The organism is Candidatus Poribacteria bacterium (assembly GCA_026702755.1).
Classification (GTDB): Bacteria; Poribacteria; WGA-4E; order WGA-4E; family WGA-3G; genus WGA-3G.
Genome location: JAPPBX010000107.1, coordinates 1 through 57,671, shown reverse-complemented (window position 1 = coordinate 57,671; position 57,671 = coordinate 1). Strand labels below are relative to the sequence as shown.

Genomic DNA, 57,671 nt, shown 5'->3' with positions numbered 1-57,671 from the left:
GTTTAGTTCTGGGGTTTACCGACAACCCACTTCTGTTCGGGATACTGTCGCCGGTGATCACAACGTTGTCAAATCTCGCTGTTTGATTTGAAAGCCCTAAGCCTGCTGCGCCTGTCAAAAAGTCTTGGAGCCCGTTCAGCTGCAATGCTGGCAATTCCTTCCCTTCTTCAGCTGCATGCTCCTTTCTGATAGCATCAAAACGCTCAAAACTTCTACGGTTTGGAAGTTGGACAGGTCCAATAACCTGATTTCCATTAATCCAAAAATTTAGAATGTTTTCTTTAACGTCCAACTTTAGTTTCGACCATCTGTTTAACTTCAAAAATCGAAAGCGTTTGCTATGCGAAAATAAGAATGTATTTGGGTCCTGAAAATTGCCAGCAGCGAACTTAACTTCGGAGATGTTGTCAACAAATGGCAAATCACCGATGAGACACCATACAAGCCAACTCCCCTTGATTCGAGCGGTAATAACAATATTGCTGGGACCTCGATTATCAAGCGGTTTGACATCAAATTCAAAGGTGTAATCTCGCCACGTCTTATCACCAACTGTAAGTAAACGGGTCCAACCATCAGGACTTACCGCATGAAGTTCACCGTCAACGATTTCCCAAGAGCCCGGCACGGCATCAGCCATGAGAAGTTCTTGCCATACGCCCAAGTTATTATCAAAATCCTCCAAAAACACCCCTGCCCCTGCCGAGAGTGTGAAGAGTAAAATTATACTTCCAATCACTACTAATTTCATGAGGGGCACTCCTCAGATAGAAACATTTAGAACGGCTTATACAACTTCCACGAAATCGAATTCGTCTTCCTGTGTTAACCGGACGACCTCGTCAACCGTTGTCAATCCTGCAGCGACCTTACGCCAACCATCTTCACGTAAACCTTTCATGCCCATCTGGACAGCGAGACGACGAATCTCACTCGTCGATGCCTGCTTGAGTGCCACAGAGCGAATCTCATCAGTCATGAACAAAACTTCAAAGATACCGATTCTACCTTTGTAACCTCTCCCACGGCACTCCTTACATCCGACTGCGCGCGGAATTTTCAGATCGTAAGGGATGGCGGTGCTGTTGCCATTACCCATAAGTCCCTCCAGTTCGTGCATGTCAGGGGAATGCATCTCACAACACGCCCTGCAGACACGGCGAGCAAGTCTTTGGGCGATGACACCCTCTACCGTGGAGGCAACGAGATAGGGTTCAACGTTCATATCAATAAGTCGCGTGATTGCGCCGGGAGCATCGTTTGTGTGAAGTGTGCTAAAGACAAGGTGTCCCGTAAGTGAGGTATGAATTGCCATCTCCGCGGTCTCGTAGTCACGAATCTCACCGACCAATACCTTATCTGGGTCCTGCCGCAGGATATGGCGGAGTCCCTGAGCGAAGGTAAAGCCTATATCTGAATTGACCTGGATCTGGTTGATGCCCTCTAATTCATACTCCACTGGATCCTCGAGCGTGATGATTTTGACATCCGGCGAGTTAATCTCTTTCAAACAGGCGTAAAGCGACGTGGTCTTCCCACTACCGGTAGGTCCGGTTGCAAGGATGATACCGTGCGGTTTACGAATCATGCGTTCAAAGAGTTGGAGGTTGTCCTCGGTTAATCCGAGTTCTGTGAGTCCAAATTCAATAGACTGTCGGTCGAGGATACGGAGCACAACGCTTTCGCCATGGAGCGTTGCGACCGTCGGTACAGTGGAAACACGGAGGTCTATTTGCCGATTGCCGACGCTGGCAATCTGCCTACTGATTTTGCCATCTTGCGGACGGCGCCGTTCTGCGACATCCATCCCCGCCATGATTTTGATTCGGGAAGTGATTGCGGATTGGAGATAGGCAGGGGGTTGCGGTTGGTCTTCTAATACACCATCAACGCGGAACCGGATTTTCAATTGGGTCGGATAGGGTTCAATGTGAATATCACTTGCTCCCATCCGGACGGCGTCAATAATCATCTGGTCAACGGCGTGTATAACCGTCGGATCTTGGCTGAGATCCTTCTCATCAATTCCGAAGTCTTCAATCGTCTCGCGTTCAAGCGTGGCAGTTGCGCCGACGGGTCCCTTGATACCAGCACTGAGCAAACTCTCAGCAGTGCGTCCATAGAGACGAACGATTGCCTCATCAATATTTCCCTCATCTGCAAGGACAGGCGTAATTTGGTAGCCTGTGATGAGTTCAATCTCGTCAATGAGAATGACATCCTGAACATCTACCATTGCGATGGTCAGTTGATCGTCTGTCAACGCAATAGGTACGATTTTATTTCGGTATGCGAACCCCGGTGAAACCTTTTCAAGTACGTCAGGTTCAGGCGCAACATCCTCTAATTGGATGAAGGGTGTTCCGTATTCAACGCTCTTTGTAGCGAGCGCGAGAACATCAGATGATACGCCGTGTTTAGAAAGCACAGCTGCCTCTGACGCTCCGGTTTGTTCTATTTCTGCGATGATGTCCGTATAGTCCTGTTCCGAAATGAGAGATGCCTGTCGCATCACCTCGACGAGTGAAGCCGTATTCAGTGTCTGTTGCATGGTGTAAATGCTCTACCTATCGCGGAATTCTGTCCTTCACGCGAGGAGTAGCCTCTATTTTATTTTTCTTTATTAAATCTATCTGTGGGTGTCTACTGTTGATAATTAAGACGCAAAGGTTGGAAATAAGTTTAACGAACTGGCTACAATTCCCATTTTGAGAGACATATTGCAGGCACGTACTGTGTAGGCATTTACCCTTCTAAGCAAGTTTCAATATTAAATTTATATTTTTAATTTCCATATCCGTTGGAAGATTGGAAGGATGGAAGAGAGACGGGACGCTGTTTCTTCCAGTCTTCCTTCCCTTCCATCCATCCTCAAAAACCTAAAATTCGTTTCTCAATATTGCTCACTTATTCAACCGCCTCTATCCGTCGAATCGCCTTTTTCGCTGCATTGCGAACGGCTTTGGAACTATCGTTGAGCGCGTGCGTCAATGCAGCCCGCACGTCAGGCGACGTTGCACGCATTTCGCCCAATTCATCAGCGGCGTTGCGTCGGACATCATCAACACTATCTTCTAATGCGACAAGGAGCGGTTTAAGGACCATCTCACCAGAATCTCCGTTCTCTATGAGTTCTTCACCGATTGCGCCAAGCACATCAACAATATGTCCACGCGTTACGGCTGATTCACTGCTCGTAAGCGCATCCGCCAACATCGGTGCGACAGTTGCAGCAGCACCTTTACCCAATTTAATCAACACGTCTTCGGCGCGTGCCCGGACGGATTTAGATTTGTCTGACAACACACCTATCAACGCCGTGAACGTTTCAGTGGACGCGGCTCGTATGTCAGACAACTCCTCTATCGCATTGGTTCGGACTTTTGTCGAATTATCATTTAGACCAAGAATTAGAGCGTCTCGGATTGTGTCGGTGGATTGCCCACTTTTTGCGAGGTTTTCGCCGATCTGTCCTAAGACCTCAAGAACATCGTCGCGCGCGCTTGATGAGCCTTTCGTTTGTACAGCGATGAGTGCTGGTATAACGACAGCAATTGATTCCGCAGATGTCGGACGAACGTCACCCAATTCTGCGATTGCTTCACGAAAAACATCATCAGAAGTATCTTTAAGTGCCATTGCCAATCCGATTGCAGCGGCATCATAATTTTTGCCTGCTTTCCGCTCATCTTCACCGATTTTGCCCAACTTGTCAACCGCCTTCTTACGTACCTGTTTAGACGGGTCTTGGAGCATCGCAACAAGGGCAGGGGTGCCGGGACTTCCAAGTTCTTCAAGGAAATCCACAAATTGGCGTTTTACGGCATTAGACTCGTCCCCTAAGGTTGGAACGACTTGGGCAAGCAATTCCGACTGCCACTTCGCCTGTATCCTTTTATGTTCTGCTTTGAGCGCGTCAAGTTCCGCAGCCAGTTCGGATAAGTCATCCTCTTGTGACTCTGCAGTCGCCTCTTGAAACTGAAGCACTCGACTCATTCCGAAACTGAATAACAAAACAACGGCAATTGTTATCATCCAAAACCATCGTTTCATGTTTGCATTCTGTCCAAATCTTTTCTGAATCACTGTTGTTTTCTCCTCAAGCGGTTGCGCCTAATTAGGCTATTCCCACTCTACATCCATATTCCAAAGAAAAAATGGAACCAGTTTTGCTATCATTTCAATGGGTGTTTCTTTTTTCGACAGTGTTACTTCCAACAAAGCTGCATCACCTTCGATAGAAAGCCAAGCGAGCAGGAGTGCCATCTCTTCAGAATCGACAAGTAGCTTGTCAGTTGGTGGCGATCCGTTTTGGGTCTCCAGAACCCGTGCTAAGTTCAGTTGGGCAAACGCTGTAGGTGTTTTTGGAACCTGCTTTAAGTAGGGTGGCTTCTTTTTTTCTTTTATTCCATCAATGAGCGCGTACACCTGCTCTTCTGAGAAACCGATAAGAAACAGTCCATCTACTTCACTATGAAAAATATTTGAGGAAACCTCTGACACCGTCTCACCCTTGTAATTCGTTTGAGAAACAGAGGCATTTTGTAGGTTAGAAATGCTGTTGCCAACCTGATTCCACTTCATCCGGTGTTTGGGATTGAAAATAATGCCACCATCGGTCTCCACATCACCGGCATCAAGCGTAATTGCGCCATCAAACGCAAACTGAAAGCCGCTCAAGGCTTCTGGATCAAAACGTGTGAAGTCAGGCACGGACAAAGCGAGTTCACCCGTCAACCCAACCATAATATCTTCTTCCAGATTGAGATTCAACATTCCCTCTAAAAAAGAGATTCCTTCGGCAGCGTCATCAGTGGGAACAAACTCCCACATACTCCCCACAATTTTGGGTGCTACAGTGACAAACAGATCGTCTTCAACGGATAATGCGTTTAGGGTTTCGAGTTTTTGTCCCTCTCTTAAAAACAGACCTATCTCGTTTTCAGGCAAGTCAGGATTGAATTGCGCAGCGACTTGAAGGAAGGGACCGGTCTCCAGCAAATTGAGCCGTCCAAATACAGATTGAAAAATAGCGAGGCGCGTTCCGAGCGATTCCTCTATGTTATTCTTCATCACAGACAAAATAGGTGGAACGTTCGCATAGACGACAACTTCCCCTGATCCCGTTTCTTCCAATGCCCTGTCAAATTCTTTGTTCTCCTGAATAGAAGGCATGTCCGTCCGGTAGGTATCCATCAATCTTTCAAAACTTCCCTCGCCCGTACCGATCACAAGGAAATCATCTACGAACCCATATTTAGCAATACCACCGGGGATTTCTATCGCGTTGTAGCGAACGCGCTGGTACACACCCGCATTCAAGCGTAGAGTATTTTCGCCACCCATCCCAAGGAGTCCTTCCACAATTTTGGTCAACTGCTGGAGTTTGTCCAGATTTCCGCCCGAATGTATCACGACACCAGTTTCGATTTCCGAACTGTTTGCTCCCTCCAGCCATATTGCTAATGCCGTTCGGTAACCCACCGTCTCTATGAGACCCAGCAGGTCAGTTCCCAGCATTGCTTGGAACATAGAAAGTCCTTGCTGCATCTCCTGCCAGTCCGGCACGTCTGGTAATAGTGCAAGTGCTTTTTCCCAATTTTCCGAAATCTCAATTTCGCCGTAGACTTCATCTATATCTTGGAGTTTCAGATAAAGAATACTCTCTTTCGGCATGAAATCTTCCACTTCCGCAGCATTCGCAACGCCAGCCATCACCAGTAGTAGCATCACACCGCAAATTTTGGAAGTCGCTTTTATATGGCATCTCCTACTTCGCCATGAAAATTTTGCGTTCATTGAAAACCTCCGTTTTTTAAGGCACCCGAATGTCCTCAACGAGTGCTTGCACGTCAGCTGGCGGTGGTGGGGTTAGAGCAGCCATCCCGATAGACACTATGAAGTTTAGCACCATGCCAAGGGTTCCGATCCCTTCAGGCGAAATGCCCCATAACCAGTGCTCCGATATGTTGAGTTCCGGACTGATAAATTTGAAATAGATGATATACGCTGCTGTAAAGGTGATACCGACAATCATACCGCTGATGGCGCCTTCCTTGTTCATGCGTTTGGAAAAGATGCCCATAACAATCGCAGGGAAGAATGAACTCGCCGCAAGTCCAAAAGCGAACGCTACGACCGGGGCTACAAAGTCCGGTGGGTTTATACCGAAATATCCAGCGATACAGACGGCGACACCTGCAGCGATGCGTGCGGCAACCAACTCCTGCTTCTCCTGTAGCGTTGGTATAATTGCCCCCTTGAGGAGATCATGCGCGACCGCGGTGGAAATCACTAACAGCAAGCCTGCCGCTGTTGAAAGTGCCGCTGCCAAACCACCAGCAGCAACCAACCCGACAACCCAGTTCGGAAGTTTCGCAATCTCAGGGTTCGCCAATACCATGATGTCCCGATCAATTGTGAGTTCATTCTCGACATCAGATTTCGGTCCTCGGTACTGAATAGCACCATCACCGTTCAAATCTTTGAACTCAATTAACCCCGTTGCTTCCCAATTTTTAAACCACGTCGGCACATCTTCATATCTCACATCTTTCAATTCACCGTTCTGTTCATATCTAACAGTTTTGAGGAGATTTGTCCGGGCAAACACAGCGACTGCTGGGGCGGTGGTATAGAGAATCGCGATGAACAGCAACGCCCATCCAGCAGAGATCCGTGCTTCCGAGGCTTTTCGCACCGTATAGAAGCGGATAATCACGTGCGGGAGTCCTGCTGTCCCCAACATCAACGCCGCCGTGATAAAAAAGACATCAATGGTGGCTTTACTACCACCCGTATATAGGTGAAACCCCAATTCTTCGTTCAAACCGTTGAGTCGATCTAAGAGATATAGCCCTGAACCATCTGCTACCTTTCCCATTAATCCCAGCTGAGGGATAGCGTTGCCTGTAATGAGGATAGAGATAAAAATTGCAGGTACGAGATATGCGAAAATCAACACGCAGTACTGCGCAACTTGTGTATACGTAATGCCCTTCATACCCCCAAGAACGGCGTAAAAGAACACAATTCCCATACCGATAAGTACGCCGGTTTCAACATTGACATTCAGAAACCGAGAAAAGACAATGCCGACACCGCGCATCTGTCCGGCTACGTAAGTAAAGGAGACAAAAATCGCACACACCACGGCAACAATCCGAGCCAATTGCGAATAATAGCGGTCACCAACGAAATCGGGGACTGTGTACTTACCGAACTTACGGAGGTAGGGTGCTAGTAACAACGCGAGTAGCACGTAGCCACCTGTCCATCCGAGCAGATAGACAGAGCCATCACGTCCCATGAAGGAGATCATCCCTGCCATTGCGATGAAGGATGCCGCGCTCATCCAATCCGCCGCTGTCGCCATCCCGTTGACAACTGGATGCACATTGCTTCCTGCGACATAGAAATCCCCTGTCGAACGCGCTTTGGACCAGAGTGCCACACCGATATACAACGCGAAGGAGAGGCCCACCATCACAAATGTCCATGCTTGTACGTTCATGATTGTTCTGCGCCCTCCTCATCTTCCTGTTGTGTATATTTCTTCTCCAGACGGTTCATCAACCATGCGTAAACAAAAATAAGTTCAACGAAAATCCAGATGGATGCCTGTTGCGCAAAATAAAAACCGAGACGATAGCCTCTGATTTGGATTTTGTCCAGTTGATCAACAAATACAATTGAGCATAAATACGAGGTGATAAACCAAATTCCCAATAAAATAGCGAGATATTGCAGGTTTTTCCGCCAATATACCTTATTTTTTTCCGATGTTTCCATAAATTGCCCTCCGCTGTTAAGTTGCAAACCCTAAAGAAATCTTCACAAAACCGTATCAAAGAACGGTGTTACTGTCAATAATTCTCTGGGAACATCAACCGCTCAATATGCTCTATCAAGATGTGCAATACCTTTATATGGATTTCCTGAATCCGATCTGCGGTGTTTCCGGGTGCGATTAGACAAATATTGCAGTGTTGCTTAAGGTCTCCACCATCCCCACCGAGCAGCCCAAACACCTGCATCCCCCGTGATTTCGCCGCCACCGCAGCACGCACAACATTTTCAGAGTTTCCGCTGGTCGAGAGAACGATAAGCAAGTCACCGGGATGACCGAGTGCCAAGAGTGGACGCGCGAAGATCTCTGCAAACCCGAAATCGTTTGCTGTGCAGGTGATATGTCCCGCGTCGCCGAGTGCAATTGCCGAAAGCGGCTTTCTATCACTGCGGAATTTGCCTGTGCATTCTTCAGCAAAATGGACGGCATCGCACAAACTCCCACCGTTTCCGCAGGTGAAGATTCTCCCCTCCCGTTCAAAAACGTCTCGCATCATCTCCGCTGTTTCCGCGATGGTTGCGATGTTCTCAGGGTTTTGGATAAACCGATTGAGAACCTCTTGTGCTTCCACTAATGCATCACGAATGCTATGCAAAATGTCCATTATATCTCCTACCAGCGGCTTGAATATGTCTGAAAACTGTTTTGCCCTTTTCCACACGACTACTAAATGCGGAAAATTTCTCCTAACTTTCCACCAAGTACACGTCCCGCACCGAGCAAACACGCGATTAAAATCAACATCCCCACCACACCTAATGCACTTGCTGTATATGCGCCGTGATCGGGACGTTGGGAGAGTGCCCAAATCGCTTTTGTAATTGGGTAGTACTTATCCTGCATTGCCAAGATTAAGCTATCACTCACTTCCAACATGGAGAATGAGAACACGAGAATCGCACCGGCGAGGATATTCGCGATGACCAAGGGCAAGGTAATCTTATACAAGGTTCTGATCGGTGTTGCGCCCACGTTTTGTGATGCCTCTTCGTACGACACGCTCGTCTGCTGAAGTCCTGCGTAGATGGAACGTAGCATATACGGTAACCGCCGCACTGCATAGCTGATAATTAACAGGAACGTCGGATTCTTTCTCGGATCAATCACATTGATGAGCGTTTCTGGAAGATGTTTCAGTAAAAGCGTCGTATCTGCGAAACTGCCCATGTATCCGAATGCTATCGCTACCCCCGGTAATGCTAAGGGTAACATCGCGATTGCATCCAACAGATTTTGAAACGGAAGACGTTTGCGAGTGAGTAGATACGACACCACGACACCTACCAAAAGTGCCAATAGTGTACTGAAAACACTGTATTTTAGGCTGTTGAGGATACTCGGCAGCGTATCGGAATGTGTGAAGGTTTCAATATAATGCGCAAAGGTCAAAGATTGCGGTAGCACACTCAATCGCCACTGGCTTGCATCCGGGGTTAAGGAGATCAGAATCACACTAATATGGGGTAACAACGCCGTAAACGTCAGTCCACCGATAAAGAGGTAGATAATACCACGCATCGCCCATTTTGTATCTACTTCGCGTGAAGTCACATGTCCTCTGCCAAGCATTTCATAGTGTCTACTGCCCGTCCACCGCTTAGAAACATAAAAGGCGAGTGCCGTCAGGACGATGATTAGCACAACAAGGGCGTACCCCATCGGGTTCTGATTCGCTTCCGTTACTTGTCGGAAGATTCGCACCGCAACGACTTCGTTGTAATTAAAGATTAGAGGCGTGCCGAGATCCGTAAATGCCCAGATAAAGACGAGAATCGCTCCAGCGAAATAACCCGGCATCATCAACGGCAATGTTATTTGACGGAAAACTTGAAACCGAGATGCCCCCATATTCTCTGCGGCTTCTTCTAAACTCGGATCGACGTTTGCAAGCGCAGCAACAATGTTGAGATACATTATCGGATATAGGTGCAGCGTTGACAACATCACCACACCCCAGAACCCGCCACCGAACCAGTCTATGGTTTCGGATATATCAATTAGATTGAGTTTCACGAGAAGCATATTCACGCTTCCGAACAACCCGAAAAACTGCTGCATTCCAATTGCGCCTACGAAAGGTGGCATAATCATCGGAATTAAGATGATAGCGCGCAACATATCGCGTCCGGGATACCGGTACCGTGTCAAAAAATACGCGAGTGGCAAGCTAACAATACTCGTCATTATCGTGACCATCACACCGATTTCGAGACTATTGATAACCAGTTCTCGGATGTTCGGATCGGTCACCATCAGTTTGAAGTATGTAAGATTGAATTTATTTTCAATCCAGAACGCTTCTTTGAAAACATAGAGGAGTGGATATATGAGGAAGACGACAAAGAACAACGCTGTCAGCCCGAAAATCAGTGTGATTGATGGCGTTAAATCGTATTGTCGTTTAATTTTATCCATTAAAGACAGACTTCTATGTGTGCTCTGCTCTGTCTCTGGGCGATCCAGCATCCTTTTCTCCAATTTATAGGTGTACTTTTTGGCTCACAATCGAAAAAACGTGCAAGTTACGCTTTAGAGTAAAATCCGAAAATAAGTTTACAGTTTATCAGGGAACAAAAGCCTCACCGTCGCTGGCGAGGGAGTTTTGCTTGGGTGTTTCTGCTGGTATCCTCGCCCTTGCGTTGGTGTGTAGGTAATTCCAAGTTTTATTGTAATTATACCCGATACACTGTCGAATTGCACCTATTTTTTTCCCTAACGTACATTCGGGCGGGAGCGGTCAGAAAGGGGTGTAAATATTTTGTCAAAAAGTTTGGGGGTAACATTTCGCCGTCGGAGTGACAGATGCCTTCGCACGGGAAAAACAGGCAACACTTATCCGCTCAAAATGTTACACTCGTGTAACATTTTTGGAAGGGTGAAGTCTGTTAAGGGGTTACAGTTACAGACCTCACACAACGAAAACCGATGACGTGGAACGCGCTCTTTGGTTTGGAGTCGCGGCGATCGGCGACACGCGGAAGTCGAGCTGTATCGAACCAGTTCCCACCGCGCCGGACGCGGGAAACATTAACATTAACATTTGTGAAGTTATCCACTATCCACTGAATCGTGTTCGCACCCGCCAACGGATTACGCGCAACCCGCTCTTGTGGAAATGTAGAATAGAGTCCACTATGGTATGCATCTAAACACCATTCGCTCACGTTACCTGCCATATCATACAATCCATATCCGTTCGCAGGATACCTCCCTACGGCAGTGGTATCTTTAACGTTGTTGCCGTAGTTCGCATCCCGCGGCGTTAGCGTGTTCCCATGCGGATACTTCTTATCGACTAAGCCCCCGCGCGCGGCGCGTTCCCATTCTGCCTCTGTCGGCAGACGCTTTCCTGCCCACTTCGAGTATGCCATCGCCGCATACCAACTCACATTAACAACCGGATGTTTGTCTGTACCTTTTGGGTAGTTATTCCCGTTCCAGTCCCAGAGATAACGCCCATTGTGAAATTTTCCGTCAATCCGATTCTTCTGCCAACGCGGGTTTTCAAGCACAAATTCTTTGAATTGCGCGTTCGTCACTTCTGTTTCGTCCATATAGAACGCATCTACGTAGACGGTGCGCATAGGCTGCTCATCATCATCTGCCTCCGCATCGTTGCTGCCTATCTGAAACTCGCCTGCGGGGATGAGCACCATGCCTTTAGGGAGCGGTATTTTTTTCTCTGGGGGCGGTGTTGTTGTTTTTCCCTCTGAGGGCTGTGTTTTTTTCTCTGGGGGCGATGTTGTTGTTTCCGATGGAAGTGTTATGTCATCTCGTTCGCAACCGCTGATAGCGAGGGCGAGCCCCCCGACGAGCATAATGAGGCAATACCTTTCCAAAATATTCTTTAAGGACATTTTCAAGTCTTTATGGTGTTTTGTCATGAGAGAATACCTCCTTTGGCAGTATGATAACACAAGTCACAATATTACCGAATTATTTTTTCATCAGAGAATTCTTGTTGACCCCTGAGCACTATTTGTGTTATACTTTAGCAATATCCACAACACAGAATTGTAGAATTGTATGGCAACAGTCCGACTCGAAAACATTACAAAGCGGTTCGGCGACCTAATCGCGCTTGACGACATCACGCTCGATATCCAAGATCAGGAGTTTTTCGTGCTCCTCGGTCAGACAGGTGCTGGAAAAACGACGACACTTCGGTGTATCGCAGGTTTGGACAAACCCGAGGAAGGCACAATCTATCTCGACGACGTGAGTGTCAACGACAAAACTCCCGCAGAACGTGATGTCGCTTTCGTTTTCCAATCGCATATCCTCTACCCGCACCTGAGCGTTTACGAGAACATGGCGTTCCCACTGCATCCGAGAAAACTCTCGGCAGAGGAAATCGATCGGCGTGTCAGAGATATTGCACAGATGCTTCATATCGAACATTTACTCATGCGCACACCGAACCAGTTGAGCGGTGGTGAAACACAACGGGTCGGACTCGGACGCGCAATGGTGCGGCGCCCTCAAGTATTCCTCATGGATGAACCGATTTCTAATCTCGATGCAAAACTCCGGGCGGAAATGCGTTCGGAAATTCGTTGGCGGCAACAGGAGCTCGGTACAACGACTTTCTATGTGACGCACGATCAAACCGAAGCGATGTCGATGGCGGACCGGATCGCTGTCCTTGAAGCGGGCAAAATCCAACAACTCGGAACACCTGCCGAAATCTATAATCATCCCGAAAACCTATTTGTCGCCGGTTTTGTCGGAAATCCGAGTATGAATTGCATTCCGTGCGACATCTCCAGGACCAACGGTGAGCTTCAGTTGAGATTAGCACACGATCTTGGAACGGACAATTCGGTAACAATTCAGGACACAAGGATTTCTAAAATGCTAAACGATAGAGACTCAGAAAGGGATCTTGTCTTTGGTGTGCACCCTGAAGACATCGTTGTTAGCCATCAGTCAATCCCGAATGCATTTCAGGCTGAAATTTATAGTGCTGAACCGCTCGGTGCAGAGACAATCGTTGAGATAACTCTCGGAACAGATACCTCAGGTACACATGCGATACTTAAAGCGTCCACAGCCCCCAACTTTGAAGCGGAAATCGGACAGCACCTCTACGTCACATTTGTTCCTGAGCGAATGCATTTCTTTGATAAAACCACTGGCAACGCTATCTTGTAGGCGGGATTTGAACTGTGATTTTTGTGATTGCCATGATAATACTATTGGCGGAAACGTTCTCAAGTGATACCCTCTAATCCTTGCAAGCAAGTGGATGGATCTCTGAAAACGATCGGTTATAGGAACTCTGCAAGTAGAAATGGTGTTACCGATTATGACTTGGCGACTTAAGCTCTTTAACCTCATCCCAAATTTTCTAAAACGGATCGGCTGTCAATCACTACGCCGACTGGGATACGATCCTGATGCGTGGTTGGAAAATTTTCTCAGCAAACACAAAGGAGACTGATACGTGAAAGGCGGAGATATTCTCATTGAATGCTTGAAAGCACAAGGTGTCTCAGCAGTTTTCGGGATGCCCGGTACCCAAAATATTCAGATTTATGATGCTTTGCTGCGACGCGGGAAAGGCACGATTGACCACTATCTCGTCCGGCACGAGTATGCGGCGACACAGATGGCAGACGGGTTCGCCCGCGCAACGGGAGAGGTCGGTGTGGCTATCACTGTGCCGGGTCCCGGTGCCAGTAATGCCTCTACAGGGATTTTAGAAGCGTTCACCGATTGTGCACCCGTTCTACTGATTACCGGACAGAGCGATTCCAGTCTCTATAGTAAACACCCCAGTAAAATGTTCCACGGTTTGGATCAGATGCGGTTCTTTGAATCGATTACCAAATACTGTGCTATCGCCCACACTGTCCCTGAGATTCCCGTCGTTGTAGAAAATGCCTTTAAAGCGATGCGCAACGGGAGACCGGGACCGACAATGTTGGAATTCCCAATGGATGTTGTTACAGGAGACGGGGATGTTCGGATTCCACCACGTGTAGAACGTGCCGAACTACCGCCACCTGATGATGCTGATCTCAGTACCGCCGTTGAGACAATCCGTAATGCGAAGATGCCCCTGATTTTTGCAGGTTCTGCTGTTTTCCACTCAAACGCCCAAAATGAGTTACGTCTCCTTGCTGAAAAACTAAACGCACCAGTTATCGTCACCCGCAACGGAAAAGGCGTTTTGTCGGAGGATCATCCGTTAGCACTCCAAATTTGCTACGGCTATCTCGGACGCGAGGCACTGCAAAGTGCTGACTGTCTAATTGGTATCGGACCGCGCTTTACCTCCATTGATACCCGAAATTGGAGTCTGGAGTTACCACAACCCTTCATCCAAATTGATGAGGACGCGGACGAGATTGGGCTTGAATACCCGTGTGACGTGGGTGTCGTCGGTGACCTGAAACTGACCTTGCAAGCACTAATTGAGGATGTTGCTCCCGGTGAAAACGGATGGAACGAGACGTTGGCAGAACTCCGAACAGCGTTTGATGCCCAACCGCCTTTGCCAATTATTCACGAATTGCAAGACGTGCTTCCACGAGACACTATCTACGCGATTGATGTCCACGCGCTCGGTTACGCTTCCTTTGCCGAGTTTCCTATCTACGATCCGAGAACCTTCCTCTATCCGAATATCGGTGTGGCGTTAGGGCACGCGTATCCTGCAGCCATCGGTGCCAAAGTCGCACATCCTGATCGACCAGTTATCTGCTTCAGTGGCGATGGTGGGTTTCTGATGGGGGCTGTGGAGATGGCAACCGCTATGAAATACGGCATTAACGTCGTGGCGATCGTGGTGAATGACGGCGCGCTGTCGGCGATTAAGGGATCTCAACAGAAGGGGTGTGAGGGACGTACGATTGATACCGATCTGCTCAATCCCGATTTCGTTGAATTCGCAAACTCTTTCGGGGCATACACCAAGCGGGTTGAGAATTTGGGTGATTTCAAGGACACTTTACGGGACGCGCTTGCTGCTGAAAAACCGGCACTCATTGAAATAATGCTACAGGAACGGCAGGACGATATTGTCAACGTCATCGGATGGTTGATGTCCGAACCGCTCCGAAAAACCACTTTTTAACGCGCTTTATTCAATATTCTCCGCGGGCGTTCCAACCCGGGTACTGTTCTTCTAACGCCTCAAGTGTCTGTGGCGTGTAGTAGGGATGCCCGGCAGATGGAAACCGAAATACTTCACGCTCTGTCGCTGTCAGTGTGCCGATGAATTTCGAGAACGTTGGATTTCGACCTTTGTCTGTGTAGTGTCGAAAACCTTCCCAATAGTGGTCTGCCCGTCCTAAACCGAATCCCCACGTGAAGCGTTGTCCATCTTCCCGCAGATAATCGCTCGCTGAATGCAATGTATAGTTGTTAAAAATACAGACGGTTCCGCCTTTACAAACGAGGGGCTCGTATTTAGAGGTATCTCCTCCGTGTTCCTTGGCAAGTAGTCTAAGCGGTGCCTGATCTTCGTCAACATCCTCAAGGTGTACCCAAAAACCGATTTGCCCGAATTCACGAGCACTCTCCGACTGTGGGAGCAGCGAGTTGTTACCGTTATCAATGTGTAAATTGCTCGGATCGCTACCGACACCTGGACCTTTAAATCCGGGATAGCGTGCAATCATACACCCAGCACGGAAGTGAATATGCTCCGTTTTCAGAAATTTACGTGCGAATTCCCATGCATGGTGGTCCACGGTCGCACGTAATAAAGCCATTTCAGCGGGCGGGAATTCGGTCAAAGTTGCTCTACCGGGGGGTGGATCATCCTTAACTTCTTCCCATGTCGGGAGTACACGGCGTTGGGCAGCTTGCATCTCCGCCAGTTGTTCACCTGAATAGTAGTCGGGTACAATTAAGTAGCCTTTCGCTAAGAGCTCATCAAGCTGTGCATCGGTAAATTTCTTAGGCATATTGACCTCCATTGGAGAAACGGCACGAATTTGGACAAGAACAGATTAAAAAAATTTGCTGACGAACCTTGACCACCAAAGCCCGCCAGCAAAATTCAAAACTCCCCCAGACGGACTCGAACCGCCGACACGATGGTTAACAGCCATCTGCTCTACCGACTGAGCTATGGGGGAATGGTAATTTAATTATACCCTATCCGGTTCGCAATTGCAAATTAAATTTTCTACGACCGTATTTAGCATCCACACACAACCTCAGTCCCCGGAACGCCTTGTTTACCTTTGGTTTCATAGCCATCACGTTTCCACCAATCTAAGCCACCCATCAACTCTTTCACCTGAAACCCCAACTTCGCCATATTCAAGGCACCTTTTGTAGAAGCATTACAGCCAATACCATCACAGTATGTCACATATAATTTTGATTTGTCGAGTTCGCTTGTGGTTACCTCAGACATTGTTCGATGCGGGATATTTATTGATGTTGGTATGTGTTCAAGCGCATAAGCCTCTGCGGAACGGGCATCTATAACAACGATAGGTTCCCCGTTATTGAGTGCTTCATAAAGATCCCAAGAATCCGTTTCGTGGTTTAATTTCGCTTGATAAAATTCAATATGATTCATAACTTCCTTTCAAAGATAGTACTGCTGTTTAAGCATACCGCTTCCTTATCCACCTCCGCAAATCCAATTTCCCTTGAGAAAAACCCCAGAGAATACCAAGAAACATACACCCCAAGTTTCCTATACATGCGACCCAAGCGACAATACGAAAAATAGGACCTATGTCGTATCTTGAATCAAAATAGTCATAAAGACCGCGATGGGGACCTATTTCAGCGTGTTGAGATACTATGTTCTCACCTGTGTGATGAAAAATAAGTGCCACAGCGACAACCCACAAGTGCCCCACTACCACTCCCGCCAAAATCCTAACAAACAGAATTCCGAGAAATCGAGGGCTGGCTTTGACTGTCTTTATGAACATGGTTCTCACCTCCAGCGAAGTTCAGGAAACGCAGATGCTATAGGGGAAGGTTGCATAGTCTCAGGTATATATCTTAATTTCCTCTGGGTTTACAGCGACGATACGAGAAATATACTCCAGTTCGTCCTCGGATAACACCTGGACAATATCTGCCCAGACCCTGTCCTCGCGTTCTGAGCGTTTATATTTGTAGATGTCGAACTTACGGCTGATGACAAGGATGCGGATGTGTTCGTCGTCATCGTCGAAAACATCAACGAAGTAGTCTGGATCGGGGAAAGAGCCTGCTTTGAGAATATCGTGAATTTTTTGTTTTAGTGTTTCGGATGCCATCTGTTAGCCTCTACTTACCAGAGTTGGACCTCTTCAGGTGTTGCACCAATCAATAAAGAAACGTGTCCCCATTCCTCATCTGAAAGATGTTTTAAGAGTTCATCCCAGATAATATCACCTCTGTCCATCATCGTGTATCCATTAAATTTTCGACTGACAACCACAACGTGGATGAAATCGGCGGCTCCATCAGAAACATCAACGAAATCTTTCGTATCGCTGAAGTAGCCTGTTTTAAGCAAAGAGTGAATTTTCTGCTTTAACACTTCACGCATTATACCTCTACCTCAATTATTGGAGAATGACCTCTTCAGGCGGCACGCCAATAGAAAGGAATACATGTCCCCATTCCTCTTGAGAAAGATTCTTTACCAATTCACCCCAAATGATATCACTTCTGTCTCCCATGGTGTGTCCATTGAATTTTCGGCTAACAATGACAATATGGACATGATCTGCGGAACCATCAGAAACATCCACAAAATCTTTTGCATCGCTAAAGTATCCACCCCTGAGCGTATCATGAATTTTCTGCTTTAATATTTCACATGCCATTATTGCTTCCAATGTATGTAGAGAACCTTTATAATCTATATCTTCTATATCTATAGTTACTACACACTATAAGCGTCAATTTTAGAAAACATAACCGTCTCAGACCCAGGTCCGGTAGGTTCGGTTTGATGAAGTTTAAGAAAATATTTCGGTAATTCCTGATTTTCTCCAGGCCCGGTAGGTTCGGTTTCCTAACCGAACCGGATACTATGCGAAAACCTTAAAGACTTCAAAAACCTCTTTAGTCCTGTAAGGTTTATTTGCTTGGGTGTTTCTTCATTATTTTTATAGAAATGCGTTTCAAAGAAGTATTCAGCCCTGTAAGGGGTTTTTGCTTGGGTGTTTCTTCAGCATGTTTATATCTACACTTGCTAAAACGTTATCAAAACCCCTAAATTGACACCTATGGTGTATAAAAAGGTGGCAACCATAAGTGTCAATTTTAGAAAAAATAGCCGCCGCGGCCCCAGACCCGGTAGGTTCGGTTAGGAGACCGCACCATAGGTGTCAATTTAGGGGTTTTTCACGGTATTTTGGGACGACATCTTTGCAAATGCCGCCCCTACGGGGCTTGATCGGGGGCGCGACCGTTTTTCTACACAGATACCGTCCCTACGGGACTAAAGAGGGTTCTGAAGTATTCAAGGGTTGTGGGTGAAATCCGGCGCAGTTGAAAACAGCACCTACCGGACCTGGGACCACAACGGTTATTTGCTCTAAAATTGACACTTATGGTTGCCACCTTTTTATACACATAGCACTCCGCTGGAGTGCAATCGCATCAATACGCTATTTTCTATAGATATATCACCCCTCTGGGGTAGGGAGAGAGCAGAAAAACCTTTATGAAGTGTGCAAAATCTGTTAGTAGCAACTTGGGTTATTGATTAGCCTTAGCGAATTGTTTCCCCGGTAATTGTTGAACGATGCCCTTGAGTTCCAACATCAGTAGCAGACTTGAGACCCGACTAATCGGTAGCTGTGTCGCCCGAATGATAGTGTCAATATGCGATGATGGAGCTTCTATAACGTCGAAGACTATTTTCTCATCTGGAGTCAAATTGGATGGCAGTGTACTTTGGATGGGTTGTTGCCCTTCGGCTTCTTCAAACCGATTTGATATATCTGATAAGCGTTCCTCAGCGACGGTTTTTCCTGCTACGGCTACTTTTATAGGTTCCTGAAGTCGTGGTAAGAAAACCGCGTTGAACTTTTCGCGGAACTTTTCAATTTTTGAGACAATCCATTTGTGCTGATTTTGCCAATCTGCTTCGTCAATTGGATTAGTTATATCCTTATGCAAGGACACCCGACTTTCCTTGCGCTGAGGTAACTCCTCCCATTCAAGAGGTTCGCCAAATTCTTTATCAATTTCCTCGCGTTGTTTCCCAAGCAAGTAGAAGTTTTGATGTGACATGTAAAGGCGTACGGCAATTTCCCTATTGTCCGTGCCCAACCACACCTGCATCTTAAAGCCAGTAAGATCTATCAAATTTCTGCTAACGTTTAAGTAATTTTCCGAACCCGGTTTATGAAATCTAACTGGAGTGTCCTTTTGAGCTGCATAGTCGCACAAGTTCTTCCAGAATTTTTTTCGTCGTTCTTGAATTTCTGATTTACCCTTGAGCGGTTTCTCAAATTCAGCATTCTCTGCTCTCGCTATTTCCAGTTGTTCAGACACATCTGGGATGTGTTCTTCAGCTTCATCAGAAAAAAGCTGCTCTCGAATTTCTTTAACACGTTTCGCATCTGATTCATTAATTTTACTAAGTACATCAGCAATAAGAAACAAGTGTGCTCGAGTACCTTCGGATTCAGCATCCCCTTCAGGTGGGTGCGCCCAATCGGCATTCCGACATTCCACTATCAGCCAAAGTTGATTCCGAAAAGTTTTGTCGTCATTGAGTTGTATTTCAAAGGCTTCGCTCCAGTTTTTGTGAACAAGGTGTGGAAAATCGTTAATGTCAATTGCAGATTCAATATTTCGATCGGAGTGAGTCAAAACACGTTTAACTTCGTTAGCTCGTCTATATCCCAAAGAATTAGTAACTACAGATTCAACGTTTGTGCCTGGAATCTGTCTTAAGCGCGAAATGATGAACTTTCGCATGGCAGCTCGATATATGTTAAACGCTCTATTGAGTCCTTCTTGGTTAGGAAATTCCGTCATGTTGCTACCTATAAACCTCCATGTAGAGAAATTTTCAGAAGTGTATCACATTTTTCTATCTCTGTCAATCACAAATGAGACTTAAATCAGGTTCATTTAGTTTTCTATTTTGTAGCGTATCCTGTTAGGTTGCGCTAATTGATGCACAGGCTAACGGTTTCCTATGCTACAAAGATTCCCTGCGTATCAATAGTCAGGATTTGCATTGAAAATAAGTTTCCAAACTATAAAACTAAATAGTCCTGAGACTTAAATTACTCTACAGAAAACACTTCAATTTTACCGGTATCCATCCATCTGGCTACCACACTTCGTCCCATAATTATCACGCCTTTATATCTGAATGGATCCATCCCGAAGTTAGCGTACATTTCAACTGTATTCCCAAACTCGGTACGTTGAATTTGTTTGTCATGACTCAACCACTCAAAATCGGTCATTGCCTGTCCGCCGATTTGCCGATGCAACGGCGAGAAGAAGGCGTAGTGCCGCTTTATCCACGCTTTATGCTTTGAAAACTCCGCCATATTCAGATGGTATAGTGGCGGTACATTGTAGAGCAACTCTAAGAGTGCCAACGTTCCGATTGCATTCTCAAATTTAAGACTACCAGAACCCCAATGGTTTGTTGTTATCACTGAATCATGAAACACAATCTGGTAAAGTGGTAAGCGAAAACGCGGATCATAGTAGAGATACAGATAGTTCGATTTGAGAGGCACCTGCTTTATGTGAATCGCTGGACCTTCGGGGGGCCAGTACCCACCAATATAGTAAGGCGAGGTTTTCGTCTTCATATCTGGATCACCCCATCCGATAACGGGAACCATCATGCCGTGTGCAAAGTGAATTGTGGATGCCGAATAGGCAGCACCGCCTTCCGAACCGACGACCATGTTGTGCGTATCCCGAATCCACACCATACGCGCGAGTCGCGCGTTCATATCATCTAACTGCGTCGCAGGGTGGGACGTTGAATAATCGTCGAAGAGTTCGCCGTAAGCGTCACAGTCGATAAACCACGTATTGAAATCCGATGGCATCTGTTCAACGATACCGTTAACGCGATCCTCAACATAAGGTTGTGCGACGAGCGGACTTAAATGATACCCTTTCTTTTTAAATCCTCGGTTCTTTGTGCCGTCTATATTGACAATCGCTCCGGTCTCATAAAGCGACAGATCGAACTGCGCGGTTTCCCATGTATCCTGTTCGTCTGGGTGATGGATACTATGATAGGAGTCATACGGTCCGATTAAATAATCGAGTTCTTTCGCCTTCGCAACAGCAGTTGGATGCCGAAATCCGTCTTGCCATGAATCAACACCGAGCCAGAGTCTATCCAATCCATTTTCGGCAAATTGTTCCAGTAGTTTTACAGAAAGACCGTCCCCCCATTCATCTGGATGTCGCAGTATATCGGGAAACGCTGCATATAGTATAAGACAGTTGCGCCGGTAAACATCTGGTAGTGATAGCGTGGATACATCCCGCGAAATTAACGCTTTTGTCTCCGACATAGGAGAAATCTCTGTCCAAATGGCTGGCTCGTAAAAACTTTGCTTTTCAAGTTGCTCACTTATCGCACGACTTACAACGCGTAAACTGTATTTGGGCGGATAGTCCGCCTGCGCGATTTCATGAATTGCTTCTCGTGCCTCTGTGTTCAGTTGCGTCCAAATCTGTCTCGCAACCCCCCTATCACCACTTAGTCTTGTGGCGAACGTCTTCCAATCCATTACATCGTACTGGCTAAGAAGTTTACCGCCCCATAAATAGATATGGGCAGCACCGAGTAACTTCCTCGCGGCACGCGTCCGTTGAATCTTTTCATGAAAAGAAACGAATTCGGCATTCTGTTCCAGCCACTTTCGGTAACGCTTGGCGGGGGCAACTGGCGATGCTGCATCAAGAGTGATACGCACCTCATACCTTTTCTGCTCCCAATTTGGTGTGAAGGTATGCGATACCTGCATGCCTAATCCAGGAGTTAATGTCTTATTGAAATGGATTTGGTTGTTGAACGGATTGGTTAAAATATAGGTGAGCGTTCGTTCGTTGAGATGCAACCCCCAAAACGGCATTGAGAGACCTGCGGTTGTGTTTATGGGTCCCCGTTGGGTCAAAAAGTCCCACCATGTAACGTCATCTTTCGGTACGTAACTCCCCTCAAAAAAAGGTAAAATGTATCCACGGAGAGATTCAAAATCTTCAATAACGGGCCATGTTAAACTTAATGCCTCATTTGTCCTTTTATCCTGAATAAATTCAACGGATAGCGAATCGTCTATCAGTTCAAAGCGAACGGTAAGAAAACGTTCTGGCAGCCGCCAGCTGACAGTATTGTCTTCTTGAGAGAATTCCGTTATATTGCTAAAACCGGCTTGTCCCCACGAAATCGGCACGGATACTTCTGAATCCGCTGGATATGTCTCTACGGCGAGCGACTGAGGAACAATGTCAACTGTCCATGCAGCATTGCTGAGACAGACCGTTTCAGGTGCTGCGCCGACACTTATAGCACTCAAAAGAAGTGTCCCTATAGATAAAATGTAAAATCGCGATCTGAGCAATGGTGTCTATCCTCATTCATCAAAAAAACTGGCAATACCTATTCCGTTAAAGAATGCTACACTTGTGTAACATTTTGGGAAGGGTAAAGTCCGTTAAGGGGTTACAGTGACAGACCTCACACAACGAAAACCGATGACCCAGAACGCGCTCTTTGGTTTGGAGTCGCGGCGATCGGCGACACGCGGGAGTCGAGCCATGTCGAACCAGTGCCCACCGCGCAGGACGCGGGAAACATCAACATTAACATTTGTGAAGTTATCCACTATCCACTGAATCGTGTTCGCGCCCGCCAACGGATTGCGCGCAACACCCTCCTGTGGAAATGTAAGATAGAGTCCACTATGGTATCGATCTAAACACCATTCGCTCGCGTTACCCGCCATATCATACAATCCATACCCGTTCGCAGGATACCTCCCTACGGCGGTGGTATTTTTAATGTTGTTCCCGTAGTTTGCATCCCGTGGCGTTAGCGTGTTCCCATGCGGATACGTCTTATCGACTAAGCCCCCACGCGCGGCGCGTTCCCATTCCGCCTCTGTCGGCAGACGCTTTTCTACCCACTTCGAGTATGCCATCGCCGCATACCAACTCACACCAGTAACCGGATGTTTGTCTCTACCTTTTGGGTAGTTATTCCCATCCCAGGCCCAGAGGTAACGTCCATTGTGAAATTTTCCGTCAATCCGATTCTTCTGCCAACGCGGGTTTTTAAGCACAAATTCTTTGAATTGCGCGTTCGTCACTTCCGTCTCATCCATATAAAACGCATCTACATAGACGGTGCGCACTGGCTGCTCATCATCATCCGCCTCCCTATCGTTGCTGCCTATCTGAAACTCACCCTCGGGAATGAGGACCATGCCTTTAGGGAGTGGAGGTTTTTCCCCTGGGAGCGGTATTGCTGTTTTTCCCTCCGGGAGCGGTGTTTTTTTCTCTGAGGGGGATGTTATCGTTTCCGCTGGCGATGTTATGTCATCTCGTTCGCAACCACTGATAACGAGGGCGAGTCCTCCGACGAGCATAATAATGCAATACCTTTCCAAAATACCCTTTAAGGACCTTTTCAAGTCTTTATGGTGTTTGGTCATGAGAGAATACTTCCTTTGGCAGTATGATAACACAAATCACAAGAACGCTTCTGTTACCTTGACAGTTCTTCCCACAATGCCCGATAAAAATTCATTACGCGTTCTGGATCGGAACTTCCGGCGATTTCTGCGAGGGTGTACCCCGAATACCCTGAATCTCTCAAGAGTGTAAAAAGCTCACGCCACGGATACTCACGTCGATGCAGTTCGGTGATATGCACCAAGCCGATTCTGCCTTTCACGAGATCAAAGTTCTTTTGAATGGAACCGTTTTCTACCTCACCGAAATTGGAATTCCAGCAGACATAGACGTTGTCGTGATCAGCGACATCAATAATCGTACGGATATGCCGGAGTTCAGAGGTGCCACCGCCGTGTACTTCCAATCGAATCTGCACACCGAGATCCGCAGCGAATTCACCACACTCGCGTAACGCTAATCCAATCTGTTCCAACGTCTTTTCAACAGGCACTTCTTCAGGGAGTCCATTCGGACGCACCTTCACACCGGGTGCCCCGACATCCGCTGCGAGCTGAGAATATACTTTCGTCCCTTCTATATTCTGACGAACCACTGCCTGATCCACGGCATGATAATCAAACGCGGAACCTAAACCGGCAATCTCAATCGGAGAATCAGCGAATTGTTGTTTTACTGCTACCCGTTCGCTTGCCGAAAGTTCGACCTCAACGCCGTGGGCATGCGTTGTCCGTAATTCCACGCCTGAAAATCCTGTCTCCACACACTTCTCAATGATTGTGGGGACATCCCAATCTTTTGCCATATTATATGTAACTAAACCAAGTTTCATAAAAATCTCCTTATTCAAAAAGTTGTGCCACTTGACACGAAAACCCTTCAACGACATCTTCACCCGTGAGTGTGTCGTTAATCCCTAACACCTTGATAGGTGTTTCAGATCGATACACTCGTACCGTTTGTGAAGTGGGTTCGACAATCCAGACCATCTGTGTACCAGCTTCAAGATAAGCGAACGCCTTTTCAATTACACGCCGAAAAACATCTGATGGTGACACTACCTCAACAGCGAGATCTGGTGCTATAGGGGATGCCTGGTTCCTGTTTTCAGGCAACCTCGCTGTGGAAACAAACGCGACATCCGGTTTAACCAGTCGGTCCCCCAATTTAAAGTCTGTATCTGCTGGATACAAACGCCCCAACCCATTTTCACGAATATGAACACCTAACAGCAAACTAAGGCTCATACTGATTTCACCGTGCTCCATTGTCGGTGGTGCCATCGGTATTAACTTTCCTTTCACATATTCATATCCCTCTAAATCGCTCTCAAGAAAATCTTCTAACGTCATATCAGTTTCCAGCGGCGCGAGGGATATTGCCGCTTGTTCATATCCATTTTTCGGAATGTCCATCAGAATCTCTCCTTTTCAATGCAACCTATTTTCAATTGCATCATACCTGATTTTTTGATACAATGTTCCTTAAACTAAAAAGTTAAGGAGAACACCACCATGGCTTATGCACTCGAAGATGAATTTGGTGACATCATTGGAAAAGCCCGACGCGGGCAAGACCTTTCTCAAAGTCAAGCTGCAAGTGCTGCTGGTATTACAGAGGCAGAACTTGCGCGTATGGAACAGTATACCTTAAAACCTACCGAAACGCAAGTCTTTCGTCTCGCAGAAGTACTGAATTTGGACGGCACCAAACTGCTTGACATCGCGACAGAACAGTGGGAACCTGAAACGCCACCGCAGCGTAGCGACGCAAATCTTGAGGTTATCACAATCAGCGCACCTGTCGGCGGATGGCCCGTCAATGCCTATCTTTTAATTTGCAAAGCAACCAATGATGCTGCAATTATAGACACCGCAGCGCATCCAGACCTTGTCTTGGAACAACTGGATGCTCACAATGTGAATCCCGCTGCGATCCTTCTGACGCACGCGCACAGCGACCATACCGACGGGTTACCGAAACTTCAAACCGCTACCGGATGCGAAACTTACATCCATAGGAACGAACCGAAACCGCGGAGCGAAAACAGATTACGTGAGGTTGCCCATGGTGATGCCCTCACTGTTGTCGGTGAACTGACCGTAAGCGTCGTCAATACGCCCGGACACACCCCCGGTGGATGTAGTTTTATTGCACAGGATGTGGCTTTTGTCGGTGATGCGATCTTTGCCGGTTCCGTTGGGGGGCCCAACATCTCTTATCAGGATGAAATCGACAGCGTTCGCGACAACCTACTTTCGCTTCCAGACGCGGTTAGACTCTTTCCGGGGCATGGACCCTCCACTACCGTAGGTGAGGAGAAATTGCACAACCCATTTTTCTAATTTTTTAACGATTGCTTCTGAGTTGCTGCGGGCGTTTGCTGCGCAGTGAGAATGCAGATACTGAATCGTTAAAAAACAGGGAAGGTTCAACTCTTGCTCTCATATCTCCTCCAACGCTTTCTTTCGATCGGTTTATCCCTTTTGGCGGTATCGCTTCTCGTTTTCCTGATGGTACACCTCATCCCCGGCGATGCCGCCGTCGCTGTTTTGGGAGAACGCGCGACCGAAAAAGCACTCATCGAACTTCGAGAAGAGATGGGACTTGATAAGCCCTTGTATCACCAATACGCCAAATTCTTGTGGGATGTCGCACATCTTGACTTTGGACGCTCGTTCAAAACAAAACAGCCGGTAGTTGAAGAAATCAAACGCTATTTCCCGGCAACGGCTGAACTAACCCTCGCTGCAATGGCATTTTCCATCATATTCGGTATTGGGGCTGGCGTTATTGCTGCGATTTTCCGCGGAAAATTTTTGGACTATTTCTCAATGTCCATATCCCTCGCCGGTATCTCTATGCCTATCTTCTGGTTAGGCTTGATGCTTATTCTGCTTTTTTCTTATTTCTTACCCATACTACCAAGCACAGGACGGCTCGATGTAATATTGGATTTAGACATCCAATCGCGTACCGGTTTCTACCTTATTGACACGCTTCTCATGGGAAATTTCGCTGCCTTCCGAAATGCCATCGCGCATCTCATTCTTCCTGCGGTAACATTGGGGACCATCCCATTAGCAATCATCGCTCGGATGACTCGTTCCAGTCTCCTCGAAGTACTCAATCAACCGTATATTATGACGGCATACGCGAAAGGTTTGTCGCGGTGGAAAGTCATCGGTAAACATGCAATGAAAAACAGCATGGTGCCTGTTTTGACAATTATCGGCTTGGAATTCGGCTATCTATTGGGCGGAGCGATCTTAACTGAACATATTTTCTCCTGGCCCGGGCTCGGTTCGTGGTTGCGCGCCGCCGTTGAGGCGCGCGATGTCCGCGCCGTGCAAGGTGGCGTGCTCTTTGTTGCAACAGTCTTTATGTTCGTCAATCTCATCGTGGATATGTTGTATGCCTATTTTGATCCGCGCATCCGTCTCGGAGACGAAGCCAGATGAATACCCCAATAACAAATACCAACCAACACCTCGTCCTCCGCAAACTCTTAAGACACCGTTCTGCCATGATTGGTGCATCCATCATACTGTTCTTCATTGTCGTCGCCATTTTTGCCCCGCTCATTGCAACACACGATCCAAGGCACGCAAATGTCGTTGAACGCCTCAAAGGTTGGTCAGATGTGAACTACCTCGGCACCGATGGCGTTGGGCGCGACATTTTCAGCAGGATTGTCTATGGGACCCGTATATCTCTAAAGGTTGGATTCGTCGCGATGACTTTCTCTGTTGGGTTTGGGATGCTCTTCGGTGCAATCGCGGGCTATTATGGGGAAAGAATTGATAACCTGATTATGCGCGTGATGGATATGATGCTCGCAATGCCGAGTATCCTCCTCGCTATGGTCATTGTCACAATTTTGGGGCAGAGTCTCACCAACGCGATTATCGCTGTCTCAATCGTTTATATCCCACAATACGCCCGAATTTTGCGCGCTGCAGTTCTTAAAGTCCGTGAGTTGGACTATGTCGTCGCTGCAAAAGTGATCGGTGCGAGCGACAATCGGATTCTTCTGACCACCGTCCTTCCGAACTGCCTCGCCCCTCTGATTGTTCAGGCAACTTTAGGTATTGGCGCAGCTATTTTAGATGCTGCAGGGTTAAGTTTCTTAGGACTTGGTGCAGAGATTGGCGAACCGGAGTGGGGCGCGATGCTCAACGAAAACCGAAAGTTTATCCGCAAAGCACCTTTGGCTGTCACCGCTCCCGGTGTCGCTATTTTCCTTATCGTTTTAGGTTTCAACCTCCTCGGCGATGCGCTCCGAGATGCCCTTGACCCACAGATAGATTGAGGGCACATATAAGCACACAGGCAGCAAATTAACGACCAAAGCTTAAGATTTTTTGACACACTCTGTTTCTTGTGGTATAATTGGATGCAAATTTAACCCATTGAGGTTTACCATTTTATGAGGTTTGCTTTAAAGTCTCAGTTTTTGAAAATGAGTCTCAATATCATGAACCCAAACTTAACAGGAAGAATTTGTAGACTCCTTCTGTTTTCTAATGTGAGAAACCTGCCATTTGCCTTTTACGCGCTTCTTATGACCATGAGTACGCTGCTGTGCTTCTGGACCACCCCTGCTGAATCCGAAATACGAGAGTATTGGATTGCTGCGGAAAGAGTTGAATGGAACTACGCACCGAGCGGACAAAATCTCATCAGACCGAGTATGGGGTTGGGCGTTTGGGGCAAAGCACTTGTGTACGAAAAATATCGCTATATTCAATATACCGATGCCTCTTACACGACCCAAGTCGAACAACCTGTGTGGATGGGTATCCTTGGACCGCAATTGCACGTCGTTGAAGGCGATAGTGTCCGAGTGCACTTTCTTAACCGCGCAGATAAGCCCCTCAGTATCCATGTACATGGGTTGCAATACGATGAAGAAAACGAGGGCGCGGATATGAAAGGATCCGGTGCCGCTGTGCCACCTGGGGACACCTTCACCTATCACTGGGAAGCAGACAGTGATGCCGCTCCCGGTCCGAATGACCCATCGTCCATTGTCTGGCTCTACCACTCGCACGTCGATGCCGTCACAGAGGTTTATGACGGGTTAATTGGAACCGTCGTCGTCACCAAAAAGGGGATGGAACGCTCACCGGAGGACCCGCGTCCGAAAGATATCGATAAATCATTTACAACCCTGTTCCTTATCTTTAACGAGAATGACCGAGAAATTGTCAAAAATAGTCAGACTGAGGCTTATGATTCACCCGAAGAAGCAGAAGAAGGAAATCTCAAGCATGCTATCAACGGTTTCATCTTCGGCAACTTACAAGGTTTGGAAGTTGAACAGGACGACAGGGTCCGTTGGTATCTTATCGGATTAGGCACTGAAGTTGATATGCACACCGCGCACTGGCACGGTCAGACAGTGCTAAACGCCGGGAAACGCACTGACGTTGTAGAGCTACTACCTGGCACGATGGTTACGGTTGACATGACAGCGAAGACACCCGGCAACTGGCTTTATCATTGCCACGTTGCCGACCATATTACAGCAGGCATGAACACACGCTGGCGGGTCGTTCCAAGACGTTGACGTTTCTATCCAACAATTCCGAACTTTTTTCTATTAAATCAGACAAAACTTACATCGGTTCTGATTCTGATGTACAGTTTATTAATTTAGCAAAGGAGATATTATGTTTAACGACCGATCCAATTTGTTCACTTGTTCACTAATTTTGCTCTTATTCACTCTCGTTGGGACAGTCCACGCTGAGACATTGACTATCTATTCCGGACGAAGTAAGAGTCTCGTTGAACCAATCATCAAGCAGTTTGAAGAGAAAAGCGGTATTCAAGTAGAAGTGAGTTACGGCAACACAACACAACTCGCTGCTGCACTCCTAACAGAAGGCGACAAAAGCCCCGCCGCGCTCTTTTGGGCACAGGACGCTGGTGCGCTCGGTGCAGTGAGTAAAAAGGCGATGTTTGAAAAACTCCCCGAAACTATACTCACAAAAGTGCCTTCAGGTTTTCGAGATGCCGAAAGTTTCTGGGTAGCAACAAGTGGTAGAGCGCGTGTCCTGGCTTATGCTCCAGAACGCGTTGAAATGAAAGAACTTCCGCAAAGCATCTTCGATTTAACACAACCGATGTGGAAAGGCAGAGTTGGCTGGGCACCAACGAACGCCTCATTCCAAGCGTTTGTTACCTTCCTACGCGTGCAAGTCGGTGAAGAACGCACAGAGAAATGGCTACGCGACATGAAGGCGAACGGCGCGAAAAAATATGCGAAGAATACACCCATCATAGAGGCGCTCGCTGCAGGCGAAATAGATGTCGGGCTGCCGAATCACTACTATCTTCTTCGCTTCAAAAGCAAAGATGCCAACTTTCCTGTAGCGCAAACCTTCTTTAAGGCAAGTGATCCAGGAAATCTTGTTAATATTGCCGGTGTCGGCGTGTTAAAGAGCAGTAAAAATAAAGAGGCAGCCCTGAAGTTTGTGGAATTCTTGTTATCCGCCAAAGCACAGCAATATTTCACCAGCGATGTCTTTGAATATCCCGCCATTGAGGGTGTAACACCACACGTGGAACTGCTACCCCTTTCCGAACTGCTTCAATTGGCTCCAACATTTAACCTCAACGATATGGACGATCTTGATGGAACAGTTAAGCTGTTGCGGCGCGTTGAGATTTTATAGAAGTCGCAGCGTCCGATCGGGCAGTTAAGACAACAGGATGGGATGCCAAAACTAAAATCAGTAAGCGTACACCGCTATTTCCTTATTCCCGCAGTCGCTGTAGGCATCGGTGGGCTTATCCCGTTGGCGTATCTGCTCGTCAAAGCACTTTCTGCGGAAGGTACCGCGCTTGGGCAAATTGTTTTCCGCTGGCGAAACGCGAAACTTTTCTTTAACACACTCCTACTGACCGGAGGCGTTCTTGGATTAGACATCCTTTTGGTAACTCCTGCCGCATGGTTAACAACCAGAGTGAACTTGCGCGGAAAACGTTTCTTCACGGTGCTGTGTGCTCTGCCACTCGCGATCCCAGGCTACGTGATGGCTTACGCGCTCTTGGCACTCGGTGGCAACACAGGAATCGGTGCCCAATTCTTCGGCACGAGTATCCCGCGCCTCAGCGGTTACTGGGGGGCACTTCTCGCACTGAGTGCTTATACAAGCCCTTATCTCTTTCTAAACCTGCGCACCGCTCTACTGGGATTAGATCCAAGCCTTGAGGAGTCCGCCCGAAGTCTCGGCTATCGGTACCGCGAGGTTTTCTTTCGCGTCATTCTTCCGCAGCTGCGTCCCGCGCTTTACGCCAGCGGGCTGCTCATCAGTCTACATGTGATCGGCGACTTTGGTGTTGTGTCGCTGATGCGCTACGAGACCTTTAGTTACGCACTCTATATAGAGTATACACTCTCTTTTGAACACATTTACGCGGCGTGGCTTGCGCTGATGCTTCTCGGGTTTACCGCCTGCTTGCTTTACCTTGAGGCAAAATTGCTAAACCGAGTCGTCCTCCATCGCGCAGGGACCGGGGTTTCCCGTCAGTTGCCGCAGATTCCACTCGGTGGGTGGTGTATCTCAGCTTATCTGTACCTCGGTGTGCTCACATTCCTGACTGTAGTGGTCCCAACTGGTGCTATCCTTTTATGGATGTTTAGAGGATTCGATCGTACAGCGTTGGAAGGGCTGGTGAATTCCCTCATCGGTTCGCTGTCGATCGCAATACCTGCAGGGATTTTGTGCGCGTTCCTCGCAGTCCCGTTTGCCTATGTAGGTGTCCGATATCCATCTCGTCTGTCAAACATGTTAGCACGTGTCGCCTATATCGTCTACGCTATACCGCCACTCGCTTTCGCACTGTCGCTCATTTTTTTCGTTTTAAACACGATGTCTTTCATTTACAAAACATTGCCTGTGCTCATTTACGCGTGTACGCTACACTTCCTTGCAGAAGCCATTGGACCGGTGCGGAGTTCACTTTATCAAGCATCCCCACACTTGGAGGAGGCAGCTCGCTCACTTGGGTATTCACCGATACAGGCATTTTTCAGGGCACTTCTTCCAGTTCTCATGCGCGGCATGCTTACCGCCACCGCGCTTGTCTTCCTGGCGACAATGAAGGAGCTGCCGCTTACCTTTCTCTTATCACCGGCTGGATATGAAACGCTCGCGCTTAACGTCTGGAGTTACACGACAGAAGCGATGTTCGCTGAAGCAGCACCTTACGCGCTTGCAATTCTGGCTTTCTCAGGGATATTCGTTGGCATCCTAATTCGTCAGGAAGCAGAAACATAAAATAGGCACAACACTATCAAAATCCGTCTATCATAATAGGAGGAACAAATTATGATTTCACCCCAAAATTCCATCTATAGCCTCTTCGTATTTGCGTTACTTCCGTTCATGCTTCTCGGTTGTCTTTCCATGGCAGCGCAAAACACTGTTCGCGTCGATGGCGGTATGACAGAGGCTTATGAGATGTCCGAAAGCGGCACTGGCTCGATTCAGAAGTGGATACTTCCAGAAAGACGTTCTATCAATCGAATCGAAATCCACTTCGACCCCATCGAACCCTTGAGAAATATGACCGTTTATGCCCGGATGGGCGAAGATAACTGGCGGATTGTTAAGGCAATTAAAACACCGATTCGGAAATCACCTTATATTATCCAAGCTCCTCTTTCTACAGATGCCATCCGCGTTGTGTTAGGATCGTCAACAGGTATGATTGATCGCATAGCCCTCTACGGGACAGAAACGAAAACCACATCTGAATAGGCACTGCCCAGAATTTTCCTATTGCAAAACGGGCGGAACCCACTGGGAATCCGCCCTTGAAACACCCTCAACCTGTCCTAACGTATTCTTTTAACGCAATTTTTCAACAATTTCTATACAAGTTTGTCTAATTGTGGTAGACTACCATAACAAACCTCTAATTGGCAAATAGGAATGGCTACATTACTCGATTTTTTAACCCTACCACCGCTTGTAACACTTGGTGCTGACGCTCTTAGATTGATACTTTCCTTCGCGCTCAGCGTTTTTATTGTTAACATCTATCAGTGGACCCACACTAAAGTCCCACAAAAATCCTTTACCGACACCCTCATCATCCTGTGTATGCTGATTTCTGTGGTGATGGTGATTATCGGAGACAGTATCGCACGGGCATTTAGTTTAGTAGGTGCGCTGTCGATTATTCGGTTCCGTACTGCTATTCAAGACCCGCGGGACATCGGTTTTGTTTTTTACGCGTTAGCCGTTGGCATGGCAGTTGGTGCTGGAAATCCATCTGTCGCGATTCTGGCGACATTCCTTATCGGTATCATCATCCTTGCCATATACCACTGGCATCAACGCTTTAACAGCGATAACGAATTCAGCTTAGAGTTCTGTCTGCCGCCCGACCAGAATTTTGAAACCGTTTACCGTCCGCTTTTTGATAAACACCTCGTTTATGAACGCTTAATCGACAAACGGGTCAAAAAATCTCAATTGGTTGAACTAACCTTCCGGATTAAATTGGCAAATCCACAGGAATGGCTCACTTTTTTTAACGAACTCTCAGGAATTGAAAATGTTACAGAGGTAAAAATGGATAAAGAATGAGAATAAGGAAAGAAAATGCGAACCTCTATAGGTTAGACAGGTCTAAAACTGAAAGGAGAACACAATGAAACAACTTAAATCTCTAATACTTATTGCGCTAATAATTATGGGTTGGGTAACCTATGTGGATGCCCAAGACACTCAGGAATCGCCAAAACTCTCGGATGAACAGAAGCGATTCGACCTCAATGGAGATGGTAAACTGAGCAATGAAGAAGACGAACTCATGCTTCGAGTCACAGGCTTAGAGGCATTCACTGGCGATAAACTCAGTCGTGAAGAGATTGAGAAGATGCGACAAAGTGCCGTCCCGGATAGAGGCTTCGGGGGACCCGGCGGGATGCCGGGCTTTGGTGGTGGACGACGCGGACCCCAACCACCGGAAAAACTGGTTGAGCAGTTTGATAAGGATAAGGACGGGAAACTAACCGGTGCTGAACGAGAAGCAGCACTACAGATGCGTGGTGGTAGTGGTTCGTCTCTAATACCCGAGGAAAATCTACATGATGGTGTTCAAAACGATGTGCAAGCAAGCCTGGCATCTACGCCAGAAGGTTCACCGCCACTCTACGACGTACAGACACTTCGTACCCTCTATCTCCGATTCCATCACGAAGATTGGTCCGAACAGATGAGCGCATTTTATCGCACGGATATTGAAGTGCCAGCAGAATTAATTGTTGATGGAAAAGTTTACTCAGACGTTGGGGTCCACTTTCGAGGCACCTCTTCTTACTTCACGGTTAGATCAGACAAAAAATCCTTTAATATTGCTGTCGATTATGGTGAAGACGGACAACGCCTTTACGGTTACAAAACGCTTAATTTGCTAAACGGGCATGTCGATGGCTCTTTCCTTCGTGAAGTGCTCTACAATCAGATTTCACGAGACTACATCCCTGCGATGAAAACAAACCTTGTGAAATTGGTTATCAACGGCGAAAATTGGGGGGTTTATATCAACCTCCAACAGTACAATAAGGACTTTCTCGCCGAGTGGTTCGGCACAAAAGGCGGCATCCGTTGGAAAGTGGGTCCCGGCAGAGGCGGTGCCTTGACCTATGCCGGAGATGATCCAGCAACGTATCAAGAAACGTATCAGCTCAAAACCAGGGACGTTGAGAACCCTTGGGATGGCCTTATTGCTCTCAGCAAAATGCTTGACGAAACAACCTCAGATGCAGAACTTGCGGCAAATCTTCCGTCCGTACTTAATATAGATCAGGTGCTGTGGCAGCTCGCCGTTTCAAACGTCTTTATGGATGACGATGGTTATATCCATAAAGGTGGCGATTACGCTATCTATCAAGATGTCAACGGCAGGTTCCACCTCGTCCCGCATGATAACAATGAAAGTCTTAGATTTGGTCGATCGGGTCGGGGCGGCCCCGGTGGCGGTGGGCCCGGTGGTTGGTCGTGGGGGACTTTAGAAAATGGAATGGTATCTCCCGTTGCACATGAAAACAACACTGCGCGTCCACTTATTCACCGATTGCTCTCAAATCCAGAGTGGCGCGCACGGTATCTCGCGCACGTCCGAACCGTTATGGATGAATGGCTTGATTGGGAAGTGTTTGAACCGATTATCAAGGAATATCAAACGCTGATTGATGCGGAAGTGCAGCAAGACGATAAGAAACTTTACGGGTACCAAGAGTTCGCGGTCGGTGTTCCAGAGGACCTCGAACGTTTTGTGACGCAAAGACGTGAGCACCTGCGTAATCATCCGGAACTCAACAAGCCAACACCCCAAATTACCTCCGTTGAAATCGGATCTGAAAATTCTCCGATAGCCAATCAACCTGTTTCAGTCAAAGCAACACTTGATAAATCAGTTGCGCCAAATGCAGTTTTGTTGTATTATAGTAGCAATCGGTATGTCGTTTTCGAGCAGGTGCCGATGACAAAGGACGGGAATAGTTATGTTGGACACATTCCCGGTTTTCCCGCGGACACTACAGTCTACTATTACGTTGAGGCGAATGCTGTGAAGACGCATGGTACGACCGCCTTCTCACCGGTGAGAGCAGAACAAGGTGCGGCGCGGTACCGAGTTGGTGTTCCTGTCGCGAAAAAGACACCTATCGTCATTAACGAACTAATGGCAGCCAATACCAAAAGTCTTGCCGACCCGCAAGGACAACACGAAGACTGGCTTGAACTGCACAATCTCACCAACGATGTCGTAAATCTCTCTGGGATGTATTTGACGGATAAAATGGACAACCCTAAAAAATGGGCGTTCCCAGAGAATACGACGATTCCAGCACAAGGCTATCTCCTCGTGTGGTTGGATGAAGATGGCAAAGCCGATGTAGGACTCCATGCGAACTTCAAATTGTCCCGTAACGGTGAAACTGTAATGCTCGTTGATACTGATATACGTGGCAATCAAGTGCTTGATACAGTAACGTTTGAAAAACAGGAGAAGGATGTTGCACTCGGCAGATGGCCGAACGGTAGCGGTGAACTCAAGCAGATCCAAACCACGCCAGGGAAGAAAAACGCGCTTCAATAAAATAATACGAACCTTTTGTTTCCTAAGATGTCTAATTGAATCAGAAAGCCATTTAGTTTCCTCCAATACGCAGAATTTCGCTTGGCACAAACGAAATTCGAGACTTGGAAATCAAAATTGTTGGGAAATCAAACGGTTCTGAATTGAATCAAAGCACTTTCTTTATCCTTGCAGTTTGGAGAAAAAGAATGCCTGTTGCAACCCGTAGAATTACTATGGAAACCTATTCGGAGACCGGCAAGACAGAAGAATTAGATCTCGCACAGGAACGTGAGATTGTTTTGCGGTGTCAAAAAGGTGATGCTGACGCAATGGGCATCCTCGTGATTCAGTATCAGAGCTGGGTTTATAACATCGCTTACGGTATACTCGGCCACCACCAAGATGCGCAAGATGTCGCACAAGATGCGTTCCTCTCCGCATGGGAAAATATCGGGAAATTTCAATTCCGATCCCGATTTTCCACATGGCTTTACCGAATCGTCAAAAACAAGTGTCTTAATCACATGGACCAGTATCAACGTCGAAAAACCGACCCAATGGAGATTGACGATTCACAACCGTGGGTTCCTCTTGATACAGCAACACCGGAAGAGGCAGCACTACGCACTGAAGAAAAAGAAATTGTCCACGCAGCCCTCGCGAAACTCAAAGACAGCCATAGAGAAATTCTGGTGCTGAGAGAACTGCGAGATCTACCTTATGAAGAAATATCCGAAATGTTGGGATGTACGCTCGGACGCGTCAAATCTCGGTTACACGAAGCCAGAAAAGCACTAAAAAAAGAACTGGAGCGAGTTGAGTGGTAAACACTTTACCTCTATTCTCGATTGAAGACATGAACCATCAAAAAATTCAAAAGGAATTATCAGCCTATTTAGATAATGAATTAACTCCGACTGTGCGCGAGCAGGTTGAAACACACCTACACTCTTGCGACGAGTGTTCCGAAATGTTGTCGGCGTTCCAAAACAATCGTCAGATGATCGCAAACCTCGCGCAGCCGGTGCCATCAACGCTTAAAGAGACAGTGATGGCAAAAATACATGCTGGATTCCAAGACGAGTTATCAGGCTATTTAGACGATGAATTGGTGCCTGCTATGCGCGAGCGGATTGAAGCACACCTGCATTCCTGCGACGAGTGCTCCGAAATGCTGTCAGCGTTCCGCCAAAATCGCGAGCGAATCAAAATGTTTGCGCGTCCCGCTCCGGTATCTATTGCTGACACAGTAATGGCGAAAATACACGAACAAGCCGCAAAGACGGCGTCCGAGGAATCCACACGCACACCATGGCTATCAGATATCGGACAATGGCTACCGGATTTTGGACGCTGGTTTCTCCGTCCCGTTACAGCAGGGGCAACAGGTATCTTAACGCTCGTACTGATTTTGGGAGCACTCTACTTTTATCCAACTACGCCCCAATATGACGAAACACTTGATTTCTACTACGGACTTTATACTGAGCAACTTGAAGACAACCCATTGAAGTCAAATGTCGGCAGCCCGCTCAGTCTGGAATCTCTACCTCCAGAAACCATCGAAGAGGCTGAAGAACAGGTTCTTGACTTTTTTGTGGAGAATTGAATTTTCCAACAGGTGAATCCATGCAAACGCATAAGCATCTAATTCTTCATACGGACGGACGATCTAAACATCATCTCTTATGGTCTGCAATTTTAGCCTTTTTGCTGTGGACACCTCACATACTTTTTGCTGACATCAGCACGCTTGAACGCATTGCAGAAGCCGAGCATAAAGTCAGCTACGTGGGTTTCCGCGTGAAAACGTTTAGTTCGTCAAGAGGCACACGTACTTTTGAAGAGGTGGTCATTCATAGACCTCCTGATGTCTCGTACCGGAAGGTAACATCCGTAGTTGGTGAGCGACATTCATCTGAAGGTTCACGAGACAGAGACGAACGCCGGAACGACAACAGAAGAAGAGGTGATAACGAAAATCGTGGAGACCGTCGGGAAAGAAATCGGGATCGGAGCGAATGGCGACAAGTTAGAAGCCAATTCTCCAAAAAACAGATTGAGCTAATCGCCCAAAACTACAACTTGGAAGAATCGGAATCCGCAGAAAAGATAGCGGGCCATGAAACTAACATCCTAACGATTACACCTAAGTTTGCCGACAGACCCACAAAACGCATCTTCTTTGCCCGCGAAAACGGTGCTATCTTGCGGGTAGAGGACCTGGATGCTGAGGGTGTGCTTCGGGAGATGTTTGTCTATAACCGAATTAGTTTCGATCCTGAAGCCGTGGAACGCAAATGGAAAGTTCTTAAAAATGAGATAAAGCCGAGACCATGGCGGAGCGACCCAATTTCACTCGCCGAAGCAGGGAAAATGCTTAAGATCAAACCTGTCCAACCTGAATACATGCCGCCTGGGTTCCAACTGCAGGATGTCCGTGGTATAAGAAGCAGGGAAAAGGACTCAATTCTTCTCGAATACACAGATGGATTGGTAACTTTCACACTATTTGAAAAAACGGGCGATCCACCGCGCCTTAACAACAGACAACGCAGAGAAGAAAGTGAGATTGAACTTGGTGGTCAAAAGGTTTATAAACACCAGTTCGGATCAACGGATGCTTTCAGATGGTCGGGTGCGAAAATCCACTTCTTCCTCGTCGGCGCAATACCTACGACTGAAATGCAGAAGGTCGTAGAATCCATTATTCGCAAAACAAAATAAAAATAGGGAGAAAACTATGCAGATATGCAACGCCCTCATGTTAGGCATCATTGTTACCGGTTTATTGTTCATTAGTAATGCAGGGGCTGACAGCATAAAGACCGAACTCGAAAAATCACCGCGCCACGGCGAATGGGTAAAAGTCACGACCCCGGATGGGCGTGTTGTCAATACGTTTGTTGTTTATCCAGAGGTAAAAGAACCAGCAACGGCTATCATCGTTATCCACGAAATTTTCGGACTCACCGATTGGATTCGCCTCGTGGGAGACAGACTTGCCTCCGAAGGCTTTGTCGCAATCTGCCCTGACTTGCTTTCCGGCATGGGACCTAATGGCGGTGGCACAGAGAGCTTCGATTCCGGTGATGATGTCCGACGGACTATCCGAGAACTCTCACCCTCTCAAGTCACATCAGATCTGGATGCCATCCAGAAATATGCCAGAGATCTCCCTTCAACCAATGAAAAGGTTGCTGTTTCCGGCTTCTGCTGGGGAGGCGGTCAAACGTTCAGCTACGCTGTCGATTCCGATACAATAGCCGCTGGCTTCGTGTTCTACGGTCGCGCCGCAGCCCCGGAAAACATCCCCAAAATATCAGCACCCATATATGGCTTTTATGGCGAGAGTGACAACCGCATCAATGCCACAATTGATGCCACCAAAGCCGCAGCCGATGCCGCAAACGTTACCTACGACCCCGTCATTTATGAAGGGGTTGGCCACGCTTTCCTGAGACGCGGTATGGCAGAAGACGCAAACGACGCACAGAAAGCTGCTACCAAAGCCGCATGGGAACGGTGGGTATCCCTCCTACGAGAACTTTAACACAGTTTTCATGTAATTATTTTGCTGTATACATGGGGAGGATCTTAATCCATCCCTATTTTTTTCAAAAGGCTTGACATTACAACAAACCGTATGGTATCTTTAAACTTGGGCGTGCTAGAAAGGAAATTTCCAAAAAGCCCAGAGATTAACGCGTGCAAAGTTCTCAACAAAACAGAAAAATCTATTTTGATACGTGCTGTTTTAATCGTCCTTTTGATGTTAAAACACAAACTCGGGTTCGCCGCGAAGCCGAGGCTGTTGAGACAATACTTGAGTATTTTGACATAGGTTACTGGCAATGGCTTGCCAGTAGCGTCAACGCTGATGAAATAGATCGAATCACAGAACCAATCAAACATACTCAAGTCAAAACTTTGCTATCTTTAGCACACCAAATCGTTTGGGTTGGTGAGACAGAAATAGCACGAGGTGAACAACTTGAAGCATTTGGTTTTGAGCGGTTAGATGCCTTACATCTTGCTTGCGCTGAAAGTGGCAATGCAGACATTTTTCTTACAACAGACGACTCGCTACTGAAAACAGCAAAACGCGTTGAGTCAGAGCTTCACATCCGGGTTGAATACCCAGACACATGGCTACAAGAGGAGACAGGACATGAATATACAAAAGATGACCGATGAGGAAATTTATGAAATCGGGCTTAAAGTGCTTTCTGAGAAACTTGGTGCCGCGGGTATGGTCCGATTTCTTAGGCAGTGTGAACCGACTACAGGTAATTTTACAGAGGAACGCAAGAAGTGGATCGGTGATGAACCCGATATCAGGACGATCGCAAAGCGGATCCAACGGAACCATCAAATGTAGAACAGACTTGCTCAGGGAAAGACGCGATTCTTTACCTTTCTTCCGTCTAAAGCCCCCTGCTTTAGCTTGGGGATGTAAGACGGCGTAGGACGCTGTTGAAAATAAACTTGCCAATATAGTCAAAATGTGGTATAATTAATACCAAACACTTGGGCAACACTCTGACCCTCTACAACCTGTAGAGGCGTTGCCCGCCAATGTCAGAGTTGGTTAAGGTGTTAGTGTTATACCACTTAAAAAGTATATTAGAGACCGTTGACGCGTAATTGCGCGTAATGCGTGGATCGGAGCAGAGGTGAAAGTCTGCACGTTGTATTGCGGTCTCGCCTTCTCAAATTTCTATCCATTTGGATAGAGGTAGGCAGGGATACCCGTGAAAGTTTCCGCACGATATGCCCTACTGACGCTTTTTCAGTCTATAGGGGAATTGCCTACTGGTGGAGCAGACGTAAGACGTTCAACCTTTCGGAAGAATGCTAACTGCTACGAAGCCGAAGCCCCAACCTTTAGGTTGTGGGTGGTATCACTGGTAAAAGCCTCTATGGTTGCGAGATTCCCTATCTGGGAAAGAATATATGGCAGACCGACTTAAGGACAAAATCGCAGTTATTACAGGTGCAGCGCGAGGTATTGGTGCGAAAAGCGCGGAACTTTTCGCAGGTGAAGGTGCAGCTGTCGCTATTTGGGATATCAACGCCGAGCGCGGCGAAGCGACTACGCAACAGATTCAAGCCTCCGGTGGAAACGCCCTTTTCTGTGAGTGTGATATAACAGACACAGCACAAATAGAGAACGCTGTTGCACAGGTCACGTCCGAGCTTGGCAATCCAAATGTGCTGTTCAACAACGCCGGTATTGCTGTCGTAGGTGAATTAGAAGAGATCTCTGAGGCAGACTGGGATCGGCAATACGCCGTCAATGTGAAAAGCATCTACCTCGTCTCACGGGCGATAATCCCGTTGATGCGCGAAGCCGGTGGTGGTTCGATTATCAATATGGCGAGTGAATCTGCCTACGTCGGGTTTCCGATGCACCCCGCCTATACCTCTTCCAAAGCGGCTGTCGTACACCTCTCACGCAGCATGGCGGTTCGGTACGCTGAAGATAACATCCGTGTTAACAGTCTCTGCCCCGGCACGATCAACACTGAACTCTATCAAGAATTCCTATCCAAGCAGCCAGACCCAGAGGCAATCAACAAAGAAATCAAAGAGATGCATCCGTTGGGCATCGGCGAACCGGAAGATATCGCTTGGGCAGCAGTCTATTTAGCCTCCGACGAATCAAGATATATGACAGGTGCTCCGATGCTCGTTGAGGGTGGAATCCTCTCGCTTTAAACGGTCTCTACCAACTCTTTAGTCTTTCAAGAAAACTCCTTCCTATACTTCCCTTTCAGGATACACTATAGGTGTCAATTTAGTGGTTTTTCACGGTATTTTGGGACGGCATCTTTACAAATGCCGCCCCTACGGGGCTTGAGGGTGGAGGGGTCCCTTTTCTACACAGATGCCGTCCCTACGGGACTAAAGACATCGGATCTATCTCACGGTTTTTACAGGGCCCGTGAGGGGTCTTCGGCTCAAAGATCTTTATTAACAGTGAAAAGCACGCCTCTTTTTCTAAAATTGACACCTATGCTTACCTTTCAGGATACACCAAAGGGAATAGATTTAATCTATTCCTTTTATTAGATTTTCCCCAATTCCTTGAAGAATTAGGCAACCGTTTTGCCCTTAGCTCGCGTCATTATATTTCACGAAACGATTTGTCTGATGTTGACAGATAAAAGGTGCGCCGCGTTGAGGTTACTGCACAAATTCGTGCAGTTGTCCCTATTATCTGCCCTATTTGGTGCAGTGTTCTTTCAAGTATTTTTATCTCCTAAAAACCGCTTAATCCCGCGTTCAACCGACTATCAAGGCGATATTTCCCGTTTCACCATAATATCACTCTCAGGTTGGCACATAAATTGCGTATTATATTTACGTTTACCATTTCAAGAGAAACTTGACAAACTATATAGGAGGAAAATATGGCACGGTTATCCATCGGTACTATCTTTTTTAGTGCTGTTATTCTGTTAGTGACGACTCACGTGAACGCGGGTCTTGATGAAGATCTCGTTTTTTATCTGGACTTTGACAACGTTAAAAAGCAGACGATTGGTGATACGTCCGGCAATGGTCTCGACGCAGAGATCATTGAAAATACTGAGATTGTCAAGGGTAAGTATGGAGATGCAATTCATATTACAAATAATGGACAGGATTGCGTCAATATCCCTTCTCAGGAGAAGTTAAAAGTCGTAGACGAGATAACAATGATGGCATGGGTCTATTATCAAGAAACGTGGAAAGGCAAGAAGGTACACTGGATTGATAAAGGCTGTCATTGGTTTGCAGTCAAGTGGGGAGCCTCTTATGGCATCGGTAGTATTGACATCGGTAGCGGACCAGAAATCTGGTTGCTTCTGGGGGCACGGACTGACCATGGTGGTTCGGATCGACAAGAATTCATCGTTCCGCACAAAATGAAGGAAAAACGGTGGCATCATGTTGCGGGAAGTTACGACGGGAAAACGACGAAAATCTATTTAGATGGTGAAGTCATGGGCGAAGAAAAGCAGGAATTCAATTTCATTGGCGACAATATCGCGAGTGTCTGGATAGGATGCGCAAGAAATAAGTACGCATTTGTCAACGGCTCTATTGACGAAGCGGCGGTCTGGCGACGCGCACTCAGCGAAGCTGAAATCAAACAAGCAATGTCGGGAAACTTCCTCGCTGTTTCACCAACCGATAAGGTGGCAACGACTTGGGCGGATATCAAAATAATGCAACTTTTTGAGTTCTAAGCTACGTCACCTAAATCAACAGATATAAAATTTTAGCAAATTACCGCTTGTAAGTTCAGCGTAATTCTTAACTTTAAATAAGGAAAGAGAAAATGCGCTTTGTAATAATTAACCTACTTCTCGTCTGTTTGTTACTACTCGGTATCAGTTACCTTGCTTTCGGCCATACTGGAACTACGACTGATTCTGAACCCCACTTACATCAAATGGACGACACATTTCGGGATAGCAAGAATCTAAAAATTAGAATGCTTCCATATTTCCGAGAGAAGGAGTTTTTCAATGCGAAAACGACCTCATGCAATGTGGCTTGCTATGTTTCTACTGTTGAACTGGGTAGTATATGTTGCCAGTGCAGCAGAACTCAAAATTGAAAAAACCTTAACCCAAGCAGACGGTTTGGTATCCAACACAGTCCTCGCTGTTTTTGAGGATAGTCATGGCACGATGTGGTTTGGAACAACCGATGGACTCACCCGTTATGATGGAGAGAATTTCCGAACCTTTACAACAGAAGATGGATTAGCACGAAATACGATAGGTCTTATCTTTGAAGACCGTCGAGGGATGCTCTGGTTCGGTGATGGTGTGCTTTCAAGTTTTCTCGAAAGAGGGAAGCCTATGGATATGTCTTGGATGGAAACGCCATTGAGTGAACTTGATCTCACACCCTATGATGCACCTAAAGGAATGAGAAGGTCCATTCCATTAGGAGGGGTGAGTCGCTACGACGGCGAAAAGTTCAGAATTTTCACGACCGCCGATGGTCTCCCCCGTGATACTGTTAAGGATATCTTTGAAGACGAAGCGGGTACGCTTTGGTTCGCGACATCGGCTGGTGTGAGTCGCTATGACGGGGAAACTTTCAACACTATCACTATGAACGGACCGATCGGGATGCAAGTATTACCGGATCGGTGGGACGAAATTAAAGCGATTGCACAGGATACAGCAGGAAATTTTTGGTTTGGAAGCACGGCTGGTATTACCTATTACAACCTCCAAACGAACCGTTTCCGTCACTTTGCTATCGACGAGGACTTCACCCTTTTCCAAGAGATGGGGAATGCACCGACTGCAAACATAACGGATCAGCAGTTCGATGCGAAGGAAAACCTCTGGATGAGCCGGGATGGTATGGACAAGGAAAACAGCGGTATTCGTCGATACGATGGCAAAAAATTGACAACCTTTCCGCAAAGTGAAGCACTTCCAATGAATAGCGTTGACAACATCATGCAGGATAGCAGCGGTAACCTCTGGTTTACTGGCGTTAAAAATCTGCCGCCGACACTGAACGAAACTGAGGAAAGTGTTAGCATGCTTTACAATGTCGTCAATGCTGGTGTGAGCGTCTATAACGGTGAGAGGTTCCAAAACTTTGACACAGATGACGGTCTACCGAGTAACCGGGTCTGGTCGGTGTTTGAAGACAGCAGTGGTAAAATCTGGTTCGCTACGGACGCTGGTGCTGCAGTCGGTGTTTATTCACCCTCTCAAAAATCTCCAATATTACTCGATCCTGTTGTAATCCCAAACTCTCGAACGCAGTAAAATCAACCAAGGAGGCAAAACAGATGAAAAAGATTTTTCAATACATCACTTGCTTTTGGATGGTAATTCTTTTTGGAATTCCTTTTCTGTTCACCGGTTGTGTAAAAAAGGAGATTACTCGCATAGCGGACTGGCAAACCCATTTCACGGATATCTACTTTGCGGATGCCAAACACGGGTGGATTGTCGGGCATCGGGGATGGATACTTCATACGGCTGATGGCGGTGTGAACTGGGAAAAACAGACAGTGAACACGAATGAGGATTTCAAAGCGGTTTATTTCACAAACCTTCGTAACGGCTGGGCAGTCGGCGACAAGGGGTTAATTGCTATTACTGATGACGGTGGACGACACTGGACCCTGCAAAGGAATCAAGCGCACACGCTGCTTATGGATGTCTTTTTCCTCAACTCAAAGACCGGTTGGATTGCTGGACAGGATGGGTTGTTGCACACAAAAAATGGCGGAAAAACATGGCATCATCAGGAAGCGAGCGCATTTGGACTCGGTGGTATCCACTTTGTAGACAAGCATCGCGGATGGATCGCCGGAGATTACGACAGGATTTTTGTCACCTCAGACGGTAGCAAAACCTGGCGTAGACAGGATCAGCTTGAGAGAATGGAACACGATACATCGGACGTTTGCAACCTCCATACGGTATTTTTTGCGACCCCTTATAAAGGGTGGAGCGGTGGCACAGACGGCACCATTTTCCACACGACTAACGGTGGAACAGAATGGCAGACCCAATACAGTCGACTCCCGATGATTTATGGACATGTCCGTCCAACTGTCTATGACTTCCATTTCATTGACGATGACTACGGCGTGGCGGTTGCACAGGGCGGGTTCATCATTCGGACCGAAGATGGCGGAAAGAATTGGAGATTAACAGAAAACCAAACCAAAAATGACTTGATGGGTGTTCATTTTGCGACTTCTAAAGAGGCATGGGCAGTCGGTTGGAATGGTACCCTTCTACACTCGACCGACGGCGGGGTAACATGGAGCATGAGAAGTGGCACGACAGCCGATGATCTGCAGAGTGTCGCGTTTGCGGATGCAGATCGTGCGGTTGCCGTCGGAGAGAAGGGCACCATTGCGACGAGTAACGACAGTGGCAAGACCTGGACAAACATTGAGATGGACACGTGGCACCGCATTCGGAACTTATCTTTTGTCACCGATAAAGAAGGTTGGGCGGTTGGCGATGGCGGACTTATCCTCCACACAACCGATGCCGGTCAGACATGGGAACGACAAACCAGCGGGTGGTGGTACACGCTCAATGCACTCCACTTCATCAATTCACAGAAGGGTTGGATCGTTGGAGATTTGGGGACTGTACTCCATACAACAGACGGTGGTGAAACATGGGTCCAACAAGCACCACGCTATTTCCACGAAATGATTAAAGGCATCTTTTTCCTCAATGAGACAGAGGGGTGGGTCGTCGGGTGGCCCGGGATCGTCTTTCATACCCAAGACGGTGGATTGACGTGGAAGCGACAGAATAGCAACAGCTACAACGAACTCTATGCTGCTTACTTCATTGATCGACATACCGGCTGGGTGGTCGGACAATTCGGTGAGATTCTACGGACGCTCGATGGAGGAAAAACGTGGAAATTCCAGCGGAGTGGGACGCAGGCAAATCTGAACAAAGTCTACTTTGCCGATGCAAATCACGGTTTAATTGTAGGCGATGAAGGTGTCATTTTAACGACTATCAATGGCGGCGTGACGTGGGAGTCGCAGAAAAGCGGCACGTCCAATGATCTCTATAGTTTCTCACTTTCACCTGATGGTATCCTCCTTGTGGGTGAAGGTGGTATTGCGATGCGCTATTCTGTGGACACGGAGCAGTTCATCGCTGAGTTGCCACCTGCTGCGCAAGACACAGAAACCGATGAGAAACCGATTGAACCGATTGAATACCATTGGGAAATCGTCCGTCAAGGGAGTTGGCAATCCAAATTCACCGATACCTATTTTTCTTCTACACAGGAAGGGTGGACAGTCGGTGACGGCGGTACCATTTTACGGACCACAGATGGTGGCACGACATGGCAGACACAACAGAGTGGTGTGACTGAAACATTACAACGGATTGTCTTCATCGATAAAAAACACGGTTGGATTAGCGGTCAAGGCGTACTGCTGCGAACAGAAAACGGGGGCGAGACGTGGCACGTTGTGCGTGAAGGGTTGAAAAACTTTCGCAATATTCGTGCGATACACTTCATCAATCCGAAAGATGGATGGGTCGGCGTTGATAAAGGACAAATCCTGCGTACAAACGATGGTGGTATGACTTGGACGCTTCAGCAAACAGGGACAACCCAGCAACCGATCACGCACCTGCATTTTATCAACAGTCAAGAAGGATGGGCAATTGCACCACAACGACGAACTGGTGGATTTATTCTACACACGGTTGATGGGGGTGATTACTGGCAAATCCAAGCCACAACCCATCAGCGTTGCATTGGTGTCCATTTTCTAAATGCCACATCGGGTTGGGTGATAATGGAAGACGGAACCTCACTTCTTACCACAGATGGTGGAGAGAATTGGAAACGAGATCTGGACACAGGGCGAGACATTAAAGGATTGAATTTGGATATCCATCTGGTTACGGTGAAATTCCGCAATCACACCGAGGCTTGGGCAACGGCTTGGGGAATTAACGCTGGACAGATGATTCTTACCACCCAAAACCAAGGTCAGAGTTGGGAAACACTGAATTTATCGTCTGGGCAGGAAAGTGAAAATGGTGACTCGGAAAGTTGGATAGAAAGAATGGCAGCGGAACGTCCGTTTGGATACTCAATTCAAATTACCAACGCGCATTTTCTACCAGATGGGCGCGGTTGGGTAGTGGGTCGAGAACAAATTTTCGACAGGGAATCGGTCGGGGCTGATATTGGTGGCTCCAATGAAGCAGATGCATCTACGGGTCAGATTTACGCCACGACAGATGGCGGAAAAACTTGGCACCATCAACTCGGTGAACCGCTTGATAATTTCCGCGATGTGCTGTTTCTCAATGAGCAGAATGGTTGGATCGCTGGAGATAACGGAGCCTTGCTATCAACAGAGGACGGTGGAATAAATTGGAAGCGGTTGCGGACTAATACAATGGCCCGCATCGTCGATGTCCACTTCATCAGTCTTGAGCCGAAATGGGGCTGGGCGATGGAAAGGGATGGAACCCTGCTCTATACGACCGATGGCGATGATTGGTCAACAGACAACAATCAGGAACTTCCACAGCGCGAACTACCTGATCTTCCACAGCATCAACTACCTCCACTCTCGATAAATGAAGCTGCTTTTGGTAAATTCTCTGAGGGATGGGCTGTCGGTGAGAATGGAGAAATTATCCACAATTTGGACGGCGGTCCGATCTGGAAATTGCAGCACACTTCAACCGGTAAAAACCTCAGAAGCGTTGATATGAAGTTTGCACCTCTCGGCTGGGCGGTTGGGAGCAACGGCGTAATTCAGAGAACCGTCAACGGTGGCGAATATTGGAAGTTCCACGAGACATACGCAGGCTACGACCTTCACGGCGTGTCGTTCATCACGAAAAGAAAGGGATGGGCAGTCGGACGCGCCGGGATTATCCTATCCACCTCTGATGGCGGATTCACTTGGGAGTCGAAGTTGAGCGGTATGTCGGAAACGCTTTACGATATTTTGGCACTCTCTGAACAGGAAATCTACGCCGTCGGTGCCGCTGGAACCATCATTCATTCGACAGATGGTGGTGAAACGTGGAAACAGGAGCATACCGGCGTTGACAATGACCTATATGTCATCACACGTGTTAAAGATGGGAAGAGACTGTGGGTCGCTGGACAAGGAGGCGTTGTGCTGCGTCGTCCTAAACTTTAACCGACATTCGTTGATTTCGTAAGCGTTTAAATATCGTGCGGGGATATGTAAAATACACATACTTCTCCGCACGATTTTTGTTTTGGTTTGGATAACATCGTTCAATTTGCCTAACTCCTAATTATGTACCCTTTCGCTTTAAAAATGTGTCTTTAATATAAAGTAAGGTCGGAAATTTGAGTAATTTTTTGCATTTTTTTCAAATTATGTACCCTTTCGCTTTAAAAATGTGTCTTTAATATAAAGTCAACTACCCAAGCCTAAAGACTTGGGCTTGTTAAGAGTCCATCAAACAACAGAAGTTGCTCAGCAGTCTTAAAGCCCGTGTCTCGTGCTTCGTTTTTGTTTCTCGCTTCATAGAGGGGGGCAACCCACCGCTCTCCACGAAGGGCAGCAGCTGCCCTAAAGAGTATGTTTAATGCAGCGTTGTGGTCGCGGTCTAAAGACGTGCCACAAAACCTACAATCAAAGGTACGTATCGCCAGCGAAAGTTTCTTTGGCGACTTTTTACCACAACTTGAGCATGTTTGCGAGGTGTTCTTGGGATCAACTTGGTGGAAGTGGAAACCGTCTCTTTCGGCTATGTTTCCAGCCCACTTGAAGAATGCACTCCAAGACGCATCGCTGATACTTTTGCTGAGGTGTTTGTTCTTGACCATGTTAGATACGCTTAAGTCCTCTGCCACTAATACATTATTTTCGTAGTGGTGGTAGAGTTTGTAGACGAGTTTGCCGATAAAGTCTTTGCGTTTGTTAGCGGTTCGTTCATGGTGTAATGCGAGTTTATGTTGTTGTTTCTTACTCCGGTTGCTACCTTTTTTCTTACGAGAAAGGTCTTTGGAATGTTTTCGGGTTAAGCCTTCTGCTTGACGATACCAACGCGGGTTGTCCTCTTTTTCGCCTTCAGAAGTCGTCAAATAATGCGTCGTTCCCATATCCACAGCAATCGCTTCGGTTGCTTCCACCTTTGGCGTATCAGGGAATTCACAGGTAATATGAGCATACCAACCACTCGCTTTTTTAACAAGTGTAACGCTTTTTGGATCGCCTTGAAGGGGGCGGTGCATGTATATCTTGACTTCGCCGAGTTTCGGCACTTTCAAACGGTCATGCTTCCATGCAGTTTCACCAATAGGATTTTGACGGACACGTTCACCACTCTTAAGTGTGTGTTTACGGAGTTTCCACGACATAGACTTAATCTGTTTTCGGTGCCTTGGATACCCTTTTTTCGTAGCACCTGCTTCGCAACGTCTATAAAAACCGTCAAACGCTTTATCGGTGCGTTCCAAAGCACAGACTTGCATATCTTGTGGCACTTCGCGAAAGTCAGCATATTTTTTACGAGCAACTTTCAACTTTTTTTGCTGATCGTTGCAAGAAACGCATTGACCTTCTGTCTCCCAAGCAACTTTACGATCATGGCGAGCAGAGTTCTGAAGTTCACAAAGGTGGTCAAGCCACTGTAGTAGTGTTGTTTCCTGTGTCCGTGTTGGATACACAGGATATTTAAAGGCTAATTTCATGGTATATCAGGTATCAGGCGTTTATCCCGTTCTTAGGGGGAGGCAAGCACATTGCCAAGTGGCAACGCTAAGAATGCTGCTCTCCAACCTGATGCTATCATTATACCACAATTTAGTGCGAATTTCAAGGAAAATATAGGAGCGGGCATTCCTCCCAACGCTAAAGCATTGGGCTTCCTGCCCGAAGATTAGGTGAAATTGGAAATAGAGTTTGCGTATGTGGCATCTCCGTGGATCTCATCTGTGGAGAACATAGATGTGTGCTGATTTACTCGTTTATTATGAGGTTCTCTGATGTTAGAAAATGATGTTCAATTGATTTATAGGATTCTGTCAGGCGACGATTCGGCATTCAGCACCTTAGTTGAAAAGCATCAAAAGGGCGTTCATGCCCTCGTCTGGCGGAAGATTGGTGATTTTCACCATGCCGAAGAGATCACGCAAGATACTTTCATCCAAGTCTACAAAAAACTCGGGACTTTAAAGGATCCGAAATGTTTTTCTGGCTGGCTGTATGTCATAGCAAATCGACTTGCCCTTAACTGGCTTAAAAGGCGTAAATCCACGATGCCATCTTTGGAGGATACACCTATGGTAGAGATAGAGGAATCCTCGTATCAACATTATATGTCGGAGCGACGCGAGACAGAAGCCGCGGAACACCGTTCTGAAGTCGTTAAAAACCTTTTGAAAAGGCTCCCAGAGAGCGAACGCACAGTGCTGACACTCCACTATCTCGGCGAAATGACAGCTAAAGAAATTAGCAAATACTTAGGGGTGTCGGTGAGTGCAATTAAAGGACGACTTCGCCGGGGACGAGAACGTTTAAAAGCGTCAGAATCCTTGGTGAGTGAAGTGCTTGGCGGCGTTGAATTATCTGCTGATTTGACAGCGCGTATCATGCGGGAGGTTGCTGATATAACCCCGGTATCTCCTCCCAGTGGGAAACCTGTATTACCGTGGGCAGCTCTTGGGAGTGCCGCGGTCGTGATTCTGTTGATGATAGGTGCCAGTAATCAGTATCTTTCCCGTTTTCAGAAGCCGTATAGTTTCGAGGTGAGATCCGAACCGACTATTGAAATCATTGATACCAACATCGTTCTTGATACGGATGCTAAACCCGATGTTAGGAATCAGATCGGACAGACATCTCACCCGAGTCAGAACACGGGTGCTGGCATGCAGCCCGCATCCAGCAATGCCGGTAAACTTCTTATAGAAAAAACAATTACCCAAGCAGATGGTTTAGCATCCAATACTGTGCTCACAATCTTTGAAGACAATCAAGGTGCGCTGTGGTTTGGCACACCCGACGGTATCACACGTTATGATGGAGATAACTTCCAAACCTTCACAATGGAAGATGGATTACCACGGAACACGACAGGTCTTGTCTTTGAAGACCGGCAGGGCATGCTCTGGTTTGGGGATGGGATGCTTGCAAATGCGCTGAAGAGACCGAAGTTTATAGATATGTCATACCTGAATATGCCATTAAGCGAACTCGCTGATGCCGTCGATGACGGAATGGAGATGAAAACACGGACACCTGCTTCATTAGAAGGTATAAGTCGCTATGATGGACAAGCGTTTCGGACGTTTACCATAGACGATTTCGGTAGCATTAATGACCTGTTTGAGGACGAAACAGGAACGCTTTGGTTCGCGACCTTGTTGGGTGTGAGTCGCTACGACGGTGAAAAGTTTAGTAGTATTACTCTCAACGGACCCACAGGGACCGAGGTCCTACCCGATTGGTGGAATGAAGTTACAGCGATTGCACAAGATACAGCAGGAAATCTCTGGTTCGGCAGCCACGCCGGCATTACCTATTACAACCTCCAAACGTCTGATTTCCGGTACCTTGATGTAAATTTAAACGATTTCAGGGAGATGGGACAGTCGCAAAGGGGACAAGTGACAAACCTACAGTTTGATGCACAGGATAATCTCTGGATTACCCAAGAAGGCGTAGGTGACGAATATACTGGCATCCGTCGCTATGATGGCAAAGAATTAGTTCACTTTCCACAAAGCGAAGAACTTCCGATGAATAGGGTTGAGAGCATCCTGCGAGATACCAACGGCAACCTCTGGTTTGCAGGTAGTAAAAAACTACCGCTAACGATTGACGTTCACGGAGCAGCGGATAGTGTGCCAATCCCTGAGGTCGGTGTTGGTGTGAGTGTGTATAACGGCGAAACGTTCCAAAACATTAGCACAGATGACGGGCTACCGAGCAACCGTGTTTGGTCGGTATTTGAAGACAGCCATGGTAAAATCTGGTTCGCTACGGATGCGGGTGCTGCAGTCGGTGTTTATTCACCCTCTCAGAAATCTCCAATATTACTCGATCCGGTTGTAATCCCGAACTCTCGAACACAGTAAAATCAACCAAGGAGGTAAAACAGATGAAAAAGATTTTTCAATACATCACTTGCTTTTGGATGGTAATCCTTTTTGGAATTCCTTTCCTGTTCACCGGTTGTGTAAAAAAGGAGATTACTCGCATAGCAGACTGGCAAACCCATTTTACGGATATCTACTTTGCGGATGCCAAACACGGATGGATTGTGGGGCATCACGGGTGGATCCTCCATACTGCTGATGGTGGTGTAAGTTGGGAAAAACAGACGGTGAACACGCATGAAGATTTCAAAGCGGTTTACTTCACAAATCTCCGTAACGGTTGGGCAGTTGGTGACAAGGGATTAATCGCTATCACCGACGACGGTGGGCGACACTGGACCCTTCAAAAACGTCAAGCCCATGCGCTGCTTATGGATGTCTTTTTCACTAATTCAAAAACGGGATGGATCACTGGACAGAATGGGCTGCTATATACACAAAATGGTGGAAAAACATGGCACCATCAAGAAGCAATTGGGGGATTCGGACTTGGCGGTATCTGGTTCATAGACAAGCAGCGCGGGTGGACAGTTGGAGATTACAATCAAATCTTTGTTACCACAGACGGCAGTCAGACCTGGCGCGAACAGGATAATTTCGTGAGAGAAGATCAAACATCAACGGTTTGTAACCTCCATACGGTATTTTTTACGAACCCTTTCAACGGATGGAGTGGTGGCACGGACGGGAGCATCTTTCATACCAGCGATGGTGGCACAGAGTGGCGAGGACAAGATAGTCGGCTTCCGCCGGTTTATGGACATGTCCGTCCAACTGTTAATGATTTTCATTTCATTGATGATAACTACGGTGTGGCAGTCGCACAGGGCGGGTTTATCACTCGAACCGAAGATGGCGGGGACAATTGGAGATTATCAGAAACCCCAACGAAGAATGACTTAATGGGGGTTCACTTCACAAGTCCTAAAGAAGCATGGGCAGTCGGTTGGAACGGCACGCTCCTACACTCGACCGACGGCGGGGTAACATGGAACATGAGAAGTGGCACGACAGCCGATGATCTGCAAAGTGTCGCGTTTGCGGATACAGACCGTGCGGTTGCTGTCGGAGAGAAGGGCACAATCGCGACGAGTGACGACAGTGGCAAGACTTGGACGAACATTGAGATGGACACATGGCACCGCATCCGTAATCTATCTTTCGCCACCGACAAAGAAGGTTGGGCGGTTGGGGACGGCGGACTTATCCTGCACACAACCGATGCCGGTCAGACGTGGGAACGACAAACCAGCGGGTGGTGGTACACGCTCAATGCACTCCACTTCATCAATCCGAAAAAGGGGTGGATCGTTGGGGATTTGGGGACTGTGCTCCATACAACAGACGGTGGTGAAACGTGGGTCCAACAAGCACCGCGCTATTTCCACGAAATGATTAAAGGCATCTTTTTCCTCAACGAGACAGAGGGGTGGGTCGTCGGGTGGCCCGGTATCGTCTTTCACACCCAAGACGGTGGATTGACGTGGAAACGACAGAATAGCAACAGTTACAACGAACTCTATGCTGCTTACTTTGTTGACCGACATATCGGTTGGGTCGTTGGACAATTCGGTGAAATTTTACACACGCTCGATGGCGGAAAAACGTGGAAATTTCAACGGAGTGGGACGCAGACAAATCTAAATAAAGTCTACTTTGCCGATGCGAATCACGGGTTAATTGTTGGAGATGAAGGGGTCATTTTAACGACTATCAATGGTGGCATGACGTGGGAGTCGCAGAAAAGCGGCACGTCCAACGATCTCTATAGTTTCTCGCTTTCGCCTGATGGTATCCTCCTTGTGGGTGAAGGTGGCATTGCGATGCGCTATTCTGTGGACACGGAGCAGTTCATTGCCGAGTTGCCGCCTGCTGCGCAAGAAATGGAAACCGATGAGAAACCGATTGAACCGATTGAATATCACTGGGAGATCGTCCGTCAAGGGGCTTTACAAACCCATTTCACCGATACCTACTTCCTATCTACGCAGGAAGGATGGGCAGTGGGAGGTAGCGGTACCATTTTGCACACCACAAACGGTGGTAAAACATGGCAGCTGCAACAGAGTGGCGTGGCAGAAGAATTACAGCGCATTGTTTTCATTGATGAAAACCACGGTTGGATTGGTGGGCAAGGTGTGCTACTACGCACCGAAAACGGGGGCAAGGCGTGGCAGGTTATTCGTGAAGGTCTGCAACCCTCACGTTCAGGCGGGCGATCCTACGGCAGTATTCGTGCCATCCACTTCATTAACCCAAAACAGGGATGGCTGGGCGTTGATAGGGGACAAATTCTGCGGACAACCGATGGCGGTAAAACTTGGACATCTCAGCAAACCGGTGCAACACAGCAGTCAATTACGGACTTGCATTTTATTAATAGCAAAGAGGGATGGGCAGTTGCACCCCAACGGCGGACTGGCGGATTGATTCTACACACGGTTGACGGTGGAGACTACTGGGAGATTCAAGCCAGGACCCACCAACGCTGCATCGGTGTCCATTTCCTAAATGCCACATTGGGTTGGGCGGTGATGGAGAACGGGACATCGCTGTTTACCACAGACGGCGGAGAGAGTTGGAAACGGGATCTGGAAGCAGAACGAGAGATTAAAGGAACGTATTTGGATATCCAGCTGCAGACCGTGAAATTCCGAAATCACGCCGAAGCGTGGGGAATTGGTGTTGGTGGGGCGATTCTCACCACACAGAACCAAGGTAAAAACTGGAAGCCGCTCCATACTTCGTCCAGAGGCGAAACTGAGAACAGCGAACCTGTAAGTTGGGTAGATAGAATGGCACGTCAACAAGCCGACCCACTCTTGACCCAAATTACCAATGCCTATTTCTTGGAAGATGGGCACGGTTGGGCTGTCGGTGCGGAACAAATTTACGAAGGGCATGTGTATCGAGCCGACTCGGGTGGGACCGAGACGGCACAAAAATCCGGGGGCCAGATTTACGCTACCACAGACGGCGGCAAGACCTGGCACCATCAATTTGGCGAAGCACCCGATAACTTCCGAGATGTGATATTTCTCGACGAACAAAACGGTTGGATTGCCGGGGATAACGGAGTCCTGCTGTCAACAGAGGACGGTGGAAAAAATTGGGAGCGTTTGGAGAGCGGCACGACTGACCGTATCGTTAATGTCCACTTCATCAGTCTTGATCCGAAATGGGGTTGGGCGATGAAACGCGATGGCGGCATGCTTTACACCGCAAACGGTGAGGATTGGTCAACAGAAAACGGGCAAGAGCTGCCGCCGGGCTTTGACATCTCCATAAATGAGGTTGCCTTTGGCAATTTTTCTGAAGGGTGGGCTGTCGGTGAAAATGGGGATATTCTTCACAATCTGGATGGCGGTCCGATTTGGGAATTTCAGCGCACCTCAACCGGTCGAAACCTCACAGGTATTGATATGAAGTTTGCACCGCTCGGTTGGGCGGTTGGGACCAACGGTGTCATCCAGAGAACCGTCAACGGTGGCGAATATTGGAAGTTCCATGAGACATACGCCGGTTATGACCTTTATGGCGTATCGTTCGTCACCAAACGAAAGGGATGGGCAGTCGGACGCGCTGGGATTATCCTATCCACCACTGACGGTGGATTCACTTGGGAGTCAAAGTTGAGCGGTATGTCGGAAACACTTTATGACATTCTGGCACTCTCTGAACAGGAAATCTACGCCGTCGGTGCCGCTGGAACTATCATTCATTCGACAGATGGCGGTGAAACGTGGAAACGAGAGCATACCGGCGTTGACAATGACCTATATACCATCACGCGGGTCAAAGATGGGGAGACGCTGTGGGTTGCTGGACAGGGAGGCGTTGTGCTGCGTCGTCCCAAGCGTTAACCTTGACCAAGAACTCGCGCTTTACCAAAAGTATCTGTAGACGAGTTCTTGGTCAAATCTGTTTATCTCATAAGCGTTTAAAAATCGTGCGGAGACATGTAAGATACACATAGTTCTCCGCACGATTTTTGTTTTGGTTTACATAACATCTGATTATCAGAAATTGCTGCTTCTCAAAGCCACCCAACAATTTCAACATTTTTACAATTTCTGAGATGAAAATCCAGTTTTTTCGTTTTATGCACCCTTTCCCCTCCAAACCCGTATCCTTAATTATAAAAGGGAAATATACATCACTTCACCGAAATTAGTTTCAAAAAAACGCAATCCTCAATAACAGTGAATGAAAGGAAGATTCAAATGTTAATGACGTTGATTCAAAAAGAGATTATGCATCATATTCTGAGCGTCCGTTTCGTCGCGCTTCTTTTGATGTGCCTCCTTCTCGTCCCGCTGACACTTTCTACAAATTACCGAAATTATCGCCAAAATTTAGTGGATTACCAAGAAGCCGTTAAACTCACAAACATTGAAGAAACCACAATGAATCCAGGGATGCCACTGGATCCAGAACTGGAAGTTTCCAAACTCATCCTCAAACCGACCCCTTTGAGCGTCTTCGCAAATGGGTTAGCAGATACATTGCCGACCTATCTCGGCATGACACGTAATGGGATTACACAAGGGGCACCTGCCTTGGTTTCCTCTCTTTCCAATCTGTTAGGACATCTTGATTTTCTATTCATAGTCGGTACTGTTTTTAGTCTACTCGCGTTACTGTTTACGTTCGATGCGGTTGCCGGAGAACGAGAAGCGGGCACCCTTCGGATTACCTTAGCTAATTCCCTGCCGCGCGATCTATTTTTATGGAGCAAATTGATTGGCGGATACGCGGTGTTTGTGGTTCCGTTCTTGGTATCGTTGCTGTTCGGCTTACTGATACTTGTTTGGCAAGGGTTCCCTCTCGGTGAGCCTGAAATTTTTCCGAGAGTCCTCGGTTTAACCCTCATCTCGTTGCTCTATATTGGAGTCTTTTTTGCAATCGGCACAGTGATTTCCACCTACTTAGACAATTCTAAGACAGCCCTCATCGTTGCCTTTACCGTCTGGGTGTTTGCAGTATTGATCACGCCACGCGTTGGGTTCCTTGCTGCCAAATTTATCGCACCAACACAAACTTCACAGAGCGTCTATATGGAAAAAACAGCCATGCGAGACGATTTCAACGCAGCACTCAAAGAGGAAGAAAATAAAATGATCATGGAAATCCCCCCCAATGAGAAGGGGCACAGACATATAGGCGGGGAGATTTCTAAAAAAATTAATGAACGTATGAAACCCCTTGAAGCGGAATATAGATCGAGATTCCAGAACTATGCTAACAAATTGGATCGAGATTATAAACGTGAAACTGAACGGCAAGAACAGTTAGGGCAGATGCTCTCTCGAATCACGCCGACATCTTCCTTAATTTATATCACTACAAACTTGACCCAGACCGGAAAGGGAAAAAGAAGCACCTATTTTCAAACGGGCGATCGCTATTATGAGATGCTGAAGTGCTACCGTTTATTTAGACCACAATTTAGCAAAGTTAAGACAAGTTTTTT

At 47.2% G+C, this 57,671-nt stretch carries 46 protein-coding genes and 1 tRNA gene (1 of these 47 running past the window's edge); 25 read left to right on the top strand and 22 right to left on the bottom strand.

Annotated elements, in window-relative coordinates:
• The 9 genes from OXH39_21535 to OXH39_21495 form a co-directional block, all read right to left on the bottom strand.
• Positions 1-751: the 5' portion of a hypothetical protein gene (locus OXH39_21535; protein MCY3553051.1), read on the bottom strand. Its footprint begins 35 nt before the window's first position; the window shows 751 of its 786 coding nt (coding positions 1-751); its start codon is at positions 749-751; its stop codon lies beyond the left edge, outside the window.
• A 36-nt stretch (positions 752-787) separates the two neighbouring features.
• Entirely contained in the window at positions 788-2,551 is a 1,764-nt protein-coding gene (locus OXH39_21530; GenBank protein ID MCY3553050.1) for an ATPase, T2SS/T4P/T4SS family, read from the bottom strand.
• Positions 2,552-2,907: 356 nt separating this feature from the next.
• Positions 2,908-4,086, bottom strand: a complete 1,179-nt coding sequence (locus tag OXH39_21525) for a HEAT repeat domain-containing protein (protein ID MCY3553049.1) — start codon at positions 4,084-4,086, stop codon at positions 2,908-2,910.
• A gap of 36 nt (positions 4,087-4,122) precedes the next feature.
• A complete protein-coding gene (locus tag OXH39_21520) occupies positions 4,123-5,799 on the bottom strand; it encodes a hypothetical protein (protein ID MCY3553048.1) in 1,677 nt (558 codons plus the stop codon).
• Positions 5,800-5,815: 16 nt separating this feature from the next.
• On the bottom strand, positions 5,816-7,513 hold the full coding sequence (locus OXH39_21515; GenBank protein ID MCY3553047.1) for a cation acetate symporter: 1,698 nt from the start codon (positions 7,511-7,513) through the stop codon (positions 5,816-5,818).
• Complete coding sequence (locus OXH39_21510; GenBank protein MCY3553046.1) at positions 7,510-7,791, bottom strand: DUF4212 domain-containing protein; 282 nt, start codon at positions 7,789-7,791, stop codon at positions 7,510-7,512. Before OXH39_21510 ends, OXH39_21515 begins: the two co-directional genes overlap by 4 nt.
• Positions 7,792-7,865: 74 nt before the next feature.
• Positions 7,866-8,453, bottom strand: a complete 588-nt coding sequence (locus OXH39_21505; protein MCY3553045.1) for an SIS domain-containing protein — start codon at positions 8,451-8,453, stop codon at positions 7,866-7,868.
• A 62-nt stretch (positions 8,454-8,515) separates the two neighbouring features.
• The gene (locus OXH39_21500; GenBank protein ID MCY3553044.1) at positions 8,516-10,315 is read right to left on the bottom strand and encodes an iron ABC transporter permease; all 1,800 of its coding nucleotides are present in this window, start codon (positions 10,313-10,315) and stop codon (positions 8,516-8,518) included.
• Positions 10,316-10,734: 419 nt separating this feature from the next.
• Positions 10,735-11,733 carry a formylglycine-generating enzyme family protein gene (locus tag OXH39_21495; protein MCY3553043.1) on the bottom strand — a complete coding sequence of 333 codons (999 nt, stop codon included), beginning with the start codon at positions 11,731-11,733 and terminating at the stop codon, positions 10,735-10,737.
• A 142-nt stretch (positions 11,734-11,875) separates the two neighbouring features.
• On the opposite strand from OXH39_21495, the gene OXH39_21490 reads away from it, so the two are divergent.
• Positions 11,876-13,003, top strand: coding sequence for an ABC transporter ATP-binding protein (locus OXH39_21490; GenBank protein MCY3553042.1), 1,128 nt, complete (start codon positions 11,876-11,878; stop codon positions 13,001-13,003).
• A gap of 292 nt (positions 13,004-13,295) precedes the next feature.
• Positions 13,296-14,930: a thiamine pyrophosphate-binding protein gene (locus tag OXH39_21485; GenBank protein MCY3553041.1), complete on the top strand. Its 1,635-nt coding sequence runs from the start codon at positions 13,296-13,298 to the stop codon at positions 14,928-14,930.
• A gap of 10 nt (positions 14,931-14,940) precedes the next feature.
• Here OXH39_21485 and OXH39_21480 read toward each other — a convergent pair whose 3' ends face one another.
• The 12 genes from OXH39_21480 to OXH39_21425 all read right to left on the bottom strand — a co-directional run bounded on the left by OXH39_21480 (position 14,941) and on the right by OXH39_21425 (position 24,873).
• On the bottom strand, positions 14,941-15,765 hold the full coding sequence (locus OXH39_21480) for a phytanoyl-CoA dioxygenase family protein (protein MCY3553040.1): 825 nt from the start codon (positions 15,763-15,765) through the stop codon (positions 14,941-14,943).
• A gap of 101 nt (positions 15,766-15,866) precedes the next feature.
• Positions 15,867-15,939: transfer RNA gene (locus tag OXH39_21475), tRNA-Asn, on the bottom strand.
• Between the two features lie 62 nt (positions 15,940-16,001).
• Entirely contained in the window at positions 16,002-16,391 is a 390-nt protein-coding gene (locus OXH39_21470) for a rhodanese-like domain-containing protein (GenBank protein ID MCY3553039.1), read from the bottom strand.
• A 28-nt stretch (positions 16,392-16,419) separates the two neighbouring features.
• On the bottom strand, positions 16,420-16,755 hold the full coding sequence (locus OXH39_21465) for a hypothetical protein (protein ID MCY3553038.1): 336 nt from the start codon (positions 16,753-16,755) through the stop codon (positions 16,420-16,422).
• A 60-nt stretch (positions 16,756-16,815) separates the two neighbouring features.
• Positions 16,816-17,088: a hypothetical protein gene (locus OXH39_21460; protein MCY3553037.1), complete on the bottom strand. Its 273-nt coding sequence runs from the start codon at positions 17,086-17,088 to the stop codon at positions 16,816-16,818.
• A 14-nt stretch (positions 17,089-17,102) separates the two neighbouring features.
• Positions 17,103-17,363, bottom strand: coding sequence for a hypothetical protein (locus OXH39_21455; GenBank protein MCY3553036.1), 261 nt, complete (start codon positions 17,361-17,363; stop codon positions 17,103-17,105).
• A 16-nt stretch (positions 17,364-17,379) separates the two neighbouring features.
• The gene (locus tag OXH39_21450; protein ID MCY3553035.1) at positions 17,380-17,643 is read right to left on the bottom strand and encodes a hypothetical protein; all 264 of its coding nucleotides are present in this window, start codon (positions 17,641-17,643) and stop codon (positions 17,380-17,382) included.
• Positions 17,644-18,523: 880 nt separating this feature from the next.
• Positions 18,524-19,813, bottom strand: a complete 1,290-nt coding sequence (locus OXH39_21445) for a DUF4268 domain-containing protein (protein MCY3553034.1) — start codon at positions 19,811-19,813, stop codon at positions 18,524-18,526.
• Between the two features lie 254 nt (positions 19,814-20,067).
• Positions 20,068-22,386: a hypothetical protein gene (locus tag OXH39_21440; protein ID MCY3553033.1), complete on the bottom strand. Its 2,319-nt coding sequence runs from the start codon at positions 22,384-22,386 to the stop codon at positions 20,068-20,070.
• 93 nt (positions 22,387-22,479) lie between these two features.
• A complete protein-coding gene (locus OXH39_21435; protein ID MCY3553032.1) occupies positions 22,480-23,478 on the bottom strand; it encodes a formylglycine-generating enzyme family protein in 999 nt (332 codons plus the stop codon).
• A gap of 53 nt (positions 23,479-23,531) precedes the next feature.
• Positions 23,532-24,290 carry a sugar phosphate isomerase/epimerase gene (locus tag OXH39_21430; GenBank protein ID MCY3553031.1) on the bottom strand — a complete coding sequence of 253 codons (759 nt, stop codon included), beginning with the start codon at positions 24,288-24,290 and terminating at the stop codon, positions 23,532-23,534.
• A 10-nt stretch (positions 24,291-24,300) separates the two neighbouring features.
• Positions 24,301-24,873 (bottom strand): Uma2 family endonuclease, encoded by a 573-nt coding sequence (locus OXH39_21425; protein ID MCY3553030.1) that lies wholly within the window; start codon positions 24,871-24,873, stop codon positions 24,301-24,303.
• Between the two features lie 99 nt (positions 24,874-24,972).
• Here OXH39_21425 and OXH39_21420 point away from each other — a divergent pair, with 99 nt between their 5' ends.
• The 20 genes from OXH39_21420 (at position 24,973) to OXH39_21325 (ending at position 48,263) form a co-directional block, all read left to right on the top strand.
• Entirely contained in the window at positions 24,973-25,803 is an 831-nt protein-coding gene (locus tag OXH39_21420) for an MBL fold metallo-hydrolase (GenBank protein MCY3553029.1), read from the top strand.
• Positions 25,804-25,896: 93 nt separating this feature from the next.
• Entirely contained in the window at positions 25,897-26,919 is a 1,023-nt protein-coding gene (locus OXH39_21415) for an ABC transporter permease (GenBank protein ID MCY3553028.1), read from the top strand.
• A complete protein-coding gene (locus tag OXH39_21410; GenBank protein MCY3553027.1) occupies positions 26,916-27,770 on the top strand; it encodes an ABC transporter permease in 855 nt (284 codons plus the stop codon). Before OXH39_21415 ends, OXH39_21410 begins: the two co-directional genes overlap by 4 nt.
• 165 nt (positions 27,771-27,935) lie before the next feature.
• Positions 27,936-29,030 carry a multicopper oxidase domain-containing protein gene (locus tag OXH39_21405; protein MCY3553026.1) on the top strand — a complete coding sequence of 365 codons (1,095 nt, stop codon included), beginning with the start codon at positions 27,936-27,938 and terminating at the stop codon, positions 29,028-29,030.
• Between the two features lie 103 nt (positions 29,031-29,133).
• A complete protein-coding gene (locus OXH39_21400) occupies positions 29,134-30,141 on the top strand; it encodes an iron ABC transporter substrate-binding protein (GenBank protein MCY3553025.1) in 1,008 nt (335 codons plus the stop codon).
• Positions 30,142-30,183: 42 nt separating this feature from the next.
• Entirely contained in the window at positions 30,184-31,749 is a 1,566-nt protein-coding gene (locus tag OXH39_21395) for an iron ABC transporter permease (protein MCY3553024.1), read from the top strand.
• A gap of 51 nt (positions 31,750-31,800) precedes the next feature.
• Positions 31,801-32,232 (top strand): hypothetical protein, encoded by a 432-nt coding sequence (locus OXH39_21390; protein MCY3553023.1) that lies wholly within the window; start codon positions 31,801-31,803, stop codon positions 32,230-32,232.
• Between the two features lie 174 nt (positions 32,233-32,406).
• The gene (locus OXH39_21385) at positions 32,407-33,066 is read left to right on the top strand and encodes a DUF4956 domain-containing protein (protein MCY3553022.1); all 660 of its coding nucleotides are present in this window, start codon (positions 32,407-32,409) and stop codon (positions 33,064-33,066) included.
• A gap of 64 nt (positions 33,067-33,130) precedes the next feature.
• Entirely contained in the window at positions 33,131-35,584 is a 2,454-nt protein-coding gene (locus OXH39_21380) for a CotH kinase family protein (protein MCY3553021.1), read from the top strand.
• Positions 35,585-35,772: 188 nt separating this feature from the next.
• Positions 35,773-36,393 (top strand): sigma-70 family RNA polymerase sigma factor, encoded by a 621-nt coding sequence (locus OXH39_21375; protein MCY3553020.1) that lies wholly within the window; start codon positions 35,773-35,775, stop codon positions 36,391-36,393.
• Complete coding sequence (locus tag OXH39_21370; protein MCY3553019.1) at positions 36,387-37,175, top strand: anti-sigma factor; 789 nt, start codon at positions 36,387-36,389, stop codon at positions 37,173-37,175. The genes OXH39_21375 and OXH39_21370 overlap by 7 nt, the downstream gene beginning before the upstream one ends.
• 20 nt (positions 37,176-37,195) lie before the next feature.
• A complete protein-coding gene (locus OXH39_21365) occupies positions 37,196-38,293 on the top strand; it encodes a hypothetical protein (protein ID MCY3553018.1) in 1,098 nt (365 codons plus the stop codon).
• Positions 38,294-38,309: 16 nt separating this feature from the next.
• A complete protein-coding gene (locus OXH39_21360) occupies positions 38,310-39,119 on the top strand; it encodes a dienelactone hydrolase family protein (GenBank protein MCY3553017.1) in 810 nt (269 codons plus the stop codon).
• A gap of 155 nt (positions 39,120-39,274) precedes the next feature.
• A complete protein-coding gene (locus tag OXH39_21355) occupies positions 39,275-39,763 on the top strand; it encodes a PIN domain-containing protein (GenBank protein ID MCY3553016.1) in 489 nt (162 codons plus the stop codon).
• Positions 39,738-39,947 carry a hypothetical protein gene (locus OXH39_21350; GenBank protein MCY3553015.1) on the top strand — a complete coding sequence of 70 codons (210 nt, stop codon included), beginning with the start codon at positions 39,738-39,740 and terminating at the stop codon, positions 39,945-39,947. Before OXH39_21355 ends, OXH39_21350 begins: the two co-directional genes overlap by 26 nt.
• A 373-nt stretch (positions 39,948-40,320) precedes the next feature.
• Entirely contained in the window at positions 40,321-40,539 is a 219-nt protein-coding gene (locus tag OXH39_21345) for a hypothetical protein (GenBank protein ID MCY3553014.1), read from the top strand.
• The gene (locus OXH39_21340; GenBank protein MCY3553013.1) at positions 40,523-41,287 is read left to right on the top strand and encodes an SDR family oxidoreductase; all 765 of its coding nucleotides are present in this window, start codon (positions 40,523-40,525) and stop codon (positions 41,285-41,287) included. The genes OXH39_21345 and OXH39_21340 overlap by 17 nt, the downstream gene beginning before the upstream one ends.
• A gap of 695 nt (positions 41,288-41,982) precedes the next feature.
• Entirely contained in the window at positions 41,983-42,804 is an 822-nt protein-coding gene (locus tag OXH39_21335; GenBank protein ID MCY3553012.1) for a LamG domain-containing protein, read from the top strand.
• Between the two features lie 282 nt (positions 42,805-43,086).
• On the top strand, positions 43,087-44,358 hold the full coding sequence (locus OXH39_21330) for a hypothetical protein (GenBank protein ID MCY3553011.1): 1,272 nt from the start codon (positions 43,087-43,089) through the stop codon (positions 44,356-44,358).
• A 23-nt stretch (positions 44,359-44,381) separates the two neighbouring features.
• Positions 44,382-48,263 carry a YCF48-related protein gene (locus OXH39_21325; protein MCY3553010.1) on the top strand — a complete coding sequence of 1,294 codons (3,882 nt, stop codon included), beginning with the start codon at positions 44,382-44,384 and terminating at the stop codon, positions 48,261-48,263.
• Between the two features lie 260 nt (positions 48,264-48,523).
• On the opposite strand, the gene OXH39_21320 is transcribed toward OXH39_21325, so the two are convergent.
• Entirely contained in the window at positions 48,524-49,789 is a 1,266-nt protein-coding gene (locus OXH39_21320; GenBank protein ID MCY3553009.1) for a transposase, read from the bottom strand.
• Positions 49,790-50,083: 294 nt separating this feature from the next.
• Between OXH39_21320 and OXH39_21315 the strand changes: the two genes are divergently transcribed.
• The 3 genes from OXH39_21315 to OXH39_21305 all read left to right on the top strand — a co-directional run.
• A complete protein-coding gene (locus OXH39_21315; GenBank protein MCY3553008.1) occupies positions 50,084-52,177 on the top strand; it encodes a sigma-70 family RNA polymerase sigma factor in 2,094 nt (697 codons plus the stop codon).
• 23 nt (positions 52,178-52,200) lie between these two features.
• Entirely contained in the window at positions 52,201-56,061 is a 3,861-nt protein-coding gene (locus tag OXH39_21310) for a YCF48-related protein (protein MCY3553007.1), read from the top strand.
• A 360-nt stretch (positions 56,062-56,421) separates the two neighbouring features.
• Positions 56,422-57,671 (top strand): ABC transporter permease subunit (locus OXH39_21305; protein MCY3553006.1); only part of this gene is annotated, 1,250 nt, incomplete at its 3' end.

Coding starts and splice junctions, on each gene's coding strand:
- OXH39_21340 (MCY3553013.1), top strand. CDS start 40,523: ATGGCAGACCGACTTAAGGACAAAATCGCAGTTATTACAGGTGCAGCG.
- OXH39_21395 (MCY3553024.1), top strand. CDS start 30,184: ATGCCAAAACTAAAATCAGTAAGCGTACACCGCTATTTCCTTATTCCC.
- OXH39_21335 (MCY3553012.1), top strand. CDS start 41,983: ATGGCACGGTTATCCATCGGTACTATCTTTTTTAGTGCTGTTATTCTG.
- OXH39_21425 (MCY3553030.1), bottom strand. CDS start 24,873: ATGGACATTCCGAAAAATGGATATGAACAAGCGGCAATATCCCTCGCG.
- OXH39_21450 (MCY3553035.1), bottom strand. CDS start 17,643: ATGGCATGTGAAATATTAAAGCAGAAAATTCATGATACGCTCAGGGGT.
- OXH39_21365 (MCY3553018.1), top strand. CDS start 37,196: ATGCAAACGCATAAGCATCTAATTCTTCATACGGACGGACGATCTAAA.
- OXH39_21530 (MCY3553050.1), bottom strand. CDS start 2,551: ATGCAACAGACACTGAATACGGCTTCACTCGTCGAGGTGATGCGACAG.
- OXH39_21460 (MCY3553037.1), bottom strand. CDS start 17,088: ATGGCATCCGAAACACTAAAACAAAAAATTCACGATATTCTCAAAGCA.
- OXH39_21310 (MCY3553007.1), top strand. CDS start 52,201: ATGAAAAAGATTTTTCAATACATCACTTGCTTTTGGATGGTAATCCTT.
- OXH39_21410 (MCY3553027.1), top strand. CDS start 26,916: ATGAATACCCCAATAACAAATACCAACCAACACCTCGTCCTCCGCAAA.
- OXH39_21430 (MCY3553031.1), bottom strand. CDS start 24,290: ATGAAACTTGGTTTAGTTACATATAATATGGCAAAAGATTGGGATGTC.
- OXH39_21510 (MCY3553046.1), bottom strand. CDS start 7,791: ATGGAAACATCGGAAAAAAATAAGGTATATTGGCGGAAAAACCTGCAA.
- OXH39_21435 (MCY3553032.1), bottom strand. CDS start 23,478: ATGACCAAACACCATAAAGACTTGAAAAGGTCCTTAAAGGGTATTTTG.
- OXH39_21420 (MCY3553029.1), top strand. CDS start 24,973: ATGGCTTATGCACTCGAAGATGAATTTGGTGACATCATTGGAAAAGCC.
- OXH39_21495 (MCY3553043.1), bottom strand. CDS start 11,733: ATGACAAAACACCATAAAGACTTGAAAATGTCCTTAAAGAATATTTTG.
- OXH39_21500 (MCY3553044.1), bottom strand. CDS start 10,315: ATGCTGGATCGCCCAGAGACAGAGCAGAGCACACATAGAAGTCTGTCT.
- OXH39_21455 (MCY3553036.1), bottom strand. CDS start 17,363: ATGCGTGAAGTGTTAAAGCAGAAAATTCACTCTTTGCTTAAAACAGGC.
- OXH39_21390 (MCY3553023.1), top strand. CDS start 31,801: ATGATTTCACCCCAAAATTCCATCTATAGCCTCTTCGTATTTGCGTTA.
- OXH39_21480 (MCY3553040.1), bottom strand. CDS start 15,765: ATGCCTAAGAAATTTACCGATGCACAGCTTGATGAGCTCTTAGCGAAA.
- OXH39_21470 (MCY3553039.1), bottom strand. CDS start 16,391: ATGAATCATATTGAATTTTATCAAGCGAAATTAAACCACGAAACGGAT.
- OXH39_21465 (MCY3553038.1), bottom strand. CDS start 16,755: ATGTTCATAAAGACAGTCAAAGCCAGCCCTCGATTTCTCGGAATTCTG.
- OXH39_21490 (MCY3553042.1), top strand. CDS start 11,876: ATGGCAACAGTCCGACTCGAAAACATTACAAAGCGGTTCGGCGACCTA.
- OXH39_21330 (MCY3553011.1), top strand. CDS start 43,087: ATGCGAAAACGACCTCATGCAATGTGGCTTGCTATGTTTCTACTGTTG.
- OXH39_21325 (MCY3553010.1), top strand. CDS start 44,382: ATGAAAAAGATTTTTCAATACATCACTTGCTTTTGGATGGTAATTCTT.
- OXH39_21320 (MCY3553009.1), bottom strand. CDS start 49,789: ATGAAATTAGCCTTTAAATATCCTGTGTATCCAACACGGACACAGGAA.
- OXH39_21360 (MCY3553017.1), top strand. CDS start 38,310: ATGCAGATATGCAACGCCCTCATGTTAGGCATCATTGTTACCGGTTTA.
- OXH39_21375 (MCY3553020.1), top strand. CDS start 35,773: ATGCCTGTTGCAACCCGTAGAATTACTATGGAAACCTATTCGGAGACC.
- OXH39_21350 (MCY3553015.1), top strand. CDS start 39,738: ATGAATATACAAAAGATGACCGATGAGGAAATTTATGAAATCGGGCTT.
- OXH39_21505 (MCY3553045.1), bottom strand. CDS start 8,453: ATGGACATTTTGCATAGCATTCGTGATGCATTAGTGGAAGCACAAGAG.
- OXH39_21400 (MCY3553025.1), top strand. CDS start 29,134: ATGTTTAACGACCGATCCAATTTGTTCACTTGTTCACTAATTTTGCTC.
- OXH39_21385 (MCY3553022.1), top strand. CDS start 32,407: ATGGCTACATTACTCGATTTTTTAACCCTACCACCGCTTGTAACACTT.
- OXH39_21380 (MCY3553021.1), top strand. CDS start 33,131: ATGAAACAACTTAAATCTCTAATACTTATTGCGCTAATAATTATGGGT.
- OXH39_21520 (MCY3553048.1), bottom strand. CDS start 5,799: ATGAACGCAAAATTTTCATGGCGAAGTAGGAGATGCCATATAAAAGCG.
- OXH39_21315 (MCY3553008.1), top strand. CDS start 50,084: ATGTTAGAAAATGATGTTCAATTGATTTATAGGATTCTGTCAGGCGAC.
- OXH39_21445 (MCY3553034.1), bottom strand. CDS start 19,813: ATGACGGAATTTCCTAACCAAGAAGGACTCAATAGAGCGTTTAACATA.
- OXH39_21405 (MCY3553026.1), top strand. CDS start 27,936: ATGAACCCAAACTTAACAGGAAGAATTTGTAGACTCCTTCTGTTTTCT.
- OXH39_21515 (MCY3553047.1), bottom strand. CDS start 7,513: ATGAACGTACAAGCATGGACATTTGTGATGGTGGGCCTCTCCTTCGCG.